The following is a 45544-nucleotide window of genomic DNA, read 5'->3' as shown; positions in this document are numbered from 1 at the left end:
AGCGGGTGATGGGAATCGAACCCACGCTACCAGCTTGGAAGGCTGGTACCGCCCCTAGTCTGTGGTGTTCAATTTGGGCATAAAACCTTATAGATTAACGGTTTTTCGATTTTTCTCCTAGTCTGTGGTGGTCAAACATTAATCAAGTTTAGAAAAAAGTTTGCCCCTTTTTTGCCCCTTTTGCTTAAAGGGGGCAAACACCAAGGAGGAATATCGTTTGAAATTTGAAGACCTTACACCCGGATTGCCGGTGCGTATTGCTGATGGTCATAAGAGTGGTTTCGGTGGCCGTGGTGGTATCGTGTTGGACGTTGGAACGTTCCAGCTTATTTCCGGCGAGCTCCGGATCGGTGCTCTTGTTAGCACAGGCGAGGCAAAGTTGGTCATTGAAGCGGCAGACCTGGAAATTGTCGGTCTCGATCCTCCGGATCCGGGCTGGGAAGAGTTTAATATATAATAGAAGAGAAAATCTCCGCCGGCATAAAGCCAGCGGAGATTTTTATATGCTTGCGGAAATGATGTCCCCGAATTTAATCCAATCCCAATCATCATCGTAACGTAATTTAATTTCCTTCGTAAACATGTTAATCACGGTGACAAATCCGGTCACATGCTTATCCTCGTATGAATCGTATAGCTGGAGCGTAACGGGAACATGTTGGTTAAATGAATCCTGTAATGCCTGCCCGATCTGTTGCCACTCCTGCTCATCAATTACCGGCTTCGGCCTCGGGTCCTTGTGGATCATGTATCGGTTGTATGCTTCGCGATGTTCCGGCAGCATCATCCGGGATGATTCAAACAGGCCATTTCCCTCCAGTTTTGTCGCCATAACAACAATCCTCCATTCAGAACATTTGTTCTTATTATATACAAACATACGTTCGTTTATCAATTACAATAAAAGGATCCTCCAGCAGATTGCCAGCGGATCCTTTTATTTACCGATGCTTTCGGATTGCACAACGGTATTTCCGTATATGTTGCTTTTATTTTACATTATAATATTATTCTTGTAAATAAATAAAAAAACGATCCGGAACCACTCGGACCATTTTTATTTATTTAAGCACCTTCGCGTTCCAATTCATCCATAGGAATAAACCAAGCCTTCTTCCCATAGTTTCTTGCCCAAAGAATTTGTTGGCTTTTTGGATGTTTCCTCCAAGCTCTCCAAATCCCATAACATCCCAATCTTTCATTCCATACAACTTTATGATTACTATTACTATTCATTAACACATCATCCTCTTTTATAAATTTATTGCCGAGAGATGATATGTGTGTTACAATATCGCTGTCAATGTTTGTTTAAGTCAATATTGTAGTGGTTCGCACACTCTTGTGTAGAATTTAACTACAAACTGTAGGCTCTCGGCAACTTCGAGAGTTATTTTTTTTGCTCTGCATATTTGTTTCCCTCCTTTTAACACAGGTTATCACTTACTTATTTATTGATTTCAATTGTATACGAGCAGCATCTTGTGAAACACCGCAGTTCTGCATTACTTCAAAAACGGACATCCCTTGAATTATATGAGGTGGAGCAAGTAGTTCTCCGGCAAAGGCATTTGCTTGCCACTCCGGGTCCCGGTATGCAGGTAATTGCCCTGACTTCTCCCTATTTCTAGCAAACGAGATTCTTTCTTTCGTATGTAGAAAATAATGTCCGATTTCGTGTGCCATGGTAAGCCGATCTCTCGGTTTACCTGCTACTGCTCCATCATAGACATCTTCCCTCAGTTTTATAACCTTATCTTCGGGATAAGCCAAACCATGATTCGAACCCATTTCATGTTTGGGCAGTATCTCTAAAACAAAGTTTTCGTCCATCTGAGGCATAACAAATTCTAGAAATTCCCTGATCGGGAAATACCTAGTGTCGGTTAGACCCATAACTTTACGAATATCATTCACAAAGTTTCGAATATCTTTTCTTGATAGCGGAGAGGCTTCATAAATACTCACTAATCCACCTCCCCTGCATTTCTTCTCTGGAGAATATTCCAAATCTTTGATTTTTCATTTTCATCCAGTTCCTTAAATTCTCGAGCAAATGACATTACCAGATTTCTGTCTTTGCTACTGGCTTCTTGCAAGTCGATTTTTACAGATAGTTGAGAGCCCTCGATTGCAGATTTCAATTTCTCGACCTGCTCAATATCGAGCTCATACAGATTGGTAATTTTTTCGAGCCAATCATGAGGGATATTCCGCTTGCCTGTTTCGACGGCTGACAAATAGGATGATGTAACATTCAATTTATCGGCCATTTCCTTCAGCAACTCTCCATTATCAATTCTCAATTTCCGGCAAAATTTACCGAACAGAGTTAACATGGATGCTCCCTCCTCCCTATATTAAATTAGCTGGAGATGGTATTTCCTATATTTACATATTAACACAACTTGTCCTTCTGAGTCAACAAAAAATGTTGATTATTTTCACAATGCATGTGTCATTTATTTTATAAGTAATTATAAATGGATCATCGCCCTGCCAACTGAGGTCAGCAGGGCACAAGATTATTTTTCTTTTTCGATTTGCTCCAGCTGCCGTTCGAGCTCAGCAATGCGCCCTGTATTGCCGGCGATCAGCTGCAGCAGGTTTGTCCGCAGCCGGTTAAGAATTACCGCTCCTTCTTCCCGCGTCATCGTATCCCCCGGCCGCGTCCCATCAACATATCCGTTCTTCGTCATTGTGTCCCAAGCTTCGGCCGCCCAGGCGCTTACTTTGTTAATATCACGTTCAGACATCTTCTCTCCATCCTTTCCCGATTGTTTTTTACCATACCTGCGCCGCAGCTCGTCGACCGTACCGTCAAATTCATTGAGATCGACCGGGCCAGAGATCCCCGGCACTTTGCGCCCGCCGCCCGGGAGCTCGCCACCAAGAGTGCCGTCGCTGTACTGCCAAAACTCCCAGCGGTTCCACCCCGCCGCGTCCGCCGGCGCTTGATTGCTGTACCTTGCGATCCAAAGCGGATAATCCTTCAAGCCACTAAACCGGCTGATAAATGACGGATAAGTGTAAACCATCGGCTGCCGCCCGGTCAGTCGTTCGACTTCTTCCAAGAAGGCCTTGGCTACCGCAGTGCAGCCGGCAGGCGTTAATCCGCCTTTGTTGCTCTCGTAGTCCATAACAAACGGCAGGTCAAACACCTCCGGCCCGCCTGCCGCTTTGATTGCATTGTGAAATACCTGAGCTGCTGCCCGTGCCTTGTCCGGAGTTGTCACCGAATCGTCCACGTAATGGTACGCCCCTATCAATAGGCCCGCGGCCTTAGCGCCTTTAACGTTAGCCAAAAACTTATCGTCCATGCTGTTTTGGGTTGCCTTAATGAAAGCAAAAGAAATGCCGGCAGCTGCCACCGCCGGCCAATCGATTACGCCCTGCCAATGCGATACGTCGATCCCTTGGGCATTGCCCTTACTCCGATTTTGCATCGCTATCAGCCCCAATCTTTGCCTGTTTGACCGCTTGATGACCAAACACTGCAAAAGCGCCAGCAAGGATGCCCTGTATAAGCGACTCAGCGCCCCAGCCAAGCATCCATACCGTCAGCAGGATGGATACTACTACTACAACATAAACGATGCTCCAGTCGGGCACACGCGGCGTCTGCTTGATCATGTATCCAATAATCCAGCATGCCGCCACCACAATCAGCAGCTTAGGGTCAATCAATGTCCAAATCGTATTCCAATCCATATTTCATCCATCCTTTCGGAGTTTTTTATCCAGCAATTTTGATAGCCGCCACAATCGCACCCATTACAATTGTGATTGCAGCGCCACCGACGGTTCTCCACAGCCACTTCTGGCCGTCCTCGATCCGATCCAGGCGGTGATGAGCAGACTTGACCGATTGCATAGCTTCCCGCGCCAGCTCCTTGGCCGCTTCGGTCGTGGCTGTAAGCGTCGGCACCTGTTCTAAGGTCTTCTCAATCCGCGCGAGCTGTATTTGTATCTCGACCAACGCTTTGGTCGTTCCCTCTTCCATGTCGATCGCCCTCTCTTCCGGCACATTGTTTCCCCCTTTGTGTCTCTATCAAAAGAAGCCCCCGGATCGCTCCGAGGGCAAAATAAAAACGCCTTTTGCGGCGCTAGTTTATACTGCTGTTCCGTTTACAACCTCCGTTACTACGTTTTTCAGGTTATAAAGCTGCGGTACTTGCTCGACCTTATAAGTCCCGGCCATAACCAAGCTTACCCATACCTTTACAAGCCCGCTGTCCTTGGTAAATTGCATGATCGCTCACCTCCTTTCATCAGGCCGTTGGTGCTGCGGCCATAAGCATAGTTAGTTCGGCAACTGCTTGTTTCAACTCTTCAACTTGATCCGTTAATGGCCTTTGATGTACTGGTTCCTCAGGTTCCGGGTTATTAGGGTCCGGGTAGGAAAATTCAAGTTTTTGGGTCTCAGGATTGACGCGAAAACCATCACATGTTGCAAATTCCTCGGCGTATTGCCCAGGTTCCAGTTCCAGGATGATTACTGATTCGGGATCTCGCCCAATCAGATTGTAAAATGCTTGAAAGTCCGACTCGATCGATGGGCGTTCGAAGTCATCTAACACCTTCAAATCTCCTGTGTGGGACAATATAACACCAGTTGTTTTATCAGCGTATATTCGTCTGCCAAATACTTTCATTTCTATCCTCCTAACGCCCATAGGCATAAACTGTAATTCCTTTTGTTGTGTTATTACCATTGCTATAGTACAAATGGATGCCTGTCAATGTTGGAGTGGTTAAGTTGCCGTTATATGACATACCTGTTGATAAAGAACCTTCGGGATGTCTTAAATAAAAAGATGAAATACCTCCATCTCGATCTTCGACATTCGCGATTAAAAGGACTACCGACCAATTAAAACCAATATTAATGTCAAGATCCACGTTACCGTAAGGCGGCACAGAAATATCTTGCCTATAAAATTTTTTCCCTTCTTGAAGTGTTCCAACCAGTCCTGCAACATTTACTCCTGCTCTTAGATTTGCGGCTGTAAGTCCTGGAACAGCGGCAGTGACCCATGTAGAACCGTTAAAGTGGCCGTTTGGCGGACGAATAAAAAATCGATCTCCAGGCCAAACAGTAGACTCGAGTCCGGGCATGTGGTTGTTCTCTGCGCTCCGATTCGGCATCCTACCAGGCGTCCCGGCCACGGTGTTACCAACGAGCAGCGCATTTTGATTAAACTGCACGCCAGCAACCTTGCCCGCCCCGTTATGATAACCTGTTGGGATCGTTTGGTCAGCTGGTCCCGGTGTGATGACCACCGCCCCTTTGTTAGGCATTGATCCTGTCAACCCATTTCCACTGCCATTTGAGAATGTCTTTCCTGCTAAGACGTCGGCGGCCGTCGCATTTCCTGTTGCCCGAATAACCCCCGCCATTTTTGCAATGAGCTGCGCCCAGGTTTCATTGGTGGATGCCGCTACCCCAATGGAGTTGAGCGCGGCAACCACATTCGCTTTTTGCTCAACTCCAAGCTGCTTTGACGCTAAAGCCTCATCCATGGCCGCCTTTACCGCCTTTGGCGTCGCAGCCATTGCCTCGGACGTGCTATCGGTAGCGCTGGAAAGCTGCACGATGCCCGCCTCCGTTAACGTGGCAGGCGGAATATGGATGTTATCCACGTCCTCGCGTAATTGGTTAATCTCCTGTCCGATCTCGTTCATATCAGCCGGTTTGACTGTATCCGTGCCAGTCCAGTCTGTTTTAGCCATTCTTTATTACGCCCTCCTTTACCTCAATTGTTTGCAGCATCAAATGGTCCGCCGTGATCGGCACGTTAACCGCATTACTGGTCAGGACGTTATCCGCAGCGTCTTTCAGCTCGACCAATGTAATCAGCGATACCTCGGCCACGGGGACTACGTAATTGAGCGCCAGTACATTGTCAGTAACAGCCTTTACATCAAAATTGGTGATTGTATATGTTCCGTTGATGACCACCTTAGCTACACGGCTGTTTACGTACTCGGCTACATCATGCAACAAGCCCGTGTTTATCATTTAATCGGCACCTCCGGTCCGTAAGTTACGAAAGGCTTCTCCCCGAGCTTCCAAGATCCATCCAGCCTATAATTCCATGTCATTTCTTTCATGCCGATATGCTCTTCCAGGTCGATCGCCCCCTCAAGAGCGGTATTTTGCTGGTAGATCATATTAGCCGGCTTGATCGTCTCGATCGTCCGAATGACTTCCTTAAACACGTTGGCGTCGTCAATGTTGGTCGTTACGATCAACAAATGTTTTGCCAGATCCCGGGAAACGATCGTCATCCCCGGCCCGACCAACATATCGAGCTGCTGCTGCAGGTATCGGATCGTAAACGGCGGCTTGGTTTGGTACCTGTTAAGGATCCGCTTGCGCCGGAACTCCAGCGACTCGGTTTTTGGATCCGCTTGGATACCAAGCATCTGCTCGCGCCGTTTGATCGCCTGCAGGCCGGACGTCTCGACAAATTGATCATCGAGAAGCTGATTAACCGCGCCATCCATCAGCTCCAGCTCGGCGGACTCGGTTGCAGCCAACTCGACGAAATCTTCGATCCTTTCGTAAAAGTCGGGCAGGTGAATCAGGATGCGGTCGTTAGCCATGGATCGTCACCGTCCCAAGCTGCGGCACGTCGTCGGAGCCAAGCGTCAGGTTTGCCGGCGTCCCATTGATAGATGTGCCGGCGACGTCCTCCACCCCAGCCACCGTCAAAATACGTGCATCGATCTGCGCCGTCCGGACGACGAGCTGCTGCTGGTTGTGCCAGTCCCGTCGTAGCTCTAGCAGGTAAGACGTGATGGCTGCCTCGACATCCGCCTGAACCTGCCCTGGTGTGACGCCTGCCGCCAGCGTCAGCGTCGTCTCGACGTTGATTGTGACCCCGGCCACGCCGAAAATCGTAACGACGTGATCGATTGGAGCCTGGCCGATTCCCTTGCCGCTGTTAACGGTCGGATCCATGATGGTCTGCACCTCTTCAACCAGTGTCTGCGATGGCGGCGTCCAGTCGGCGGCAATGATCGTGCATTTAACCGTGCCCCCGCCCTGCCAAACCGGATAGACCTTGGTAGCGCCCACGCCCGGGATCTTGTTAATCCGCTGTTTGTAATCAGCGACGTTGCCGCCAAAGGCCGGCTCGTTAACAGCCTCATAACACCGCTCTCGCAGCGCATCGTCTGACTCCTCGTCCTCGCCCGGCACCAGGACATCGCCGAGTACAGCCCGAGATAGGTTTGCCACGTAATCAATCGGCAAAAGCGCTCCAAATTGAAAATTGCCGACCGTCCCGGCTGTTTCACAAACCAGCTTGAACACGCCCGCGGTGATACGCTCTTTTGCCACAAAGGTCAAGTCTTCGATCGCAAAGCGGCTCCCGAGCGGCACGTCCATTGGTGCGTCACCCGATCCGTAAAACAGTCCTTTGCGCTCAGCGGGCGTCGCAGCAGCTCGGTTAACACCGAATTCGGCCGTCCTGCGACTGAGGTACTCGCCCGATGCGGTATCGACAAAAGACAAGTTGTAATTGATGTCCAAATCGATATACATCTGGGCCAGCTCAGCGGCCGCCGGCGCGCAGGCATCGTAAATGACGCTTCCCTCACGTTTGTCGATTGTATCCGGCACCCGGGAGAGCATGCGGTCCAAAATATAATCAAATGTCATGTGCTCATACATTCCGGCTCACCTCCTGTTCAAAACTGCCGTAAACCGTGACCACTCCGAACCGAAGGGTTATCTGGTCGCCCAAAATCTCGGCTTCAACGTTTTGCACCGACTGAATTCGATCATCCGGCATTAACGCTTCCTGGATCATACGGGTTGCTTCGGACCGCACAAATTCCGGACTGCTGCCAAGAAGCAACGTCAATTCGTGGCCATAGTCGAAGCTGTATATATCGTGCCAAAAGCGATCAGTCTGAAAAACCTTGAATACAGCCTGTTTAATTGCGTCCAAGCCATCGATCTTTCCAACTATTCTTTTTTTGTCAAAATCAAGTTGCCAAGTGAGGGACGGTAGCGGCTGAACATCCAGCGACTCGTCCAGCAGATTCTCATCCGTTTCCGGGATCATGCGCTCACCACCCTATCCAAAATGACATATTGTTGACCACCCTGTACCCGAAGCAGGAGCAGCTTATCTCCGGCCTCAAGTCCGCGCCGGATGACGATCGGTTTCTCCGGCAGCGCTGGCTTGGTTTGTTTCGTGCTCGTTCCGGATCCGCTGTCATCGGTGTATTCATGTGAATGGTGCAAATCGATTTCATAATGGATTAGCGACTCAGGCACAAGCAAAAAATCCGCCGGAAGTGTAAAACGTTGGTCGACGTTTACTTCGAGCGGATCCGTATTGATTACTTCGCCAAACATGACGGCAGCAGGGTTGCCCGCAGCCATTGCGTCCATGGCGGCCTTTTTCACTGTACTTAATAAATCAGCCATCAAACCACCCTCAAATCAAGTGTCATTGTATGCTCTGCGCCATCAAAATCATGTGAGCACTCATCCACTAGCAGCGCCTGATCGACGCCATACTTGGAGATGACAATACGGACGCGCATGCCGGCGCGGATCCGGATATCACCAAGAGCGCTCACCTTTAGCGATTTGGATTCTCGGTTTTTGAGCTTGGCCAGGTTGGTCAGCATTTGATTGATCTGCGCTTGGTTCATGTCCTCATCCACGCTTTGGTAGAGCTGCAGCACGCCCCATCGCTTGATATTAACGCTGTCCTTGGCCATGTAGACTTCCCGTTTTCCCGACTTTTTGTTGTCTTTGTACAATTTGATCTGATTGTACGTATCGTTATCGATCGATCGGTTGATCTGGTAATCGTACATAAGGCTTTCGTCGCCAACAACCAGATCCAGCTGCATGTCGTTCACCCCGCGCAAGCAGAGCGATCCAAAATCATCGTACAGGCAGTAATCCCGGCCAGTGCTGCTATAGGTGAGCGTGATCGCCTTGCAGATGATATCCAAAAGCTTCTGACCATCCTCGCTCATGGTCGGGATCTTGTAGCCGGTGTCAGCCACCTTGCCGAGCTTCAAATTAAAGTCTTTGGCGATCCTCTTTAAGACATCCGACGCCGTGACGCCCTTGAATACGTAGGTATCCGTATTCATCAGGTACCGTACCTGGTCGTATGCGGTGATCTTGACGGCCTCGTCGCGGCCTTCGTCGATTGAGAAAATATAGCCATGAAAGATGTTCTTTTTATCGAACTGAACACGGACAATGTCACCATTGTTATACGTAAATTTTTCAGTTTGGACGGGGCGAATCATGGTGAACGATAAGCTGCCGGCTTTGCCCATCCGGGACGTCTTCCAGCTTAAGCTCTCGACTATTTCGCTGACATCCCATTCGGCGTCCGTGCTGGCCCCCTGGCGGTTGATGAGTTTTACGGATAATGTCACGGTAGCTTCAACACCTTTCCGGGCTTTAACTTTTTCAAATCAGAGTCCTTGAGGCCGTTTAGCTTCTGGATTTCTTTCCAGCGCGAGCCGTTCCCGAGCTGCTTTTGGGCTACCGTCCAAAGGCTCTCCCCAGCGCGAAGGGTATAGGTTTTGGGCTTTTGTTTGTAATTTGGCCGAGCCTTGGCCGCGGATTTCTGGATCGTCTTTTTCTGCACCTTCCCGCCGCCGTTGACCGTCTTGGTGACGATTTTGCGGGCAGCGTAAAAGACGTATTTTTTGAGCCGGATATCGTATTCGATATCTCCGGCGCTGCCGGCAACCTCTTTCCAGGTAAACGACTCGATGCTGGCAGGCGTGTTGATGTCGTAAGTGTCCGACGTAAAAATAAACCGGATCGGCTTTTTCGTCTCCCGCCATTTTTCGATCATCTTGATGTACTCGACCGGGTGCAGCAGATCGTCCGTCGTCACAAACGGGTACCACTGAGCCGGGAAGAGGCCGCTGAAGCTGTACTCCGTGAGCTCCGGATCCTTGATCACATTGATCTGCCCAAGCCCAACCACATCGTACGTACTTCCTTGACCGGACTCGCTGACCTCGATCTCAGAGGGATTGATCGGGAGCCGCAGGACCTCGGCTTTATTGTTAAAGCTCAGCTCGACACCATAAACTCGCACCATTATCCCTCCTTATCCATAAACGGCATCCGCGGAGGATGCGATATCTTGCTCCAGTTTTTCGGTGATATGGGCGACAATGGTATCAATGTCGCTTTCGTGCCGGACGTGCGTATCGCCAAAGTTTACCGATGGCTTGATCGTCACGAAATTCTGGATGTTCTTCATCTCGGCGAGCTCACGCATCATCTTCAAGTCCTCGCTGCTGATATCCACCTTGCCCTTGACCTTATCGACCTGGCCTACTTTCCCGACTTTGGCTACATTTTTATCCTTGTCGTCGACTCCAATCGTCGGCATTTTCGGCGTGGAGACTCTGCCCGGTATATTGGCCTTGGTTGCTGCCTTGGCAGCGCCGGATGCAGCCGATTTTGAGTTTTTCTGAGCCGCCTTTTCGGCTTCTTTCTTAGCTCGTTTATCTTGGCGGTCCTTAATAAATTCCTGCACTTTAGCTTCACGCTCGGCAGCCTTTTGCACAGCATTTTGTTTCATCCCCTCGAGCTTTGCAGCCCTCGACTGTCTCGCAGCCTCAGCTTCTGCAGCGGCAGACGCGGAGATTTCCAAGTGATCAAAAGTCTCTAGGCTTACTCCCGGGATTTTATTGAGCTGTGTTATTACCCAGTTAATTTGGTCAATAACACCATTGGCTAACTGCTCGACAATTTTCAGCGACTGAACTTTGGCCCAATCGAATGCATCTGCGATGCCATTCCCTACCCATGTAAAAAAGATAGGAATCTGATCGAAGAAATTCAGGATTCCATTCCACACTCTCAACAGACCTGCCGCAAAGGCGTCATTGGTATTCCAGAGAGTGACTAAGGCCGTAATGACTCCAATGATAAGAGTAGCTATCAGCACAAAAGGATTAGCATTCATGATTGCATTAAGGGCAGCCTGTGCAGCATTGGCAAGCCATAAAGCCACGGTCATTCCTTGAGTTAATAAAAGATAGGCGCCCAGAGCCCCTACAATCCCCCAAATGATCGGCTCGATCCAAGACCAGTTATTCGATATAACATCCGAGAGCCAGAGCGCGTTTTCTACCAACATGGCAATGGTTTGTGCAGCAAACGTAAGACCGGCCGCTAGACCATCGAAGAACGGCTGGAACTTCCCGTCTTGAAAAGCCTCGTTAAGTGTTGTTATCAAAGGCATTAAAGCCTCGACAGATCCCTGGCCAGCTTGTGCAAAGCCGAGTGCAAAATTCCTTTGGAACACTTCTAGCTGGAACCCGAGATTATTCTGAAGGGCTGCTGCTGCTTTTGCCGTTGCCCCCTCAAAATCCCCCAAACCTTTCTGGCCCTCCTGCATTGCGAGGATAACGGAATCTTGGAGATCCTCCCACATTGTGCCGAATATCTTCAGGCCGACCGTATTCCGGTCTGTGGCATTATCCATTTTGCCCAGTGCCATCAAAGTTGCCTGGTAAGCGCGGTTGGCCGATTCACCGCCAGCAGCGATTTGTGCGGCCATCTTGTTTGAGTCCATTCCCAAGGCAGTAAATGCTTCCTTGCTTGTGTCAGAGAGATCCTTCATGCGGATGAAACTCTCTTTCACCGCGTCCCCCACTTTATCCAAATTCCATGCGCCCTGCTCACTCCCCGCGATCAGCGTCGCAAACATCTGCTCGGCCGACATGCCGAGTCCGGAAAAGTGTACGGAATACTCGTTGACCGTATCCAGCAGGTCTTTGGCGTAGTTTCCGCCGCGCTGGAATCCGGTAGTAATCAAGTCGAGCGCCTTCGTTTCGCTTAATCCTTGAAAGTTTGCCATCAATGTCCGAGTAACCTTGGACAATTCCCCGATATCAGTTTCGCCTTTGGCTACCTGCTCGACTGCGTAGGCGGATTGCGTATAAGCAGCAGATGCTTCTTGCGATAGGCCCTTTAGATTTTGGCGAACAGTGGCAACATCATTACTTACAGCCTGAAGAGATTCGCCCCAGCCCGCGGCATAGACATTTTTAACGCTTTGCAACAGGGCTGCAGCCTGACCTTCGTCGATTCCGACCTGGGCCTGAAGCGTTCCCTGGAGTTGCTGTTGATCGGCCGCCCCGCCAGTGGTCCCATTAATCAGTGCAGCTCCGCCTAATACGCCTGCAGCGATCCCTAATAAGTTGCCCATCCCACCAATTATGTTGATTCCCGAACCTCCGTTGCCGCCTGGCCCGCCACCAGGGCCACCTCCATTTTGAATGGCTTGCGTTAAATGCTCAATTTCAATCCGTAGTCGATCAATTGAGCTGTCGAGACTCCCCATTGCGCCGGACAACTGGGCGTTTACGTTTAACTGTACATTGGCTTCGATCCGCCCTATTTGAGATGAGATTCTACTGCCTAAATTGGCCGCGTCATGCAGAGCCTGAGATGTGTCGATCCGTACGCTGATGTCGCCCACAGGCCGTTCAACCAGACGACGCATTCGTTCGAGCCCTTGGATGGCGGATTGAGTTTGATTGGCCACCCGGCGTAAAGGCGCGCTGAACTGGTCGATCATCCTTAAATGCGATGCGATAGTAGCCATGGAACACCTCCTTCGGCAAAACAAAAAGAGCCCCATAAAGGGCTCTTAGGCTCTCTGTAAAATATTAAAATAAATCGGTCATGAGTTTTTTATACATTTTATCATCTATTTCGAGTAAGCTTTTTGAACCGTCTTTAAATTGCACTGCTACAACATGCGTACCCTTTTTCTTTGCTGAGAGTCCAGCCAACATACCGACGGGACCCAAAAGAAGAGAGCCTGCTAATCCACGGCCAACCGCACTAACAGCGCTGGTCTGATTGCTTTCATCCACGACTTCATAGGCTTCCACCGTTTCTTTAGTGAGCTCTACCCTTTTGAAAAAACCAGTTGCAATCGCAATACATTTTCCTGTGTTTAGCACGATTTTTTTCTGATAGTCACCTGCTATAACTGCGTTTTTAGCGCCCATGCCCCTTCTCCTTACACCAATATTTCCCTAAATGATACCATAGAGTCGGCTATTTCGGCTATTTCCTATTCCGATTTCTCTTCGCTTTCTCTTTTTTCTCATTATCGATCCGGACGGAGATCATGGCGTAAATTACGGCGCGCTCTCGATCGGACATGGCCATCAGGTCGTGCGGGAGGATATGCAGCTCATGGAGGGCGTAGTACGCATAATTCGCGTCGGCATCGCCCTCATTGATTAGTTTTTTACCTCATCCACCAGTTCGTTCATATCAACGTCGAAACCGGAAAGCTTATTAATCTTTTCAACAAGCGTCGTCAGCTCGCCGGCCAGGAGTACACGTTGGATGTATTCTTCCGGCGTCTTGACACCAAGTTTCTGAATACTTTCGGCATTTTTAAAGTCGGGATTGACTGTATTGTTAATTGCGATGGAAAGATTGAACAACTGGTTGTCGAATTCGACTTTCTTACCCTTCTTGATCTGCGTTGCTTTTTTCCGGATATCCTCAAATTCGATCGGCGTCATGGCCTTGATTGTAAATTTAAGAGGATTGCCTTTCTCGTCAACAAAGCGCGGCGAGATGACAACCTCCTCGGTCAAATTATCCACTGGGTTCGCAATCAGGAAATCTTGCAAATTCATAATATATTCGCCTCCAAAATTTTATTAAGGAAAAGCGCGACCAAACGGCCGGGCCCCATTATCCACCTGTGATTTGGTTAAATTCGTCCTGCAGGTCGTAATCGCTAAATGTAAACGGCATTTCTTCTTCAAGCATATCGTCGGATGTGGCATCAAAGCTTGCAGCAACTACGCTGTTCAGGTTACACCCCTTAAGGATCGTCGTTTGCTTTCCGGTTGAGCTCCCAGGCTGTTCGTTTACGACCATAAGATCAAACCAAAAATCTTCGCCGGTTTGAATATACTTTCTCATCAACTGCCGGAAAGTTGATGTTACATAATAAATGGTCAGGGTACCCGATCCTGACCATCCAGCTGAACGTTGAGGAGTATTTGTCTTACCTAGCACAGGTACATCTACCTTGTTCTTTTCAATCGTGGCCTCAAGGGATTTTGCATAGAACAACTCCTCAACCCGGCCGTTAATCGTAGCATAGGCTTTGGCCATCTTGCCGCTGATTGCATCGGTTTCGCGAAAAAACATCTTATACCACCTCCACAGTCATGTAGATTTTCTCGATGCTGTCCACGGGTTGAATCGAGAGCTCGACCAGAACGGACTCCGCGTCAACACCAGGGGAAACCGAAATATCGGTTTGCGAATCAAAATTCTGAATCGCTCCCATCCCTTGCAGCCTAAGCAGATAAGACACGATTTCAGCTTTAAGCAGTGCCCGGCCATCCGCATTATTGGATACTTTACCGATGTAAAACCGGTCAAAGATACGTTTGATATCGTTGGCCAAGCCGTCCAGTACCCGCATTAAACGGTTCTTGCTAAACGACTCGCTTCGGTCAGGCGTGAATTTCGTCAACGTGTTGATATCCTGCTCAATCACAGCTGTCCCATCCAGTGGTGTGATCACCAGCTCGCCGTTTTTAAGCGCCGCGATCGTTTCGCTATTGGTCAAGCGCGGATAAGCGTCAACAGCGTTCGGGATGGCCGTATATGTCAACGATTCGTTAACGTTGGCCGCGGCCTCCATAGCCGCAATCTCCCAAAGCAGCATTTCTGGCGGTACCTTGAGGCCGTCGGACGTAACGATGCTATTCTTCAGGCTGATGATCCCTTCGTAGTTCGCTGCCGGATAACCAACGAGCACTGCTTGGATCTTCTTGCCTTCCTCCTCACGCTGCCGTCGGACGTATGCCACAGCTAGTTGCTTGCTCGTCGAGTCCGTCAGAGGTACGCCCAGGATGTTAAACTGGTACGCCTCAAAAGCGCTAAGCGCCGCCGAGAAGTCCGCACCGCTGGCCGTACCGTCTGCCCCTCCCGTCAGCTTTACGCCTGCTGTCGGCGTCAGCGTGCCGGTGCCGGACCAATCAATAAATGCGTTCGGCTGCAGATCCTCGATCTTGGTTACCGTCTGCCGATCAACATCCTCTCCGTCCAACATCGTCACAACGTCAAAAGCTGCGGCATTGTCGATATTGGCCTGGACGACGATCTGTAGATCGTTCCCGCGTGTTCCGCCCCATTTAGCGGTCGCCGTCAAAGCACCTTCGGTCGCCTTGGCCTTGGCCGCCCCGGATCCGCCGAGACGATACAGCAAGACGGTCTGCGCGTGGCTTACAGCAGCAGTGATATGACGGATGCGAGGATCGTCGGCTTTAAAACCGATAATATCAAGGGCTTTGTCCGCATACTCCGCTGCGTCCAGCACAAGAACACCTGCCGGATCCCCCCAAGGCAGCGGCGCAGGAAATGCGACAATCCCGCGTGCCCCCAGGCTGTCAAACGGCTGCTGGCGCGCTTTAAAAGTGATATAGGTACCCGGCCGCGTTTTGTTTTGCGTTACCCATGTTCCTCCTGCCATCTTAATTCAGCTCCTTTTTCAAGTACGCCTCCAGGGCTTGCTTAGCCTGGGCGTCTGTGTATGTCTTCTCGTCCTCCAGCACCGCGGCCAAAATGTCACGTTGCGCCGGTGTGTACCGACTGGAAGAAAGAAATTGTGCTTTCGTGTAGGCTGGCTCAGTCGGTTTTGTCGTGCTGGCCGCCTGGTCCTCTTTTTTACTCATGGACATGTCCCTCCTGTTCAAGGCGCTGCATTTTGGGTTCATCTGGCGTCATCTCCCACACAAGCAGGCTGTACGTCACGAAAAAATGCAGTACCTCATCAATGATTTGAAAACGCACGCCCTGGCCCCGCCACGATCGGCCGCCGATCTGGATCCACTCAAGCGCTGCAGTCAGCTGCTCACCCATGTTGTACATGTCTGCATTAGCGCGATCCGGAGCAAAATACCGGATCACAAAAGGATGGTCGCGGCGGTACCGGCGGCCGAGCTCCTGCGTATGCACTGGTTCGAGCAGGCGCACAAAAAAACGAGGTGGATCAAGATTCTGCTTAATCTCCTCGCCGGATATCGGGATTTGCGGAAATGCTGCATCAAGCGCCGCATGGACCGCATACCGCACGTCATTAAACGTCACCTGCACAACATTACCTCCCTAAATATCTTTCGATAAACCTTTGCAATTTTCGCTCCATGATGGCGGGCAGCTCGCGCTCAAGCTCCTGCTCGCTGATCGTCATCATAAATCGGCCATCTACCCAGCCTTTATGGTCGGCCGTTCGATGACCGTACTCCACGTAGGGGTAATAGTAGGCATAATTAATAACCTCGACCTCGGCACCACCAGACGTGAACGTCACATGGTTTATGGCCCAACTCCGGCGCAATTCGCCTGAATCAGTGGGTGTCCGGGGGACGACTTTCGCTAACAATCGGTTGGCCAATTCGATGGCACATTCCTCCATAAAATCGGGCCACGCCCTTTGCATTTCTTTAAGGTTATCCCGGAATTTTATGATTTCTCGGAAATCAAATTCTCCCATTTTGCCCACGGTATCACGCCCAGTCCTTGCGAGTCAGGTTTATCTCTTGATGGCTGCTATACGGTGGAAACGGCTGGCCAGCGGTATACGTCTCAACGCGACCTGTCGCAGCCCGTGTAACGGCTACCACGTCGCCCTGATGGATCTCAAGCTCCGGCGCGATAAACAGTTTGGCGTCATATTGGAGGTTGTTTGCGTCCTCGGTCTGGCCATTACGGGCGAGTCCGGTCTGCGAGAGCTTACAGGGCTGATCCACGTATACGGCCAGCAATTCTTGCTTCGTCTCCTTCGTTATCGGATCCTTAACATAGACATACCGGCTGATCGTGGCGCTGTCCTCATACATGCGCTCGATTTGCCGGCGATAGCGGCGGTAATTGATCATCCGCCCCACCTCAGCCGCCGATAATGATTCAAATCTACCCGGTAAGCAAATACCACTTGATCGATGGCAGCCTTCGCCGTGTTGGTGAGGCCGCCCCCTGATCCGGCAGCGGATACCGATGTATCGCCAACCTTAATGTTCCCACCCTGGCCGCCGACGGTGTCGTCAATCTCGTCCACACTGGGCAGGTCGACGCGAACAGCGTCTACGACCATGCTCGCCCAAACATACAAGAGGCCATCTGGCAGGCTGCTGATATTGCAGTAATGCTTAATCCGGCGCTCGATCTCGTCAATGTACGTCTTGATCAGCGGCTGCAGGTTATCATCGGCCAGCCCTAAACGGAGCTTAATGATCGGCCAGACTTCCTTTTCGGTAATCATCGGAAATACCTCCTACGCTTTGAGTGCCGCAACCATTTGATTAAGGAGCGTCGCCACAGCCTCAAGAGTGGTATTGGACGGATCCGCAATCGGCGTCAATGCGGCAATCTCTGCTTTGCCTTTTGTTCGTTCGTTGATTGCGCCCGCCAAAACCGCCGCCGTAATAGCCCTTGCTACTGTAGCCGTCCCTGTTGTCGCCTCCGCAGAGGTAAGGGCCGACAGGTTCTGATTGCTGGTCCCGGCTCCGATCGCTGTGCGGGCTGCGGCAGCGTCTGCGGCTTTCAAAACGGATTTACCAACGGCACTCGCATCCGAAATGGCGTTTGCTGTGACCGCATCGGCAGCAAGCTTCTCGGCTGTTACAGCGCCGTCGGCCAATTGGTCCGTCGTAATGGACCCCGGTGCGGGGGCCGAGGAGCCCATCGGCAACGGGTTTGACGGCGATACAGGTACTGGTTTTTTCAATTTGTCATCCCAATACTCCATAATCATGGCAATTACTCCTTCAAGGCCGCTTGAATACGGGAAAGGATTTCGTCTTTCTTCGTCGCGTCTCCCAGGTCAATTTCCATCTCTCCGGCAAATTCCTTCAACTCTTGAACGGTCATGTCCTCGATCTTCTTCGGCTCCTGTTGGCCGCCTGATTCCTGGCCATTGTTCGGGTTATCCTTTGATGAATCGGAGTCCTCTTTTACAACGTCAACGAATTTTTGGATCTTGGCATAGGCTTCCTGTTCAATCTTGAACTCCTCCCCGCTCAAGTGCCGGCGGCCGTTATGCCTTACCGGGATTTCTTTAACTTTTACGATCATAGGTTCCACCTCCAAATGATAAGAGAGTCCATAAGGACCCTCTTAAAGAACTTGAGCCTGGAATACTTCATCGGCCAGTGGGAAGCTTGGCAGCGCGGTCGCTACTGCTTTGGTCCATGTGGATACCGGATCCACATTCTCTTCGTACACCATCGCCAGGACGTTGCCGATCATTTCCGTTTTGATGCTCGGATCACGGGTCAGGCGGATTTCTTCGGCCGTTGGTCCGTAAATGGTTTCGCCGAGCGCTCCATCAGGGAGCAACACGAATTTATTCTCAGGGAAATACCGATATTGCGAGTACGTGCCATCGGGGTTCTGTTTACGGTACATCTGATCGTAAGTAGCAACCGTTGGCAAATCGAGCTGCTGCAGGTAAGCATTGAGCTCCGCACGAGAGGCGATTCGGGTCGAGTTTTTACCAAACAACGCCCCTACAACCTTGGGATGCCGCAAAAGCGCGCTGAGAGCCTTTTTCGACGTCAATGCACGCGGCGGATTTGTTCCGAGGGTGTTGGTCCAGTCCATGATCTGCTCGATCGGATCGCTGTTAGGGTCAGACCATACGTCTGTGCCCGAAAGCACTTCCTTGTGGTTTGCCGGAACGCCGTAATCGATCGTGGCACTCAGGTTGTTTTCGGCGAGTGTTACAGTGCCGTTTGCTACAGCTTCCAAGCGCATGGCTTCGATCCGTGCGCGAACGCCTTGGACCAAAACGTCGATGTCGTTAAACACCTCACGCATCAGGTACTGCTGTTCAGCGGTCGTCCGTGGATTCTCTAGGGCGATGATATCCTTCTCTCTCAGAGGCAGTTTCCTCTTAATCAGCGCCAACTCGAGCGCTTGTTTGCTGGCCTCGCGACTGCCGATCTCGGCCTCTGTATCAAAGCCGTGCACGCTGGCGATAACCGGGATTTTACGGGCGCCTTTGATAATGTCAAATTCGAGCGAATCCCGTTTCACCTCTGGAAAAAGCGTCTCGCCAAGCAGCGCTGGATACTGGCGATTTTGCAGATAATTCAAAACCTCTCTCTGGTTAAAAAGCTCCAAAACATTAGGCATATTGGTTTGTCCTCCTTATTCAAGCGTCGATTAAACGACCTTTTTGAAATTAATAGCCTTCATGGCCGTTTTAGCTTCATCAGCTGGTTTAACCGGCAGTCGGTCTTCCAAGACCCATCCGCCGACCATAACAGCGCCAGGCTGCGGGCCTTCCGTTACATCGGTGTCCGTGAGCAGGATCCCGATCGCTGTAGCGTCATTTTTCGGATATACCGTTCCTGCAGGGACGATCTTTCGGCCCTGAACATTCGGCGTTACGCCCGTGTCATCGACCTGGTACGTAAACGACTGGTAATCGGCACTGGCCAAAAAGTTGATTTCCTCTACTTTGCCGTAATTTTTGACATAAGGCATATTCATTCGCTCCTTTCATTTAGCCCCAAAGGTTCAATCCGGCGGCAGGGGCCTTTCCGCTTTCATTTGCTGATTTGGCAAAGCTTGCGCCAACGGATGTATCTGGGTTACCTGATCCCCCAGCCCCGCCTTCAGGCGGCTTTGCGCCCTTGAATTTCGGCTTGCTGCTGTCTTCCGGGACAAACAAAAAAGCCTTGCTCTCCTGCAGGGCTTTGATTTGGTCGTCCAGGCCTGTTTTAATAGCGCCGTTGTCGTCCAGTTCGATTTTCGATTTGTCGAGCAGCCCGGCAACGATGTCCGGATCGTGGACCTTGCCGGCAAGCGCTAACTTAACCGCAGTCCCGAGACGGAGTTCCTTGACTTCGTTCTCGTATTTCTCCTTGGCCGTCTTATTCTCGCCCTGAAGCTTCTCAATTTGCTGTTTAAGCGCTTCGGCATCACCGCTGGATTTTTTCAGATCCTCCAGTTGCTTGTCGCGATCGGTGACTTCCTTCTCTGCCTTTTTCCGGGCCTCAACGACATCGTTATACTGGGCCTTCGAAACAAAGTGTTTCGGCAGCTCTTTGCCGGCATCTCCGGCAATGGCCTCGATCTTCGCATCATCCAGACCTTGCTTCTTTAAAAGCTCACGCAGCCATTCCATTTATCATCAGCCTCCATAGATTTTTATAGCTGCTCTCCAGCTAAGGGAGCCGGCCGATATACTCCGGCCGCGAGTATGCCTAGTTTTACGCCGTACGACAGGGCAAGGGCTTATCCAGCCTCTTCGACCAGGGTGTACCCCTCTGCAGCGAGCGATTCTTTGGTGCGGACGCTTAGGGTTCCAGCATCGTCTTTCACGATGTACTCGCCCACTTTCGCGATCAGGACACTATAAGCGCCACGAATAACTCGCAGCTGCACACCTTCGCTGGTGTACTCGACACTGATCGGCAGACCTGCAAAGTCGATGATCTCCTTGTGATTTTCCGGCGTGTTCACAAACTCGATCGCCTCAATAAAAACGTTCTTTTTATATCGTTGTGACAAGGTTTCACCTCCCCGGGCATGAAAAAAGCACCCTCGCCTAATGCGTGAGTGCTTCATTATTCTTCTTCCTGTTCATCCTGTTCATCCTTCAGAACACCAATTTTTCTTAGGTGATCACGGAAACGTTTCTTGTCGGCTTCGCGCTCTTCTTCGGTCCTTTCGATATGGCCGATGATCTTCGGTTTGGACGTATCATTCCACCGGGGATCCGAAAATGGTTTTTTACCTTCGCTCATTTAATCAGCTCCTGCAACAGGATATGGTATACCCCGTTAATCAGCTCCACTTCAAGGACTTTAAACGGGAAATCCCGGCCATACAACACTTCCAGTTCGCCCGGATTCAATTCGCGGGCGTCAGCCCCAAAGGCAGCGTCAAGGATGTAAATCTGCACCTGAGCTTCTGGATTGTATAGGGCCCCCGCGGTCGTAGAGATGTACTGCGGAAATTGTACCACGGAATCAGGCTTAATGTCAGCCATGAATTCATCTGTACCGGCCGATGTTGCAAAGAACAATGAACGAGTTACATTGCCGCTAAATTTCGGAAGCTTACTCAGCGCCTTATCCAACTTCTCCACCCATTGCATTTCATCGCTATTGAGTGGTTGCCCGCGGCGCAGCTTGTCGTTCAACGTATAAGATTCGCCGCCGATGTACCGCATAACGGCTGCCTCTTCGTCTTTCGGGAGCTTCGGCTGCTCGCTCGCCGTGGGTTTCGGTGGTACCGGTACATCTTTTGGCTCCGGACCGGGTATTTTAATCTCAGCCATCTTATCGGGGACCGTCTTCACTGGCGTCGGCGTCACTTCTGGCGGCTCTTCGACTTTCGGAGGCTTCTCAGCATCCTTGGCGTGCTCCTCGGCCCATTCCTTGTACGTGATATTCCCAGGGACGTTGTATGTCTTCCCGTCTTTTCCCCGGGCTGCGCGCTCTCCTGGCTCGGGCTCAACGTCATCCTCGAAAACGGGAATGGTTGTCGAGCGACAATACGCATGCAGCGGCGGGTAATTTACTCCTGGCTTGGCCTCGCTCAGCGGGATAACCTCGCCGTCCATATCCCGGCACTGGGTCGACGTCCGTTTATCCAGGGTGGCCACAAACTTGTATGCCTTGATACCCTGCGATTTGTAGCCGTCAAGCCGGGATTGACCAGCAAAAAAGGCAGCCTCGGTCAATATGAGCCGTTCAGCTGCGCGCTTGCTGACGCCCATACGGTCCGCAAAATCAGCGATCACCTTGTCGGAGGGCTCGCCGCGGATCAGGTCCTGTGTCAGCACGCTCTGCAGCTCGGCGAGCAGCTTATCCCTGTCTCCCCAGATACGCGCGCTGAAATTGCGGCCGTCAGGCGCCCAGGGTTTTGCCAACACTGCATCGATCTGCTTACCGTCCAGCTTGGCAAATGGAATGCCAACACCGGCACCGCGCTGTACTTCGTACATGCCTTTGTAGTAGCCGCTTTTGTAGATGTTGCCGAGCACTTCCGGGGTTTGCTTGGCACGCCTGGCCGTCAGCAGCTCTACCTCCTGCTGGATTTTAAGCTGCAACTCCTCCAGCCGGGTGATGTGTACCTTGGCACTGGCGTTTTCAAGCTCCTTCATCCAGCGCTGATCGATGGCATTTTCTTGGCCGGCTTTGATGTAATCCTCGACCGTCCAGCGAAACTCCTTAAGCTCGTTAGCTTTCAGCAGCTTGCGGGCTTCGGCCATGGTTACTTCGTTGTTCTGAGCCAGGCGAGCATACCAGGCTTCCGTCTCCTTCTTGATCCGTGCCATGGCTTTGTCGTATTCGGCATTCTGCACCCGAATGTAGTCCTCGCCTTTCTTCAGTTCAGCCTCGTTGAGCGTCTCCATCCGCCGCGCCCAGTATTCTTCCGGTTTCACTCCTCATCACCGTCCGGATCCTCCGCCTGATCGGGAACTACGAATCCCACTACCGGCGCAGGATCTCCCGGCGGATCCGATGGGACATTCAGCTCCCTGGCTAGCTCCGCCAAAGCCCGCAAATCCTCTGAATTGACTGGTCGACTAATGTTCAAGTAATCAATAAAGGATTGCGTCATGTCTTGTATCAGCTCATTCATTAGCCTGATCGTCTTTGGCTCCAGCATCCGGGCCACCTCCTAAGCCGCCATAAACGGCAAACTGGGCCGCGGCCTCTTCTTTTTCTTTTGCTTTGCGATCCAACTCGGCCTGTACATCTCGCACATAGGGGTGCTGAGCGACAAGCGTCTCGTCAGACAAAATTCCCACGCTGTCCTTTATCCCCTTGATGATGCTTTCCTCGTCAATCGGCATGTCGCGATTGAAGACAAACTCGACATCCTCGTTGCTGTAATCAACGTTGGTCGTGTTGTACAAATGCGTGTCGATGAACCACCGAAGCTGTTCGAGCGAAGCCTGGAACTCTGTTTCCATGAGGCTAGCATCCAGATCCAAGTCCGAGTACAGGAACCGGAGGGCGATGCCGCTTGGCGCGGATCCGAAATTGGCAGCCTGCGTGTCGACGCCGCGGCCAAATTCATAGATGTCCTTCCGGGCTTGCTCCATATGTGTCTTGTAGGCCTCTGTGTTGATCTGAAGATTGATCGTCTCAACGCCGGAATTGCCGTCAGGATCGTCAATCTTGATGATCCGATATCTGGACATGTTTTTACGGATCTCGCCAGCAGGAGAGCCCCCGTAGCCCTTAACGACATACAAGCTGTCGGGCAGGTCCTCCAGATTGTTGGAGTTATCCGATTTGTTGCGGTCATAATCGTCGACCAGCGACTTGATGATCTCGACGAGCGGCTGCTCTTCCTCGTTGTATTTCCAGCAAATGAACGGCACTCGCTCCCAGTTCATCGGCTGCTCCTGTTCATCGGCTTCAAGCTTAAAGTGCGAATCTTCCTCTCCAGCCTCTACGTCCTTAATCAGCTGGGATCCGTCAAATACGTACCGTCTTACCCCGGTCGTATCCCACCACTCTATTTTTCGAACAGTTTTCTGATTCAGGCCCTCATATACGACAACCTCATAATCCCGGATAATCGCATCCAGAACCGTGTGCGCTTCGTCGGCCCATAACGGAATGATTTCCTCCGAACGCATCTTTTTGAAGCTCAAATTTCCATCCTGATCGTAATAAACATGCAGCCAGGCGATCCCTTTGTTAACCGCTTCTTTGCCAATTGACTTGAGGCGCCGCATCATGGCCTTGTCAAAAAAATCAGAAAGCAGGTCGTGATACGCCTGCTTTTCCGTCTGGATGCTCAACGGTTTCCCCAGCAAATACCCAACCTTTTGATCGACCAGTTTCCGGACAAACGCGTTGGCCAGCCGGTTATCGGCCAGATTTTCCGACTTTACCCGGCGGCCATCTTCCCCGACCACTGTCCGGTTTCTGTCCAGGATGGCGTTTTTGACCTGGTAATACTTCTCGCCGATTTTCATCCATTTGCGTTTCGGGGAATTTTGCCACGCGCCTATTTCGAGTTGTATGATCTGCTCCAGCGTTGCGGCACTTTGGGCTCCCCGGATAATGATCTTTTCGATCTCCTCTTGCTCGCTGGGCGTCGGGCCAAGTAACGAAAACACCATGCCTTACCTCCTTCCTTATTCGAAACTGAAGTTCCCTTTGAGGTCCGAGACCTCATAATCGTCCAAGGCATACCAAATAGCGCTGAACGTGTGCGGATCAATCGAGAATTCATCCTCTATAATGTCTCCGTTCTTGTCCACCGCGTAAGTTAAATCCTTGAGCTCATAGATCACGTTCGGACAGGCGTCCGAGCAAATGATTTTCTTGAATCGCTTTATCTTTTTCGTGTATTGAAGCCTGGAGCCCTGAAACTTCTTTGCCGGCCTCATCGCAAAGCCCATCTGGCGGAAATACTTGATCGTTTTCGGCTCCGCAGAGTCCGCCCGGATGACCTCGCCGGTGCCTTTGAACTCGGCCAGATCCTCGGCCGTTCGGTCATCCGTCATTTGATTCTTGTAATACTCCCAATGGATATACAGGATCTTCTCGTCATGATCCACGGTCAGCCGAACGAGGGCGTTGTACGATTTCTCAAAGCCGAAGTCCATTCCGGTACGCCGGATCGGCGAGCGGATTCGCCGTATAGCGTCCATGACCTGATCATGCGGCTGCACCTCGAATTGAGGCAGCACACGCACGCCATTCACGCCGAAGCGGCCCCGGCGGGCAATACGGTGCAGATCCGGATCATATTTTTCCATTTCCTCAAGCTGCTCGATGTAGCTCTCAGGCAGAAACAGGTTATCGTCGGCCACGGAATGATGATAATACGTGCCATTGACCACCTTGATCCGGTCCCGGTAGAGCTCCTCGTCGTCCAGGACGATTACTTTGGCTTTCGGGTCCTTGAAAAAGTGCTTGTAGCACCAATTGGCCGTACTGACCGGGTTGGTGCTCAGGATCATGTGAAGCGGGAGTGTCGGGTGCCGAAGCCGGCCAAGTAGCTCCTTAAAGCCCTCGTATTTGACCTCGCTGCATTCCTCAATCCAGACGATTGACACGTTATGAATGGATTTTAGTTTCTCCGGCTTATCCATGCCCTTGAAAATGATCTTCGACCCATTCGGGAATCTGATCTGCATCGGGGAAATGATCGTTTTGACCTTTCCTTCCAGCCCAAGATCGACAATGATCTCGGACAGAAGCGCATATGTGGAATCCCGAAGCGTGTCGTACACTTCCCGGACAACCAGCGCCGTCCGCTTTTCCTCCAGCAGCTTGAGAATGAGCTTCAGGCCGACGTGATAGCTTTTGCTGCTGCCATATCCGCCGACGAGGAAGTAAAATTTGTGTTTCCAGTCAAACAAAAAATCCTCGAAATGAGGATTCACTTCCTTCTCAACCATGGCCGCCGTCATGACCGCTCACCCTTCCGGACAATACGGATCTCAATCGGCTTGTCGTCGTCCTTAGCCTTCTCGACCTTCTGATCCAGCAGAGCAACCTCGCCTTTGATCTTGGCGATCCGCAGCTGCTGCTCTTCTGTCGCGAGCTCTGTTTTTAGCAGCTCGTCATACTGCTTGATCAAGCCCTGCAGCGTTGTCATGGCCCGGCTCTGAGCCTGCAGGAATGTCGCTTGTTTATCCCAAGCTTGCTGCACTTCCCAGCGCTCTCCGATGACGTTGCCGTCCTTTTCCTCGACCTTCTCGATCGTCTTGTCCTCCCGATCCCGGACGTACATAATTTGCTGCGCTCGAATAATGGCCGTGTACTGGATCATGATGTTGTCCCAAACGATGTCCAGCGGGGAGCGGGTTTGCAGCTGCTCCATGATCTCCAGCGACTCCGCCGGCAAGTATTTGCGGAAAAATCCATGCGTAACCGCCTTATCGTTGCCTGGCGGGCCGCCTGGTCCACCGCGGTTCCCGACGGCGTTCTTGTTGCCCTTCGGCGCGCCGCCTTTGTTTGTGTGCACCCTTTTCGGTTTGTGTGCACCCTTTTTTCGATCCCAGCCATGCCGCTGTTTCCAGCTCTTCACGGTGTTTAGGGAAACGCCGTACTTCTCGGCAATCTCCTTGTATTTCATCCCAGCCATATAATCTTGCTCGGCCGTTTTATGCAATTCCGCCATTTACACGATCACCACCCCCGGCGTTGTGTTGGTTTTGTTGGTACAGGTTATTTCGCTTTGGACGTTAATGGCTGTTTTTTTTCACACAAAAAAAGCACCCCGAAGGATGCTTAGATAGCATATAACATGTCAATGAATTCCAGACATTCATATTCGCTAAGATTTGTGTAGAACAGCAATGTCCCATCGACTGAGACTCTAAATGTCACTGTTTTATCCCCATGATCGTAAGTGACAATTACACCTGTTAACTGACCGGAGTTAAGCATGTTCGAATAATATTGAGTATTATTGATACCTGAGCCTTTTAGTGATACTCCAGTTACCGTTTCAATTCTAACGTCAAAACGTGCCCCGCGAACATCTGTTGAATCATCAATAATACCCAAAATATTAAAACGATGCTTCTCCAACTGCATCGGAAACCTGTTTTCGAAGATCCCGGTTGCTTTGAAGGCATCATCTTTCCTGCATAGCGCCACTAAACGTCTAACTTCGGGTTTGTAGTATATTTCATACATTCCCTGTTTTACAACCTGATCAATAAATTCTCCTTTTACTCTTGCCCGGTAATCAATTACTTCATCGGTTACAATTCTGTAATTCTGGTAGCCGGTTGGAGATGTTTCATTCGCAAAAATGTATGTGTCCAGATTCTCATCAAAGTTGTTAACTCGTTGAGTTTCTTGAAAATGATGGGTTTCTCTAACGAGTTCGCCGAGTTGCTCCTGGTTTCTTGGAGTAATATCAAAACAACTAACACTGAACAATTAATCACCTCATTTGAATAGTAAAGCCCTTTTTGCGGTCTCCTCTATTATATCGAAAGAAGTGTCATTAATTGTTAGCTTTTCTTTAAAAACTCGTATTTGATGATTGTTTCCTGAAACCCTATCATTCTGTCTAGGAACAATAGCGCTGATCGGAAAGAAACATTCAAAATGTGACACGTTATTTTTCCCAAGTCGCTGGACCATCAATCCATAAAATGGATTTTTCCCCTTTGAAAATTGGACATCCAAGTTGTAACTCGTCACATTTGGTCTTATTGCTCTTTCAATATCATTAAATAATTCACGTAATTCTCTCAGTTTTTCCTCTGCATTATTAAGCGTTACATTCATTTGCGAAATGCTCATAAACATGACTTTACGGGAAATCATTCCGTCTTGGAAATCATCTTGTACGATCATTTTATACACATCGAAATCGTACATTTTTTTGTTAACCATATTCACGGGTCGACTATACTTTTTGTCTTTATATTTAAACTTAAGAACATCCTCTAACCTTTTATAGGAGTCCCCCAGTTCATCCAAACTGAATTCTGCATTAACTGCCCACGTTGTATCACGCCACTTAGAAAAAAGTCTAACAACAAAAAAATAATATTTAGGGGATTTACTGTACAGCCATGTGTGCAGCCCAAACAAAGCCGGTATGTACATAATGACATACTTTAATGTCTTTAATACAACATCAAATGCACTCACCAAAATCCCCCCTTTACAATTATTTTATCACAGACAGCCCGCTTTATGAATTATATCGACAGACTAAGAAAAAACCATTAAGTCTTTAATAAAAAATACCGCCTCGATCCGAGACGGCAGTTCAAAGAGGAAGATGCACCGGCGCCAGGAATTGAACCTGGTACCACCCGAAGGCTGCTTTTGCGGCCACCTTCGTGCTCTACCGTTGAGCTACACCGGTGATAAAGGGCGGCCCCATGTCCGCCCACACCACCTCCAATCGAATATATGTCAACTACATATTGATCGGAGGCATCATATGAGAGACGGCTGCCGGACAGCGCGGAGGGCCCGTCGGCAGCCGTCTCTGTACATTTTTGGTACACTATCATGTTATCATTCTTAAAATGACACGGTAAATGACCACTTTGTGACACGCCATTTAGCTAATAGACCGCATGCCGTCAACCCCAAAAAGCAGGCTGGATAAGGCTTCGCAGGCTTTGTTAACGTCACGGTACACCGATCTTTTCTCTATTTTGTGACATTCACTAAGCTCCTCGACTGTTTTTCCCTCATCTGCGATGTACAAGTCATACATGACTTTGAACCGTCGCAGGTCCTCAGGCTTCGATTTCTCGGAGAGGATCCGGTATATTTCAATCATCTGGTCAATATACCGAACCATGGCAGCAGTCCGCTCTTTATTTTTAATTATTGCCTCAATTGCCAGCTCATCGGTATCCAGGTATTCAAAGGAATCTGGATCCTTCAGCTCTTCAAGCTCCTGAATGTTTTCAGCACAATGGATTTTGAATTTGCGGTAATTGCGCAGCAGTAACTTCGTGTTTCTCAAGCGACGATCTCTTTTTAGTTTATACTGCCGTTCCTGCTCTTTTTTATAAAATTCCAGCGCAGTCTCCGCGGCGATCCGTGCAATCTCCTGTTCGTCCATAATGCGCCCTTTCTTTTCGATCATGCTTCATCCCCCGTTCTTTATCTTCTCAGCCCGTACTTTCAGGGCCTCCAGCAATTTATTTTGTGTTGTGGCTTTGGATTCCAATGCGGCCATCACGTCCTCATCAGCGCCGCCCTGGACAACCAAGTGATGCAGGATAACCTTTTGCTTTTGCCCTTGGCGGTGCAGGCGGCCATTCGCCTGTTCGTACAGCTCCAGGCTCCAGTTAAGCCCGAACCATACAACGTGATTGCCGCCGTCCTGGAGATTCAGGCCGTAGGCGGCGCTGGCCGGGTGCGCCAGAAGGATATCGATCTTGCCGGCATTCCAGTCAAGCTGATCCTGCGGCGTCTTCAGCTCCCTGACCCGGAGGCCAGACTTTTCAAGCGCCTTTTGGATCCGGACAAGGTCGTGCTGGTAGCTATAAAACACCAGCGCCGGTTTCCCGTTCAGCTGCTCGATCAGCTCCATGAACGCCTCGATCTTGCAGTCGTGGATCTCATGGACGTTCCGTTCTTCGTCGTACAGAGCACCGTTACAAAGCTGCAGCAGCTTGCCCGTCAGTACCGCCGCGCTGGTTGCCGTGATTTCGGTGTCATCGTCCAGTTCAAGCAGCAGCTCCTTCTCCATCTGCTTGTATTGCTTTAAGGCTTTGTCGTCCAAAACAACAGGAATGATATTTGTGATCGCATCCGGCAGCTCCAGATAATCCTCGGCTTTCATGCTGATGCAAAGATCCGCGATCTTCCGCTGAATGACCTCATCGGCTCCAGGCTTCGCTGTATATCCGAATCCGTTGTAATTCTTCTCGAAATATTTCGTCCGGTACCCCGTAATGTTCTTTTCCAGCCGCTGGCCCTGGTCCAACAGGTGAACCTGCGCCCAAAGGTCAAGCAGCCCATTCGGCGCCGGCGTTCCTGTAAGCCCGATAATCCGTTTGATATGCGGCCGGATCCAGGTCAGCACTTTGAACCGCTTTGCCTGGTGATTTTTGAAGCTGGAAAGCTCGTCGATCACAACCATGTCGAATGGCCAAGCGTTCCGGTAATACTCCACCAACCACGCCACATTGTCCCGATTGATCACCCATACGTCCCCCGGCGTGTTCAGTGCCCGGATCCGTTTCTGCTGATTCCCCAGCACCGGCACGATCCGAAGGTGCTGCAGGTGCTGCCATTTTGAGGCTTCGTTACTCCACGTTGCCTCTGCAACCTTTTTCGGGGCGATTACCAGCGCCCGCCGGATCGCGAACCGGTTATATTTCAAATCGTTTATGGCTGTCAGTGTTATGACAGTCTTGCCCAGGCCCATATCGAGAAACAGCCCTAACGCCTCGTCGGCCAAAAGCCGGTTTATGCAATACCGTTGGTAATCATGGGGTACGAAGCGTTTACGCTCGAATGTCGCGTTCATACCTCCCACCACATCTCCTTAAGCATTGCATCTACCTTCTCACGACTATCAATCACCCGGACGTCTTGGCCGAGTTCACGAAGTCGCTTGTGTTGTGCCAGTTGCAGCTGGGTGGGTTTGCCTCCCGGAGCTTTAAGCTCCACGAAGATTACCCGACCATCGGGCCGGAATACGATCCTGTCTGGTACGCCGCTGTTCCCCGGCGATGTCCATTTCGGGGCCCATCCCCCCGCCTTTTTCACTCGCTCCCTTAAATAGGCTTCGATATCTCGTTCTCTCATGCTTGACAAACCTCCTTGCAATGTGTTACGCGTGCGCGCCTACGTGCGCGGAACTTTTTATAAATTAGGCGTTTTAGGCGTTATATATAATCCTCTATTCTCTCTATTTTCTTTGTTTTTTATCTTTAATTAGTTAAGTGTCCAAAGTGTCCAATAATAGTAATAAATATAGATATATAGCGGTTTTAACCGTTGGACACTTGCTTGGACAGTGGGTTGGACACTTTCAAATCTGTCCAATTCAGATTTTGGACACTTCGCGAACTGTCCAAGGCATTCTGTCCAAGCTGTCCAAGTCATTTTCTCCTGAAGCCTCGCTGCCAGTTGTATGGGCCGAACCACCCTTTATACTCTTCCCAGCCAGGTAATGTCGCCAGAATACCGTTGATTTCCCGGGTATCCGTTTGTTTGATGTATTTAATGTCCGATCGGAAGCATTCGCACCAAATCTCTGCGGCGCATATCCGGTCCCGGGGCCCCGCCGCCCCTTCATGGGGCTTCCCGAACTCGCCACTCCAGTACATCAGCCGCGTCGGTATATCACGTTTCTGCCAATCCTCCGGAACAGGTCGCTCAACGAATGCCCGAATGATTCCTTCTTTAACGCTGGTTTCTCTGTGTGCTTCCTGCTGATTCTTCGCCAGCTCTTCGGCTTCTCCTGTAAGATACAAGGGTTCTCCTAACTGCCACCGCAAAAAGGCCTCAGCGTAAATCTGATCGACTTCCGCCTCCAGATCCCGAAAGACACTTTTCGTAGGCGCCTGGACCCCGACATCGATCGGCCAAAAGCGCCGGTTCCCCGTCCGGTCCCTCAGAAATTCGCTATCATTGGTCGTTCCGAAGAATACGCAGCGCCGCGGATACGGCATCGTGCGCTTTCCGTAGGCCTCCCGGAAAATGTCCTCTGTCCGGGAGAGGAACTGCTTGACAGCGTTGCTTTCGGACTTCGACATCCCCGTCAGCTCGCCGACCTCGTTGATCCAGATGCCTTGGATCAGCTCCATGGCGTCCTTACCCTCAAAGGTCGTTAAGCTGTCGCTGTACCAGTTCTTTCCCAGCAGCCGCAAGAAGGTCGATTTCCCGAGCCCCTGCGGCCCGGCCAAAATCGGCATATAATCGTATTTGACCCCTGGCTGCATTGCCCGGGCAACGGCAGCCGTTAGCGACTTCCGCGCCACGGCTCGGGTATACACGTTGTCCTCTGCGCCCAGGTAATCCGTAAAAATAGTATCCAGTCGAGGAATGCCGTCCCACTGCAGCCCTTCCAGGTACTGCTGCACGTCGTTAAACCGATGTTTGTGCGATACGATCGTCAAGGCATGAGATAACTTCGTTTCCACGCCGATCCCGTACACCTTTTCGATATAGTGGTAGATCCCAGCGTCGTCCGATGTCCCCCATGGCCGCCGATCCTCCCGCGGGTCCCACGGCAGCGGGCCAAGCACAAGCCCCCGATTCGCAAACTCGTCGAAAGCAATCTTCCCTTTCAGCGCGGGATCATGCTCCAGGATGATCAGGATATTGTCGACTGTTTTTAGGTAAATGCCGTTGCTGTTGATCTCCAGACGCTGCATCCAGTCCAAATTGTCCGAGTCCGCCGCAGACCCTGCAGCGACTACTCCGGAGTCCGCAAAACTCTCCACTGCCTTTTCATATCGCTCCTGCTTAAGCAACCCGGCAACCGGCTCCTGCTGCATGGCGAACGTCGTCATGGCCGTGTAGGACGGCAGCTTGTTCGTCGGCGTTCCTGGCTTTGCTTCGTCGTCCTGGTCGCCAAACTTATGCAGCCGTACCAGGTCGAACGCGTTAACCAGGCGGCCCCCGCACGGATCCGTGGCATGGTGCGAATAAAGAAATGCGCCGTCATCATAAATAATGGCGCCGCCCGTCGTGGATCCGCCGGCGTAGGTTAAGCGTCCGCTGCCGTCATCCGTCGGAATATACAATCCCGGCAAGAACGCCTCGATGGCTGCCGGCACATCGTACACCCGGCAGAACGCCCCTACGATCCCCGGCTTTTCCGTCGGATCTCCTTGTTTCGCCGCGAGCCGGACGTGCGTCTGATTAGTTCCAGGCACCTGCGGCCACTCCGTGATGTTCCGCCAATCCGTGTACATTGCAAGCAGGCCGTCAGCCGAAAGAAACGGCTTATCACCGTACAAGAATACATACTGACTGTCCGCGCAGCAGCTCGGCCAGTACATGAGCCGCGTCGCTTGGAACGTCGTCGGGTCACAAAACCCTATGCCAATGATGGCCGCCAGCTTACGTGCCAGCGGCTCATATTCATCGGCGGTCACCGTTCGATCCAGCGGGGCCAGCACCCGGAGCCGGGGCTTCGCCTCCTCATGCTTCCGGGTGCTGTACACCGCATACGCGCAGCCCAAGCCGTCCAGGCGGCGCAGCACGTCAGCCGTACCGCCTGCGGGGATATTGTCCAGGTCCAGCGTCAGCACGTCCCGTCCTGTCACCGCCCCGGCTTTACGACGGCCGCCGGCGAGGGAGCCGCCGACGAAGCCCCCGACGTCCTTCAGATCGTCCTGTTTGGACTTCGGCATGGCCAGGTATTCGGCCAGCGTCTCCGTGCCGCGCGTTGCGATCCGCAGCCGTTCCACCAAGTCGGACCAGTAGATGGACTGAGGCTGCCAGTTTGTCGAGTGCCGGCTGCCGGCGGCGGATATGGTTAGTTGTCTATCAAATTGCATGACGCCTGCCTCCTGCGTGTTATATCAAGATTGAACAAATTTTTGGGCGAATCTCAGCTGCTGTTCGATATATTCGTCCGTCTCCTTACCGCCCGTTGCCAACCAATCGCCAATCCTTTGACTTATGTCTTTTAAAACTTCGGCAGGCAGCTGGCCGGCGATCATGAAAATTTCGTGCAACGGGGAATGCTCTTCTAACTGCTCAGCCATTCTGACATCTACCGGGCCACAATATTCCACGGGGCCGCAATACGAGCTACCGCAACCCGGGCAGGATGGTTCCTCAATCTCGTCCCCTGGATCCTGCTCGAGTGCAAACCTCAGCTTGCAATCATCACATTCAAAAGCTTCCCACTTCATTTCCGTTCGCCTCCCAAAGCTTGTGTTTGCCTTTCCGTTTACGAGTCGGCGGGTCCGGCAAGGCCAAGTAGACCTCGCCGATCAGCTCGCCGTGTTCATCGAAAATGAACTCCCATGGAATATCTTGAAAAATCGGATCATCCTTAGCCTTCATTGATTTCGCCACCCATCAAACGATTGATGTACCAGGCTGCTTTCTGCAAATCTTCCTTTCCGTTCTTCCATTTCCAGCGCCAGAGGTATTTGATCGCGGCCCCGGTATTGTAAGCTTCGGGACCAGAAAGGCCTGTTGTCGCCGCCTCGATCGCATCGATACACTCAATACCGCCTCGGTTGTAATGCGGAGGATGGTTAACAAGGTCGATAGTGCTCGGCTTCTCAGCCTCCGCAGATATTTGGGTTGCGAGCGTTGCATATTCGCCTTCCAGCTCATTCAATCTGCTTTTCGTTTTGTTCAATAAATCCAGAAGCTCATCATGACCAGCCGCTTGCTCCTCCAGTTCCTCTACCGCTCGCTTGTATTCGTCTCTCTCCCGTTGCAGCCGATCGTACTCGTCTTTAAGTGCGCTGTTCGCCTCGCGGGATAGCGAGAGCTTCCTTTCAAGGTCGTAAACCTTGCTCATTGCTTGATCGAGCTCCGCACGAACACGGGTCGCATCGTCTGCAGGGGCAGAAGCTTCTGACTTTGCCGGTGGATCGATTTCTGCCTGCAAAGCCTTAGCCTTTTCCGGATTGATCCCCTTTAGGCCCCACTTCTTGACCCAATATTGAAGACCGTTATATCTAATTCCCCAGGCTTTCTCGATGCTGGAGAGTGTTTCGCCGTTTGCAACCTGCTCGATCAAAAGCTCCTTTGTAAGTCCGCAAGATGGGCCGTCCTTTACAACGGGCATGCCGTTCTCCTCCTTCGAATATCTCATTTTCGCCCGCCGGCGCTGCTCCTCCGAGGACATGCCTCCGATTCGGACGTTTACCGGCGGTTTCTCCTTTTTATCCGGGACTGGTAAAGCCCGATATTTTTCAAGTTCTTCATCCGATAACCGGTACTCGATCACCTGGCCGTATCCTTTTGTTTTCAATTCGTTTTCCCGTTTAGGAATAGGCGTACCGGGTTTCTCGCTTACGCGCGGAGCCATATCGTCCGCCACCTCCTGGCTCGATCATCCTCTTTGAGGCTTCAAAATCTCCTTCAAATCTATCTCTAGCAGCCGGTGCTGCGCTTCTTGTATAGTGCGTTGCAAAGCTAGCTTCTCAGCTGACTGGACATCATGAACCGAGTGAACCAAATCTTCAGGCAGCAGAGTTGCTAAATCCTTACGGGAAGGCTGGGGGATTCGGGAAACACGGATAGACTGCTTCCGGATCGAACGTTCGATATGGTTGCGAACGGTACGTGCATTGCCGAAATTCGGCTGGCTCTTCTCAATCCACATGACGCTTGCCAAAGCGTCGAGGTATTCTGGCGTTGCCTGGTATTCCTGATCCAACAGCATTTGCTGAGCAATCCGAATGAGATCAGGCACGCTGTAATCAGGAAAATGAATGGTTGTTGGGAATCTTGAAGCAAGCCCAGGATTGAACGAGAGGAATTCCGCCATATTTTTCGGATACCCAGCAGCAATCACGACAACCTCCTCGCGCAGGTCCTCGATCTGTTGCACCATTGCAGCTATAACCTTTTCATCGTGCCGGTGATCGGCCTTTCCGATAAATGCATAGGCTTCATCGATGAAGAGCACCCCGCCTCTGGCTTCCTTGAATTTGCTGGCTACTTTTTTTTCCGAAGCGCCTACATGTGCCTCGGCTATGGTTCCCTGGTTGATCTCTACGAATGGAACAGCACTACCTCTGCGAGTCAGCAGGCCTATCTCGGCAAACGCCTCTCCGATCAAACGTGCCGCTGTTGTTTTGCCAGTACCGGGGTTCCCGGTGAATACCATGTGGTTTGATTGTGGTAGGGCCTTGAGTCGGTTCTGCTTGCGCAGTGCGGCGACTCGCCGGTATTGAATCATCTGCTCTACCTGCTCTTTGACATCGGCCATTCCCGGTAATGCTGCCAGTCGATTCAGCGCCCCCCGAGCTTTCTCATTTATAACGACATCCATCAGTATCAATCCTTCATATAGAAATCTGTGACAAAGCCGGCTCCCTTCAACGGGAGCCCCGGCGCCCAAGCGATCGGCTGCGCCATGATCTCCAGGATTCGATCCAATTCCTCCGGCCGATCCGATTCGACGCCTATTTCGTCGTGAACGTGCAGAACGGTGTCATATCCTGCTTGCTCCACTCGCATTAGCGTGACAGCCAAGCAGTCCCGGGCGATCGCCTGCACGATATTTTCCACAAGCTTGCCCCCATAGGTTGATATCGTCGTCCATTTGCCTGTTTGCTGATCGGGGCCTTTATAGTGAAGCGCCTGTTTGCCAAAGTCGTTCAGTGCAAGCGTCGGTTCCACATAATACAGTTTCCGACCACTGGGCAATGTGATTGTGAAGAAATCCAATCCGGAACCGTGATGGCTTTCCCTGGCCATGATAATCCCCCGGACACCGACCGACTGCCCTGTCTCCATCACTTCGATGGCTGCTGCCTCCAGGCTGTACCACAGATCGCAAATCCGTCGATTAGCATTACGCCAGCGAAGGACGATCTCCGGAAGCTCGGCCTCTGAAAGCCCCATATCCAAGGCGCCCATGCTAATCAGCGCGCCTTTCCCGCCCTGATATCCCAGGGCGAGCTCCGAAACTTTGCCCTTTTGCCGGAGCTCCTTGTCGATCATCTCCAGCGGGATCCCGAACATCTGCGACGCCGAGGCTTCGTAAATCTTGCCATGTCCTGCGAATACCTCCAGCCGCCATTGCTCATCGGCCAGCCAGGCAAGCACCCGGGCCTCGATCGCCGAGAAGTCTGCGACCAGAAGCTTTTTCCCGTCCGGGGCTATGAATGCGGTCCGGATCAGCTGGGAAAGGGTATCTGGCACGTTACCGTAAACAAATTTGAGCATGCCGACATTCCGATCCCGGACGAGCTGCCGGGCAAGTTCCAGCGTCTCCATTTTGTTTTTGGGCAAATTGTGGACCTGCACCAGGCGTCCCGCCCAACGACCTGTACGGTTTGCCCCGTAAAACTGCAGCAGCCCCCGAACCCGGCCGTCAGCGCAAGCAACGGTCTGCATGGCCTGATATTTCTTGACGCTTGTTTTGCTGAGCTCCTGCCGGATCTCCAGCACGCGCCGGGCTTTGCCTTCGTCAAGTTTGTCGATCAGCTTGCTTACCGTACCTTTTTGCAGGTTCTCGACTTCTTCGCCCGTCTCTTCTTCCAGCCATTTCGTGAGCTGTTTAACGGATTTCGGGTTATCCAGCCCGGTCAGCGTGATGGCTTCCTGCCGCAGCTCTCCCGTCACTTGTTCGTCCACGGCCAGCGCACCCTCGACGAGCTGCAGGTCGCAGGCGATCCCGCGGGCATTGATTCGCTGGTCAAGCTGCCATAGCTGCCATTCCTGATCAGGTACCGGGAAGACCGATAGCCGGCGAAGGATTTCCTTTTCTGCCACAACGTCACCGATGCAATACTGCTTAAAGAGCTTCCACTTCTCCGGCTCGTGGTGCGGAAGCGTCCGGGTACGGTAGCCGTTTGCCTTTGTCGGTTTGCATGGAACGCAGAATGTGCGGATTAGCGCGCCGCCGACGCCCATTTTCTTTTTGTCCTGTGGGATCCTTAATGCTTCCCCTACCTTGGCAAGCCCCGCCGGATATCCGCAGTACAGGCCGTGTATTTGAGTGCAGCGCCATTGTTCAACTGGGGATTGAAAGAACTTATTAAGGCAGTACCACTCAAAAGCCGCATTGTATGCGTGCTTCAGTACACCTGGATCCCGAAGGGCGTCAATGATGTGCGGCGGGATCTGCTCTCCCTGGGCAAGATCGATAATCTTTACCGTCTCGTCTCCAAAGGAGTACGCAAACAAAAGTATTTCGAAATCCGGGCTTTGCACGTATTTATAAAGACCTGCCTTTTTGATGTCCACGCTGCTGTACGTTTCGATATCAATGTTCAGATGATACATTTTTGCGTATCCTTCCTAATACAAAATGCGCGCAGCATGCGGATCAGGCGCAGAATAGACCTCAGAAACCGATCCTGTTTCTTTAAATTCTCGTGAAGTCTTCATCAAAGCCCCTTGAATCCACTCGTCCGAAACTGTATAGAGCACTGGTTTTTGTCCAGTAGCAATAATCTCCTCAGCTTGCTCCTTGGTGATGATTTCCCCGGAGAAATTTATATAGGATCTAGGAAGCAATTCCGATAATTTGACAGTTTGCACATTTACAACCTCCATATATTGGGATAACAAAAGGGGACCCTTGCGAATCCCCTTCGTGTCAAAGCTTAGATGCCCATCACGCCGCCGTTATAAGGCTTTCCTGTGATTGGATCGATTTGTGGCTGTTGTGCTGGCGACTGCTGACCATACCCCTGCTGCCCATACTGCTGTTGTGGCTGCTGAGGAGCCTGGCCATACCCTGGCTGCGCTGGCGGCTGTTGACCGTAACCTTGTTGCGGATAAGCAGGCGGCGCTGCTGGTGGTTGCTGGCCGTACTGCTGTGGCGGGGCTGTCTGCTCCCAGCCAGTCGGAGCTGGAGCCGGCGAGTAACCCACGCCGCCTCCATTACCGCCGAATGCCTGTTCCGCACTGACCCGGCCGCCGAGCGGTTCGCCATCCGCCAGTTTTTGAACCGGACCAAGACCGGCAGCTACCCCGCGATTTCCACTGTTGGAGAACGGATAGAAATTGATATTTACACGGGCGTACATACCGCTGTAAACCTCGGTTTGGTTGATAATCGGGTTAAGATTTGCGTCTACAACCTGCTGCTGTTGCTTGCTGCTGGCCGTCATGACCCAGTGCCCTCTGCATTCGGGACCGAACGGCTCGCCGTTTTGGCGGACGCCGTCACCGTCCCAGATCGGCGTTTTGAGCTGCGGAGGACGGGCGCCGTTCCAAACGCCAGCCACACCTTTTTGAGCTGCTGCTTCGATGGCGGCATTGATCCGCTGCATGGTCGCGACGTCTGTTTTAGGGATCAGGATCGTCGTGCTGTATTTTGGCTCTTGACCTGGTTGATTCGCGTGTGGTTGAAAAAGATGAACAAAGCTCAGTCTTACCTGTCCAGTTGTTACGTTTGTCGATTCATTTGCCATTTTTTGTTTTCCTCCTTGGTTATAAGAGCCGCTAGACCAGCGGCCCGAAGTCATTTGATCGATTTGATAATCTGCAATTTCACCCATAATTAGCTCCCTACTGGATCTTTGAAGGCATCTTCCGGCTTGATCTGATCGCTGTATGCCGGACGCGGATCGTCAGCAGGGGCCAGTGCCGGCGCGCCCGATAGTTTGATAACATGCCCCGGCTCTTCCAGCAGTTCGCGGTACTGCTTCTTGCCTAAAACTTTCTCAAGTGTTGGCGGTGTCAGCGGTTTCCGCTCGAAGAGAACCGCCTCGTCTATACCATTATCCAGCAGGTGTTTGAACGCTGCGTCAAGATCGGTGTATCGGCGGGAGCCCCGACCCTCGACGGCCTTCCAGCCAGGAACGCTTCCGCCCATCAGAACCTCGGCGAGCGCGGCCTCCTTGAGCGAGTTGTACCAGCTGACAATTCCCTCGGCCCGGCGCAGTACGTCACCCACTTCGTCCCAGCTGATCAACGGCGGTTTCATCGGCGCTTTGTCCTCAACGGACATCAGCTGTTCCACACGAGCCCGGCAGGTATTACGTGCCCGGCAGAATCCGCAATGGCTGCCGACCACATACTCGCCCTCGCCCTTAAAGGCCTTTTGTGCAATTGGCTTGATGGATTCGCCCCAGGCAAGTAGGTCCGTTACCGAGATTGACCACTCCGATGGTTGGTCCCATACCTTCGGCTGCACGATCGCCATATGGATCGTTTCGATATCGTAAAGCATGCGATAAGCCCTTAGCGCGCCAAGAGCATAAAGCATCATTTGCGGATTGTTCTCCGCCGGCACGGGGACGCCTTGGCCGTTCTTATAGTCGATAATGTGCAGCTGTCTATTCCCAATCACGATGCAGTCACCAGTCCCGAACCCTTCCGGAACGTATTCGGTCAGATCCAGCCGCCGCTCGATCGCCACATAAGGCGGCGAAGGGAACGCGTGAACGATTTTCTGCACGTACTCCAAATACATATCGGTATGCTGATCGATCACAGGCTCGTAAAGTTCGTGTTCTTTAAACTTTTTCAGCGCAGCGTTGTATTTCCGCGTAGGGATCCCGGAGAACGCCTTTTGAAGCTTCAGCTCCCCAATCTCATGAGCCAGCGTACCGCGTTTTGCCGACTCGCTTGTCGTATCCGGCAGCGTAGCCTCCAGCCGTGCGCTTGGTGTGCAGTGAAGCCAGCGGCGGGCCCCACTGGCTGACAGCAGGGCGTGATCACGCTCCGCATGTGCGATGTTCGTCATATTTTAGCCCCCAGCCCGCGCAGCGCCGTTGCAAATTCTCCGTAGCGCTCAGGCGGCAGCTGAGTCAACGCCTGAACACCGAATTGCTGAAGCAGTTGCGTCAGCTCGCCCCCGCGGCCAGCGTCCACGAGCGGCGTCGCAGCGACGGCCAGTTGGTCAACCGAGTACGTTGGTTGAGCTGTAGGCACCGTCCCCGTGGGTGCTGGTTGATTGATCGGCGCGCCCTGCTGAGCCTGCGGCGCATACGGCGTCGTCGGAGCTGGTTGGCTAACGGGTACTGACGGTTGAGCCGGAGCTGGCGGAGACACAGGAGTCGACGGCTGATATGGCTGTGCTGGAGCAACCTGCTGCTGATTTGCTGGTGCAGCTGTTGGCAGAGCGGAAACTTCGGTATTTGCAGGAACGTCGGAATTTGACATCCCGGACAATGTGCCGGCCAGATCCTGAACAAGCTGGCGGGCATCAGCGGCGTTTGCCGCCTGCAGGGTAATTTGGATAGGTGCAAGATGGCTCATATTTTAATAAGTCCTCCTATTGGAAAAATTGGTTATTTGATAGCAGGCGACAGGGATTCTTTGATCTTGCCCGCTTGCTTACTGAGCTCTCCGATGCATTTCAGACAGATGTTATTGCCGTAAAACGGCTTCGTATCCTCCTCAATATCACCACAGAGATAGCAGCCGGGTGTGTACTTCTTCAGGACGATTCGATCCCCGTCAACGAAGACTTCCATTGGATCGCCCTCGTTGATTCCAAGGGTCCGTCGAAGCTCCATAGGAAGGACTACACGGCCGAGATTATCAAGACGACGAACAATTCCAGTTGTTTTCATATTGCATTCTCCTTCCGGCCAGTGTTAAACTGGCCTTAACGTATACTTAATTTGATGTGTGCAGTTTGACGGCTCCTACCCCGTTCAAGCTGCATTTTGCTTTTGAAGCCTGGATGCCAGCATTACATATTGCCGGCGGTAGATTTCGCGCAGCTTGGCTGTGCCGGCCGTCTCGATCAGCTGCAGCAGGTTCCCACAAACGCGGATCCGTTGTTTACGGTTCATACCCTCACCTCCTCTCAGGCGTAAAATGACTTAAATGTACTCTCCGTGAGTGTCGTAACCGCAACGTTTGCAGTACCCCGCCTGCTCGATTTCATAACTCCAGTAACCCGTGCACACAGTGTAAGAGGCCCATTTATGCCCTCTGTATCTGCAGATCAGACGCTTTAACCAGTTAAACAAGGCCTTCACCCTTATACACTTTTTAGTACCGATTGGTCAGAAGCTTCACGGCCAGCGATGATTGTTACAGCTCCAAGCTTTTGCATCAGGCATTTTCCAGAGCAAACCAACTCATTGCCGATCTTGGTTACCGGCTGCCCCACAAAAATCTCAGCCCCGCATTCCTCGTTGGCGCAATAATCGATTACGTCGGGAACAACAGTTTCCAGCACTTTACTCAATCCGTTCACTTCCTTTCAGGACAGATTTGCTTCCAATGCATCAAGCTGATTGCATAGTTCGTGCTGCCATTCTGCGTCGTTTGCCTGATAAGCGATAAAGGATAACTGCTTGAGCTCGTCGATCCTTCGTACAACCTGAGCATTAAGTTTCAAACAGTGGGCTATGTCCTTCTGCTCCAATATGGAAAGCCGCTCATAGCCACCCAACCGTTCAGCCTTCTCCGTCAACTCGGCCAACCGGCGGTGCACGGAATGAATACCGATCATTTCAATCCCCCTTCTGGACCAAAATTGATTCGATGTGCTTATCCAGGTCAATTTGCCGGAAATACAGCTGATTGCGTTGCCGGAAATAAGGTATTTCCCTATTTCGTACCATGCGTCGCAACGTTGATTCAGAAACTTTGAGGTACACGCACGCTTCCTCAAATGTGAAGGTGTTAGCTCGCAACGCCTTTTTGATCTCGGGCTGCAATTCGGACAGGATTTCGGCTGTAAGCTCCCGTTTTAGATCAGCTCTGAGGGCTTCGATGAAATCAGCGGTGGTCATGAGGCTTCGCTCGCTTTGTACTTATTGATGAAATAAATCTGCCCTTTTCCTGTGACCTTTGGAGTTTTACTGATCGTGACATGCCCGTCGGAGTGTGTAATGCTGGTTTCTTTGATCTCAAAAAGTCCGAGTTCCATGGAACGTTGTGTCGGCATGTTATAATCGGCGCCCTTACGCTTGATAAGGTATCCTTCGTCTCGCAGCTGAGCAAATAGCCGCTTTTGTCCGGTTTCAACTCCATTTTGTTTGAGGATTTTGGCTAGATCGCCGATCAGAATACTCGATTTACTGGCTGCAACGGAATCTGCAAACAGGACTTTCGGTTTGTCTGCTTCGATCTGCGCTGACAATCTTTCCTTTTCCTGGTTCGCCAGTTTGAGACGCTGTGCCAAATTGATGATCGTATCCGGGTTAAGCAATACTTCCTCGATTTTTGCTGGCGTCATATATGCTCCATGCTGCCGAATCGTTGGAAGTACCTCTCCGGTAACCCAGCGCTTGAATTCTTTGGCTTTTGCTTGAATTTCTGGATTATTGCCTTGTTTGGCTGCTCCGAATATGAGACTATAGAGGCCAGATTCGGAGCTGAATTTTTTCAACTGTTTCCTTCCGATCGAATCGATGACCTCATGGACCGTTAGGTCATCTTCTTCAATGTGATTTTGAATGGCAGCATGCGGGTTTGAGAACGAAAGCGCTGTTGCTGCCTCAGTTGCGCCAAACCACTCTGTGCCACCCAGGACCACCACTGGCAAGTTTCCAAACATCGGGTGACTAAAAATTTCAGGTTTACTCATTTGACTACCTCGCTTTCCATGCCGAGCATTTTTGCAATTAGCGGTTTTTGCTTCTCGCCTGGTCGCGTCCCTTTGAAAATTTCCGACACATACGTGACTGACACACCGAGTTCCTGTGCCACATCTTTCATTTTGATGTTTTTCTGGAGCATGATCATTCTCGCCTTAGCTCCAAATTCTGAGTAGTGCGGCATATTCGAAAACCTCCCTCCTAAAGATTGTAAAATTTACAGCTAAATTGTTGACACATGACTGAAAATAATCTAATATCAGTAAAGAAGGCATAACCAAATAAACGTCGTTGGGGAACGATTTTTAAAACAGGACATTTGTCCTCTGGTTTTTTGTTGCCTTTTTTGCCATAAGTTTAGCTGTTGACTTGATTATAGCGTCATATTTTCAGCAAGTCAACATTATTTACGTATTATTTTACGTAATACGAAGGAGGGTGTTTAAGACTTGTTGGAAAATATACAGAATCTGTGTAAGGCAAGAGGGATCGCAATATCTCAATTGGAACGAGAGCTTGATTTTGGAAGGGGCGCTATTTATAAATGGGACAAGAGCTCCCCATCTATAGACAAAGTTCAAAAAGTCGCAGAATACTTCAAAGTATCTGTCGACGTCGTATTGTATGGTTTTGAACTCACCCGGTTTGAGGAGTTATTCAGGATCATCATGAACAGAAGAACCTGCGAACAATTCGCTAATGAAACAGGAATTGATCTTGAAACGGTCGAAGACTATGCTTTTGGAGTAACTACCGAACAACCATCGTTAGATTTGGTCAAGAAACTAGCGGACAGCAACCCTTATAAAGTTATTGTTGATGATGAGAGCTTATTTAAAGCGGCTGGTTATTCTATAAAACAGGCGTATGAACCAGAAACCATTGCAGCACACCATGATGGAGAGGATTGGTCAGCGGAAGAATTAGAGGAGATCGAACGGTTTAAGGAATTTGTACGCTTAAAACGACAACAAAACCGTAAGGGGTAAGCATCTATGAACCAATACGAGAAACTTCTTCACGAAGCATTTAACTTTAATGTCTCTGTGTATGAAATGCCTATGAGGAACAAGGGGCTTTACTCTGATGGTATCATCTGGATAAATAAAGGTATCCCAACTACTGCTGAGAGAAATTGTATACTTGCGGAAGAGATCGGCCACTACCACACTTCATCTGGTAACATCCTTGATCAACGCGATGTACGAAACCGGAAGCAAGAGCTCCGCGCGAGGCAATGGGCCTATGAGAGGCTTGTACCCCTTTCATCGATCGTACAAGCCCATAAGGCCAAGGTTAGAGGCAGGTTTGAGATCGCCGAATATTTGGGGGTTACAGAGGACTTTCTTCAGGCTTCAATAGATCGTTATCGTGATAAATACGGAATTCTTACATCGATTGATAATTACATAATTTTTCTCGATCCGCTTCATGTAATCGAAGTGGTCGCTTAACCTTTGCGCTTTCCGGCCGCAAGGCCGTTTAAATATACCTATAAACAGAACATATGTTTGGAGTGATGCAGAAAATGGCATGGATCGAGCATGTGGGAGGCAACAAGTACAAATTGGTTGCTCGGGATCCGTCGAAAGTGTCCAAGCCGAAGCGATCGACTCGAGTAGAAGTGCCGGCCGACATTGCAAAATCGGCGCGTAAAACTGAGCAATGGCTCACTCTGGAGTTGGCGAAGTGGGCCGAAGCTGTCGAGTCCGGCGAAGCAACCGGCAAGACCCGAAGCGAGAAAATCAGCTTTAAGGATTTTATCCCGACCTGGAAAAAAGGATACGCGAAGCAAAACATGGGCGGAAAGACGATCCTCAACACAATGGAGATCATCGATTCAAGGCTCATACCTGAGTTTGGCGATTCCCGGATCGATCAAATCACCACTCTGCAGCTGGTCACCTGGTTTGCGGGGCTTACAAACAAAAAGACAGGTGCCCCGCTGGCGACCAATACGAAGCTGAACATTTATAAGGCAACCAAGTCGATTTTTGATGCCGCTGCCGCATGGGGTGTCATTAAAAGCAATCCCATGGACGGCGTGCAGCGCCCGAGCCAAAGCAAAAAAGAGAAAAAGGAGATCCGTTCGAAGAAGAAAGTTTATACCCGGCAAGAGGTCGAGAAGCTCCTGACGGCCCTGTACGCCCTTCCTACCCGCTGGCGGCTGTATTTTACCGGGGCAATCCTTGGAGGCTTCCGGCGCGGCGAATTATTGGCCGTGGAGTGGCCTGACGTCGATCACGAGAGATCCGCAATTTGGATCGAGAAGCAAATCACTTTGGACGAGGAAGGAAATAAGATCGAAGGCGAGGTAAAGACTGAGGAGTCCGAAGGCTGGGTGGCTATGCCTAAGTGGTATATGGATGAGCTTAAGGCATACCGAAAAGAGTGGGCCAAAGAAAAGCTCAACTGCAAAAAGTGGCTTGGGGGCGATAAGGAATATATATTCCATGCCGGAAAAGGCGTTATGTATTATCCATCCACTCCGACGCTGACCTGGAGCCGATTCCTTGAAAAGAACGGCCTGCCGCATGTGAAACTGCACGGCCTGCGACATACCGCCGGCATGCTGCTACGAGAGTCAGGCGCTGACCTTAAGACCATCCAGGAGCGGTTGCGGCACACAAAGCTGGATACAACGGCAAACATCTACACACATAAATCAGAGACGATCAACCAGGCTGCCGTTGCCCACCTGGAGGAGCTGAATCCAAAATGGCTCAAATTTGCCCCCTAATTTGCCCCCGCGGGAGAAAGTCGTCAACCGTTTGTCGAAAATTGAACAAAGAAAAAACCCTTGTGGGTCAAGGGTTTCAGAGCTTTTTGTATCTAAAGCGGGTGATGGGAATCGAACCCACGCTACCAGCTTGGAAGGCTGG

At 51.1% G+C, this 45544-nt stretch carries 65 protein-coding genes and 1 tRNA gene; 4 read left to right on the top strand and 62 right to left on the bottom strand.

Translation table 11 applies throughout. The annotated features are described in order from the left end of the window. The first annotated feature begins 217 nt into the window (after positions 1–217). The gene (locus RJP21_RS30025) at positions 218–457 is read left to right on the top strand and encodes a hypothetical protein (protein ID WP_310862466.1); all 240 of its coding nucleotides are present in this window, start codon (positions 218–220) and stop codon (positions 455–457) included. Positions 458–499: 42 nt separating this feature from the next. On the opposite strand, the gene RJP21_RS30020 is transcribed toward RJP21_RS30025, so the two are convergent. From RJP21_RS30020 to RJP21_RS29715, 62 genes are all read right to left on the bottom strand, one after another. Continuing rightward, complete coding sequence (locus tag RJP21_RS30020) at positions 500–832, bottom strand: YolD-like family protein (protein ID WP_310862465.1); 333 nt, start codon at positions 830–832, stop codon at positions 500–502. A 233-nt stretch (positions 833–1065) separates the two neighbouring features. Continuing rightward, the gene (locus RJP21_RS30015; protein ID WP_310862464.1) at positions 1066–1236 is read right to left on the bottom strand and encodes a hypothetical protein; all 171 of its coding nucleotides are present in this window, start codon (positions 1234–1236) and stop codon (positions 1066–1068) included. Between the two features lie 207 nt (positions 1237–1443). Next, entirely contained in the window at positions 1444–1968 is a 525-nt protein-coding gene (locus RJP21_RS30010; protein WP_310862463.1) for an ImmA/IrrE family metallo-endopeptidase, read from the bottom strand. Next, positions 1968–2339 (bottom strand): helix-turn-helix domain-containing protein, encoded by a 372-nt coding sequence (locus RJP21_RS30005; protein WP_310862462.1) that lies wholly within the window; start codon positions 2337–2339, stop codon positions 1968–1970. Before RJP21_RS30005 ends, RJP21_RS30010 begins: the two co-directional genes overlap by 1 nt. A gap of 186 nt (positions 2340–2525) precedes the next feature. Continuing rightward, on the bottom strand, positions 2526–3446 hold the full coding sequence (locus tag RJP21_RS30000) for a glycoside hydrolase family 25 protein (protein ID WP_310862461.1): 921 nt from the start codon (positions 3444–3446) through the stop codon (positions 2526–2528). Further along, positions 3430–3711 carry a phage holin family protein gene (locus RJP21_RS29995; protein ID WP_310862460.1) on the bottom strand — a complete coding sequence of 94 codons (282 nt, stop codon included), beginning with the start codon at positions 3709–3711 and terminating at the stop codon, positions 3430–3432. Before RJP21_RS29995 ends, RJP21_RS30000 begins: the two co-directional genes overlap by 17 nt. A 25-nt stretch (positions 3712–3736) precedes the next feature. Further along, positions 3737–4027, bottom strand: a complete 291-nt coding sequence (locus RJP21_RS29990; protein ID WP_310862459.1) for a hemolysin XhlA family protein — start codon at positions 4025–4027, stop codon at positions 3737–3739. An 84-nt stretch (positions 4028–4111) separates the two neighbouring features. After that, the gene (locus RJP21_RS29985) at positions 4112–4252 is read right to left on the bottom strand and encodes a hypothetical protein (protein WP_201452233.1); all 141 of its coding nucleotides are present in this window, start codon (positions 4250–4252) and stop codon (positions 4112–4114) included. A gap of 19 nt (positions 4253–4271) precedes the next feature. Further along, positions 4272–4655 carry a hypothetical protein gene (locus RJP21_RS29980; RefSeq protein ID WP_310862458.1) on the bottom strand — a complete coding sequence of 128 codons (384 nt, stop codon included), beginning with the start codon at positions 4653–4655 and terminating at the stop codon, positions 4272–4274. Between the two features lie 10 nt (positions 4656–4665). Continuing rightward, positions 4666–5733, bottom strand: coding sequence for a tail fiber protein (locus RJP21_RS29975; protein ID WP_310862457.1), 1068 nt, complete (start codon positions 5731–5733; stop codon positions 4666–4668). After that, complete coding sequence (locus RJP21_RS29970; protein ID WP_310862456.1) at positions 5726–6022, bottom strand: ketopantoate hydroxymethyltransferase; 297 nt, start codon at positions 6020–6022, stop codon at positions 5726–5728. Before RJP21_RS29970 ends, RJP21_RS29975 begins: the two co-directional genes overlap by 8 nt. Continuing rightward, positions 6019–6609 carry a putative phage tail protein gene (locus RJP21_RS29965; RefSeq protein WP_310862455.1) on the bottom strand — a complete coding sequence of 197 codons (591 nt, stop codon included), beginning with the start codon at positions 6607–6609 and terminating at the stop codon, positions 6019–6021. Before RJP21_RS29965 ends, RJP21_RS29970 begins: the two co-directional genes overlap by 4 nt. Further along, positions 6602–7681: a baseplate J/gp47 family protein gene (locus RJP21_RS29960; RefSeq protein ID WP_310862454.1), complete on the bottom strand. Its 1080-nt coding sequence runs from the start codon at positions 7679–7681 to the stop codon at positions 6602–6604. The genes RJP21_RS29965 and RJP21_RS29960 overlap by 8 nt, the downstream gene beginning before the upstream one ends. Continuing rightward, positions 7674–8078 (bottom strand): DUF2634 domain-containing protein, encoded by a 405-nt coding sequence (locus RJP21_RS29955; RefSeq protein ID WP_310862453.1) that lies wholly within the window; start codon positions 8076–8078, stop codon positions 7674–7676. Before RJP21_RS29955 ends, RJP21_RS29960 begins: the two co-directional genes overlap by 8 nt. Beyond that, positions 8075–8446 (bottom strand): DUF2577 domain-containing protein, encoded by a 372-nt coding sequence (locus RJP21_RS29950; RefSeq protein ID WP_310862452.1) that lies wholly within the window; start codon positions 8444–8446, stop codon positions 8075–8077. The genes RJP21_RS29955 and RJP21_RS29950 overlap by 4 nt, the downstream gene beginning before the upstream one ends. Further along, complete coding sequence (locus RJP21_RS29945; protein ID WP_310862451.1) at positions 8446–9423, bottom strand: XkdQ/YqbQ family protein; 978 nt, start codon at positions 9421–9423, stop codon at positions 8446–8448. Before RJP21_RS29945 ends, RJP21_RS29950 begins: the two co-directional genes overlap by 1 nt. Continuing rightward, positions 9420–10103 carry a LysM peptidoglycan-binding domain-containing protein gene (locus RJP21_RS29940; protein WP_310862450.1) on the bottom strand — a complete coding sequence of 228 codons (684 nt, stop codon included), beginning with the start codon at positions 10101–10103 and terminating at the stop codon, positions 9420–9422. Before RJP21_RS29940 ends, RJP21_RS29945 begins: the two co-directional genes overlap by 4 nt. 9 nt (positions 10104–10112) lie before the next feature. Continuing rightward, entirely contained in the window at positions 10113–12626 is a 2514-nt protein-coding gene (locus RJP21_RS29935) for a phage tail tape measure protein (RefSeq protein WP_310862449.1), read from the bottom strand. A gap of 64 nt (positions 12627–12690) precedes the next feature. Further along, positions 12691–13038 (bottom strand): hypothetical protein, encoded by a 348-nt coding sequence (locus tag RJP21_RS29930; RefSeq protein WP_310862448.1) that lies wholly within the window; start codon positions 13036–13038, stop codon positions 12691–12693. A gap of 237 nt (positions 13039–13275) precedes the next feature. After that, positions 13276–13683 carry a phage tail assembly chaperone gene (locus tag RJP21_RS29925; RefSeq protein WP_310862447.1) on the bottom strand — a complete coding sequence of 136 codons (408 nt, stop codon included), beginning with the start codon at positions 13681–13683 and terminating at the stop codon, positions 13276–13278. Between the two features lie 58 nt (positions 13684–13741). Continuing rightward, positions 13742–14206: a phage tail tube protein gene (locus RJP21_RS29920; protein ID WP_310862446.1), complete on the bottom strand. Its 465-nt coding sequence runs from the start codon at positions 14204–14206 to the stop codon at positions 13742–13744. 1 nt (position 14207) lies between these two features. Continuing rightward, positions 14208–15539 carry a phage tail sheath family protein gene (locus RJP21_RS29915; protein ID WP_310862445.1) on the bottom strand — a complete coding sequence of 444 codons (1332 nt, stop codon included), beginning with the start codon at positions 15537–15539 and terminating at the stop codon, positions 14208–14210. A gap of 1 nt (position 15540) precedes the next feature. After that, entirely contained in the window at positions 15541–15741 is a 201-nt protein-coding gene (locus tag RJP21_RS29910) for a hypothetical protein (RefSeq protein ID WP_310862444.1), read from the bottom strand. Beyond that, entirely contained in the window at positions 15734–16162 is a 429-nt protein-coding gene (locus RJP21_RS29905; protein WP_310862443.1) for a phage tail terminator family protein, read from the bottom strand. Before RJP21_RS29905 ends, RJP21_RS29910 begins: the two co-directional genes overlap by 8 nt. Positions 16163–16166: 4 nt before the next feature. Continuing rightward, positions 16167–16562, bottom strand: coding sequence for an HK97 gp10 family phage protein (locus RJP21_RS29900; protein ID WP_310862469.1), 396 nt, complete (start codon positions 16560–16562; stop codon positions 16167–16169). A gap of 13 nt (positions 16563–16575) precedes the next feature. Further along, positions 16576–16947, bottom strand: a complete 372-nt coding sequence (locus RJP21_RS29895; protein ID WP_310862442.1) for an ABC transporter ATP-binding protein — start codon at positions 16945–16947, stop codon at positions 16576–16578. Continuing rightward, on the bottom strand, positions 16944–17330 hold the full coding sequence (locus RJP21_RS29890; RefSeq protein WP_310862441.1) for a DNA-packaging protein: 387 nt from the start codon (positions 17328–17330) through the stop codon (positions 16944–16946). Before RJP21_RS29890 ends, RJP21_RS29895 begins: the two co-directional genes overlap by 4 nt. Positions 17331–17342: 12 nt before the next feature. Next, positions 17343–17822, bottom strand: a complete 480-nt coding sequence (locus RJP21_RS29885; protein ID WP_310862440.1) for a hypothetical protein — start codon at positions 17820–17822, stop codon at positions 17343–17345. Positions 17823–17827: 5 nt separating this feature from the next. Continuing rightward, on the bottom strand, positions 17828–18142 hold the full coding sequence (locus RJP21_RS29880; RefSeq protein WP_310862439.1) for a hypothetical protein: 315 nt from the start codon (positions 18140–18142) through the stop codon (positions 17828–17830). Between the two features lie 42 nt (positions 18143–18184). Further along, entirely contained in the window at positions 18185–19204 is a 1020-nt protein-coding gene (locus RJP21_RS29875; RefSeq protein ID WP_310862438.1) for a major capsid protein, read from the bottom strand. 30 nt (positions 19205–19234) lie between these two features. Further along, positions 19235–19558: a hypothetical protein gene (locus RJP21_RS29870; protein ID WP_310862437.1), complete on the bottom strand. Its 324-nt coding sequence runs from the start codon at positions 19556–19558 to the stop codon at positions 19235–19237. Positions 19559–19577: 19 nt separating this feature from the next. After that, positions 19578–20201: a phage scaffolding protein gene (locus tag RJP21_RS29865; RefSeq protein WP_310862436.1), complete on the bottom strand. Its 624-nt coding sequence runs from the start codon at positions 20199–20201 to the stop codon at positions 19578–19580. 110 nt (positions 20202–20311) lie between these two features. Beyond that, entirely contained in the window at positions 20312–20587 is a 276-nt protein-coding gene (locus RJP21_RS29860) for a hypothetical protein (protein ID WP_310862435.1), read from the bottom strand. Positions 20588–20643: 56 nt separating this feature from the next. Next, positions 20644–20823, bottom strand: a complete 180-nt coding sequence (locus RJP21_RS29855; RefSeq protein WP_310862434.1) for a hypothetical protein — start codon at positions 20821–20823, stop codon at positions 20644–20646. Next, positions 20820–22469, bottom strand: a complete 1650-nt coding sequence (locus RJP21_RS29850; protein WP_310862433.1) for a minor capsid protein — start codon at positions 22467–22469, stop codon at positions 20820–20822. Before RJP21_RS29850 ends, RJP21_RS29855 begins: the two co-directional genes overlap by 4 nt. Continuing rightward, the gene (locus RJP21_RS29845) at positions 22466–22696 is read right to left on the bottom strand and encodes a hypothetical protein (RefSeq protein ID WP_310862432.1); all 231 of its coding nucleotides are present in this window, start codon (positions 22694–22696) and stop codon (positions 22466–22468) included. Before RJP21_RS29845 ends, RJP21_RS29850 begins: the two co-directional genes overlap by 4 nt. Beyond that, on the bottom strand, positions 22662–24167 hold the full coding sequence (locus RJP21_RS29840; RefSeq protein ID WP_310862431.1) for a phage portal protein: 1506 nt from the start codon (positions 24165–24167) through the stop codon (positions 22662–22664). Before RJP21_RS29840 ends, RJP21_RS29845 begins: the two co-directional genes overlap by 35 nt. 15 nt (positions 24168–24182) lie before the next feature. After that, positions 24183–25454 carry a PBSX family phage terminase large subunit gene (locus RJP21_RS29835; protein WP_310862468.1) on the bottom strand — a complete coding sequence of 424 codons (1272 nt, stop codon included), beginning with the start codon at positions 25452–25454 and terminating at the stop codon, positions 24183–24185. A gap of 8 nt (positions 25455–25462) precedes the next feature. Next, positions 25463–26179 (bottom strand): phage terminase small subunit, encoded by a 717-nt coding sequence (terS, locus tag RJP21_RS29830; protein ID WP_310862430.1) that lies wholly within the window; start codon positions 26177–26179, stop codon positions 25463–25465. Positions 26180–26289: 110 nt separating this feature from the next. After that, on the bottom strand, positions 26290–26949 hold the full coding sequence (locus tag RJP21_RS29825; RefSeq protein WP_310862429.1) for a hypothetical protein: 660 nt from the start codon (positions 26947–26949) through the stop codon (positions 26290–26292). 9 nt (positions 26950–26958) lie between these two features. Continuing rightward, the gene (locus RJP21_RS29820) at positions 26959–27672 is read right to left on the bottom strand and encodes a hypothetical protein (protein WP_310862428.1); all 714 of its coding nucleotides are present in this window, start codon (positions 27670–27672) and stop codon (positions 26959–26961) included. Between the two features lie 136 nt (positions 27673–27808). Then, positions 27809–27892: transfer RNA gene (locus RJP21_RS29815), tRNA-Leu, on the bottom strand. A gap of 201 nt (positions 27893–28093) precedes the next feature. Then, the gene (locus RJP21_RS29810; RefSeq protein WP_310862427.1) at positions 28094–28630 is read right to left on the bottom strand and encodes a hypothetical protein; all 537 of its coding nucleotides are present in this window, start codon (positions 28628–28630) and stop codon (positions 28094–28096) included. 3 nt (positions 28631–28633) lie between these two features. Beyond that, positions 28634–30022, bottom strand: coding sequence for a DEAD/DEAH box helicase (locus RJP21_RS29805; RefSeq protein ID WP_310862426.1), 1389 nt, complete (start codon positions 30020–30022; stop codon positions 28634–28636). Further along, positions 30019–30303 (bottom strand): VRR-NUC domain-containing protein, encoded by a 285-nt coding sequence (locus RJP21_RS29800; protein WP_310862425.1) that lies wholly within the window; start codon positions 30301–30303, stop codon positions 30019–30021. The genes RJP21_RS29805 and RJP21_RS29800 overlap by 4 nt, the downstream gene beginning before the upstream one ends. A 296-nt stretch (positions 30304–30599) precedes the next feature. Then, positions 30600–33008, bottom strand: coding sequence for a virulence-associated E family protein (locus tag RJP21_RS29795; RefSeq protein ID WP_310862424.1), 2409 nt, complete (start codon positions 33006–33008; stop codon positions 30600–30602). Between the two features lie 24 nt (positions 33009–33032). After that, positions 33033–33368 (bottom strand): DUF6877 family protein, encoded by a 336-nt coding sequence (locus tag RJP21_RS29790; RefSeq protein ID WP_310862423.1) that lies wholly within the window; start codon positions 33366–33368, stop codon positions 33033–33035. Next, positions 33349–33522 carry a hypothetical protein gene (locus RJP21_RS29785; protein WP_310862422.1) on the bottom strand — a complete coding sequence of 58 codons (174 nt, stop codon included), beginning with the start codon at positions 33520–33522 and terminating at the stop codon, positions 33349–33351. The genes RJP21_RS29790 and RJP21_RS29785 overlap by 20 nt, the downstream gene beginning before the upstream one ends. Beyond that, positions 33512–34504, bottom strand: coding sequence for a DUF3310 domain-containing protein (locus RJP21_RS29780; RefSeq protein WP_310862421.1), 993 nt, complete (start codon positions 34502–34504; stop codon positions 33512–33514). The genes RJP21_RS29785 and RJP21_RS29780 overlap by 11 nt, the downstream gene beginning before the upstream one ends. A 24-nt stretch (positions 34505–34528) precedes the next feature. Further along, entirely contained in the window at positions 34529–35473 is a 945-nt protein-coding gene (locus tag RJP21_RS29775) for an AAA family ATPase (protein ID WP_310862420.1), read from the bottom strand. A gap of 5 nt (positions 35474–35478) precedes the next feature. Beyond that, on the bottom strand, positions 35479–37434 hold the full coding sequence (locus tag RJP21_RS29770) for a DNA polymerase (protein ID WP_310862419.1): 1956 nt from the start codon (positions 37432–37434) through the stop codon (positions 35479–35481). Positions 37435–37449: 15 nt separating this feature from the next. After that, positions 37450–37692 carry a hypothetical protein gene (locus tag RJP21_RS29765; protein WP_310862418.1) on the bottom strand — a complete coding sequence of 81 codons (243 nt, stop codon included), beginning with the start codon at positions 37690–37692 and terminating at the stop codon, positions 37450–37452. A gap of 65 nt (positions 37693–37757) precedes the next feature. Further along, positions 37758–38657 (bottom strand): DUF2815 family protein, encoded by a 900-nt coding sequence (locus tag RJP21_RS29760; RefSeq protein ID WP_310862417.1) that lies wholly within the window; start codon positions 38655–38657, stop codon positions 37758–37760. A gap of 2 nt (positions 38658–38659) precedes the next feature. Beyond that, entirely contained in the window at positions 38660–39847 is a 1188-nt protein-coding gene (locus tag RJP21_RS29755; protein ID WP_310862416.1) for a DUF2800 domain-containing protein, read from the bottom strand. Then, complete coding sequence (locus tag RJP21_RS29750) at positions 39844–40035, bottom strand: hypothetical protein (RefSeq protein ID WP_310862415.1); 192 nt, start codon at positions 40033–40035, stop codon at positions 39844–39846. Before RJP21_RS29750 ends, RJP21_RS29755 begins: the two co-directional genes overlap by 4 nt. Positions 40036–40394: 359 nt before the next feature. After that, entirely contained in the window at positions 40395–40679 is a 285-nt protein-coding gene (locus RJP21_RS29745) for an AbrB/MazE/SpoVT family DNA-binding domain-containing protein (RefSeq protein WP_310862414.1), read from the bottom strand. Between the two features lie 84 nt (positions 40680–40763). Next, the gene (locus tag RJP21_RS29740) at positions 40764–40904 is read right to left on the bottom strand and encodes a hypothetical protein (RefSeq protein WP_310862413.1); all 141 of its coding nucleotides are present in this window, start codon (positions 40902–40904) and stop codon (positions 40764–40766) included. A gap of 191 nt (positions 40905–41095) precedes the next feature. After that, complete coding sequence (locus RJP21_RS29735; RefSeq protein WP_310862467.1) at positions 41096–41296, bottom strand: hypothetical protein; 201 nt, start codon at positions 41294–41296, stop codon at positions 41096–41098. A 24-nt stretch (positions 41297–41320) separates the two neighbouring features. Continuing rightward, the gene (locus RJP21_RS29730) at positions 41321–41572 is read right to left on the bottom strand and encodes a DUF7667 family protein (RefSeq protein ID WP_310862412.1); all 252 of its coding nucleotides are present in this window, start codon (positions 41570–41572) and stop codon (positions 41321–41323) included. Position 41573: 1 nt separating this feature from the next. Next, positions 41574–41855, bottom strand: a complete 282-nt coding sequence (locus tag RJP21_RS29725) for a helix-turn-helix domain-containing protein (protein ID WP_310862411.1) — start codon at positions 41853–41855, stop codon at positions 41574–41576. Beyond that, positions 41852–42652 (bottom strand): phage antirepressor KilAC domain-containing protein, encoded by an 801-nt coding sequence (locus tag RJP21_RS29720; protein ID WP_310862410.1) that lies wholly within the window; start codon positions 42650–42652, stop codon positions 41852–41854. The genes RJP21_RS29725 and RJP21_RS29720 overlap by 4 nt, the downstream gene beginning before the upstream one ends. Further along, complete coding sequence (locus RJP21_RS29715; RefSeq protein WP_310862409.1) at positions 42649–42846, bottom strand: helix-turn-helix domain-containing protein; 198 nt, start codon at positions 42844–42846, stop codon at positions 42649–42651. Before RJP21_RS29715 ends, RJP21_RS29720 begins: the two co-directional genes overlap by 4 nt. 265 nt (positions 42847–43111) lie before the next feature. Here RJP21_RS29715 and RJP21_RS29710 point away from each other — a divergent pair, with 265 nt between their 5' ends. From RJP21_RS29710 to RJP21_RS29700, 3 genes are all read left to right on the top strand, one after another. After that, entirely contained in the window at positions 43112–43651 is a 540-nt protein-coding gene (locus RJP21_RS29710) for a helix-turn-helix domain-containing protein (RefSeq protein ID WP_310862408.1), read from the top strand. Positions 43652–43657: 6 nt separating this feature from the next. Continuing rightward, entirely contained in the window at positions 43658–44116 is a 459-nt protein-coding gene (locus RJP21_RS29705; protein ID WP_310862407.1) for an ImmA/IrrE family metallo-endopeptidase, read from the top strand. Between the two features lie 74 nt (positions 44117–44190). Beyond that, positions 44191–45402, top strand: coding sequence for a tyrosine-type recombinase/integrase (locus RJP21_RS29700; protein ID WP_310862406.1), 1212 nt, complete (start codon positions 44191–44193; stop codon positions 45400–45402). Positions 45403–45544 lie beyond the last annotated feature (142 nt).

Source organism: Paenibacillus sp. VCA1, assembly GCF_031583795.1.
Classification (GTDB): Bacteria; Bacillota; Bacilli; order Paenibacillales; family Paenibacillaceae; genus Paenibacillus_AQ; species Paenibacillus_AQ albilobatus.
Note: the sequence above shows the minus strand (reverse complement) of the source record. Positions and strands in the feature narration are given on the sequence as shown.

Coding starts and splice junctions, on each gene's coding strand:
- RJP21_RS29725 (WP_310862411.1), bottom strand. CDS start 41,855: ATGACCACCGCTGATTTCATCGAAGCCCTCAGAGCTGATCTAAAACGG.
- RJP21_RS29715 (WP_310862409.1), bottom strand. CDS start 42,846: ATGCCGCACTACTCAGAATTTGGAGCTAAGGCGAGAATGATCATGCTC.
- RJP21_RS29785 (WP_310862422.1), bottom strand. CDS start 33,522: ATGAAGGCTAAGGATGATCCGATTTTTCAAGATATTCCATGGGAGTTC.
- RJP21_RS29810 (WP_310862427.1), bottom strand. CDS start 28,630: ATGATCGAAAAGAAAGGGCGCATTATGGACGAACAGGAGATTGCACGG.
- RJP21_RS29995 (WP_310862460.1), bottom strand. CDS start 3,711: ATGGATTGGAATACGATTTGGACATTGATTGACCCTAAGCTGCTGATT.
- RJP21_RS29965 (WP_310862455.1), bottom strand. CDS start 6,609: ATGGCTAACGACCGCATCCTGATTCACCTGCCCGACTTTTACGAAAGG.
- RJP21_RS29870 (WP_310862437.1), bottom strand. CDS start 19,558: ATGCCTTATGTCAAAAATTACGGCAAAGTAGAGGAAATCAACTTTTTG.
- RJP21_RS30000 (WP_310862461.1), bottom strand. CDS start 3,446: ATGCAAAATCGGAGTAAGGGCAATGCCCAAGGGATCGACGTATCGCAT.
- RJP21_RS29925 (WP_310862447.1), bottom strand. CDS start 13,683: ATGAATTTGCAAGATTTCCTGATTGCGAACCCAGTGGATAATTTGACC.
- RJP21_RS29840 (WP_310862431.1), bottom strand. CDS start 24,167: ATGGTGTTTTCGTTACTTGGCCCGACGCCCAGCGAGCAAGAGGAGATC.
- RJP21_RS29970 (WP_310862456.1), bottom strand. CDS start 6,022: ATGATAAACACGGGCTTGTTGCATGATGTAGCCGAGTACGTAAACAGC.
- RJP21_RS29885 (WP_310862440.1), bottom strand. CDS start 17,822: ATGATTATGGAGTATTGGGATGACAAATTGAAAAAACCAGTACCTGTA.
- RJP21_RS29950 (WP_310862452.1), bottom strand. CDS start 8,446: ATGGCTGATTTATTAAGTACAGTGAAAAAGGCCGCCATGGACGCAATG.
- RJP21_RS29795 (WP_310862424.1), bottom strand. CDS start 33,008: ATGCAATTTGATAGACAACTAACCATATCCGCCGCCGGCAGCCGGCAC.
- RJP21_RS29880 (WP_310862439.1), bottom strand. CDS start 18,142: ATGATCGTAAAAGTTAAAGAAATCCCGGTAAGGCATAACGGCCGCCGG.
- RJP21_RS30015 (WP_310862464.1), bottom strand. CDS start 1,236: ATGAATAGTAATAGTAATCATAAAGTTGTATGGAATGAAAGATTGGGA.
- RJP21_RS29770 (WP_310862419.1), bottom strand. CDS start 37,434: ATGTATCATCTGAACATTGATATCGAAACGTACAGCAGCGTGGACATC.
- terS (WP_310862430.1), bottom strand. CDS start 26,179: ATGGCGGAATTGCATAAAACGGCCGAGCAAGATTATATGGCTGGGATG.
- RJP21_RS29865 (WP_310862436.1), bottom strand. CDS start 20,201: ATGGAATGGCTGCGTGAGCTTTTAAAGAAGCAAGGTCTGGATGATGCG.
- RJP21_RS29915 (WP_310862445.1), bottom strand. CDS start 15,539: ATGGCAGGAGGAACATGGGTAACGCAAAACAAAACGCGGCCGGGTACC.
- RJP21_RS29895 (WP_310862442.1), bottom strand. CDS start 16,947: ATGATCAATTACCGCCGCTATCGCCGGCAAATCGAGCGCATGTATGAG.
- RJP21_RS29930 (WP_310862448.1), bottom strand. CDS start 13,038: ATGGGCGCTAAAAACGCAGTTATAGCAGGTGACTATCAGAAAAAAATC.
- RJP21_RS29805 (WP_310862426.1), bottom strand. CDS start 30,022: ATGAACGCGACATTCGAGCGTAAACGCTTCGTACCCCATGATTACCAA.
- RJP21_RS29940 (WP_310862450.1), bottom strand. CDS start 10,103: ATGGTGCGAGTTTATGGTGTCGAGCTGAGCTTTAACAATAAAGCCGAG.
- RJP21_RS29920 (WP_310862446.1), bottom strand. CDS start 14,206: ATGTTTTTTCGCGAAACCGATGCAATCAGCGGCAAGATGGCCAAAGCC.
- RJP21_RS29845 (WP_310862432.1), bottom strand. CDS start 22,696: ATGCTGGAGCCAAAGACGATCAGGCTAATGAATGAGCTGATACAAGAC.
- RJP21_RS29720 (WP_310862410.1), bottom strand. CDS start 42,652: ATGAGTAAACCTGAAATTTTTAGTCACCCGATGTTTGGAAACTTGCCA.
- RJP21_RS29730 (WP_310862412.1), bottom strand. CDS start 41,572: ATGATCGGTATTCATTCCGTGCACCGCCGGTTGGCCGAGTTGACGGAG.
- RJP21_RS30020 (WP_310862465.1), bottom strand. CDS start 832: ATGGCGACAAAACTGGAGGGAAATGGCCTGTTTGAATCATCCCGGATG.
- RJP21_RS29875 (WP_310862438.1), bottom strand. CDS start 19,204: ATGCCTAATGTTTTGGAGCTTTTTAACCAGAGAGAGGTTTTGAATTAT.
- RJP21_RS29900 (WP_310862469.1), bottom strand. CDS start 16,562: ATGGGAGAATTTGATTTCCGAGAAATCATAAAATTCCGGGATAACCTT.
- RJP21_RS29935 (WP_310862449.1), bottom strand. CDS start 12,626: ATGGCTACTATCGCATCGCATTTAAGGATGATCGACCAGTTCAGCGCG.
- RJP21_RS29740 (WP_310862413.1), bottom strand. CDS start 40,904: ATGAACCGTAAACAACGGATCCGCGTTTGTGGGAACCTGCTGCAGCTG.
- RJP21_RS29855 (WP_310862434.1), bottom strand. CDS start 20,823: ATGAGCGAAGGTAAAAAACCATTTTCGGATCCCCGGTGGAATGATACG.
- RJP21_RS29700 (WP_310862406.1), top strand. CDS start 44,191: ATGGCATGGATCGAGCATGTGGGAGGCAACAAGTACAAATTGGTTGCT.
- RJP21_RS29790 (WP_310862423.1), bottom strand. CDS start 33,368: ATGAAGTGGGAAGCTTTTGAATGTGATGATTGCAAGCTGAGGTTTGCA.
- RJP21_RS29910 (WP_310862444.1), bottom strand. CDS start 15,741: ATGAGTAAAAAAGAGGACCAGGCGGCCAGCACGACAAAACCGACTGAG.
- RJP21_RS29985 (WP_201452233.1), bottom strand. CDS start 4,252: ATGCAATTTACCAAGGACAGCGGGCTTGTAAAGGTATGGGTAAGCTTG.
- RJP21_RS29705 (WP_310862407.1), top strand. CDS start 43,658: ATGAACCAATACGAGAAACTTCTTCACGAAGCATTTAACTTTAATGTC.
- RJP21_RS29760 (WP_310862417.1), bottom strand. CDS start 38,657: ATGGGTGAAATTGCAGATTATCAAATCGATCAAATGACTTCGGGCCGC.
- RJP21_RS29960 (WP_310862454.1), bottom strand. CDS start 7,681: ATGTATGAGCACATGACATTTGATTATATTTTGGACCGCATGCTCTCC.
- RJP21_RS29890 (WP_310862441.1), bottom strand. CDS start 17,330: ATGATTACCGAAAAGGAAGTCTGGCCGATCATTAAGCTCCGTTTAGGG.
- RJP21_RS29780 (WP_310862421.1), bottom strand. CDS start 34,504: ATGGCTCCGCGCGTAAGCGAGAAACCCGGTACGCCTATTCCTAAACGG.
- RJP21_RS29755 (WP_310862416.1), bottom strand. CDS start 39,847: ATGACGAACATCGCACATGCGGAGCGTGATCACGCCCTGCTGTCAGCC.
- RJP21_RS29800 (WP_310862425.1), bottom strand. CDS start 30,303: ATGAGAGAACGAGATATCGAAGCCTATTTAAGGGAGCGAGTGAAAAAG.
- RJP21_RS29775 (WP_310862420.1), bottom strand. CDS start 35,473: ATGGATGTCGTTATAAATGAGAAAGCTCGGGGGGCGCTGAATCGACTG.
- RJP21_RS29975 (WP_310862457.1), bottom strand. CDS start 5,733: ATGGCTAAAACAGACTGGACTGGCACGGATACAGTCAAACCGGCTGAT.
- RJP21_RS29835 (WP_310862468.1), bottom strand. CDS start 25,454: ATGGTTGAGAAGGAAGTGAATCCTCATTTCGAGGATTTTTTGTTTGAC.
- RJP21_RS29955 (WP_310862453.1), bottom strand. CDS start 8,078: ATGATCCCGGAAACGGATGAGAATCTGCTGGACGAGTCGCTGGATGTT.
- RJP21_RS30005 (WP_310862462.1), bottom strand. CDS start 2,339: ATGTTAACTCTGTTCGGTAAATTTTGCCGGAAATTGAGAATTGATAAT.
- RJP21_RS29980 (WP_310862458.1), bottom strand. CDS start 4,655: ATGAAAGTATTTGGCAGACGAATATACGCTGATAAAACAACTGGTGTT.
- RJP21_RS29745 (WP_310862414.1), bottom strand. CDS start 40,679: ATGAAAACAACTGGAATTGTTCGTCGTCTTGATAATCTCGGCCGTGTA.